General features: G+C 50.7%; 38 protein-coding genes and 1 tRNA gene. 28 read left to right on the top strand and 11 right to left on the bottom strand.

From position 1 onward, the window contains the following. Nucleotides 1-952: 952 nt before the first annotated feature. Nucleotides 953-1,026: transfer RNA gene (locus tag H6A34_RS05340), tRNA-Met, on the bottom strand. 127 nt (nucleotides 1,027-1,153) lie between these two features. On the opposite strand from H6A34_RS05340, the gene H6A34_RS05335 reads away from it, so the two are divergent. The 10 genes from H6A34_RS05335 to H6A34_RS05290 all read left to right on the top strand — a co-directional run bounded on the left by H6A34_RS05335 (nucleotide 1,154) and on the right by H6A34_RS05290 (nucleotide 11,845). Beyond that, nucleotides 1,154-1,552, top strand: coding sequence for an START-like domain-containing protein (locus tag H6A34_RS05335; protein ID WP_021947709.1), 399 nt, complete (start codon nucleotides 1,154-1,156; stop codon nucleotides 1,550-1,552). Between the two features lie 146 nt (nucleotides 1,553-1,698). Beyond that, a complete protein-coding gene (locus H6A34_RS05330; RefSeq protein ID WP_205103956.1) occupies nucleotides 1,699-3,624 on the top strand; it encodes an LptF/LptG family permease in 1,926 nt (641 codons plus the stop codon). A 23-nt stretch (nucleotides 3,625-3,647) separates the two neighbouring features. Then, nucleotides 3,648-4,856 carry a bifunctional 3,4-dihydroxy-2-butanone-4-phosphate synthase/GTP cyclohydrolase II gene (locus tag H6A34_RS05325; RefSeq protein ID WP_021947711.1) on the top strand — a complete coding sequence of 403 codons (1,209 nt, stop codon included), beginning with the start codon at nucleotides 3,648-3,650 and terminating at the stop codon, nucleotides 4,854-4,856. Nucleotides 4,857-4,978: 122 nt separating this feature from the next. After that, nucleotides 4,979-6,172, top strand: coding sequence for a pyridoxal phosphate-dependent aminotransferase (locus H6A34_RS05320; protein ID WP_205103954.1), 1,194 nt, complete (start codon nucleotides 4,979-4,981; stop codon nucleotides 6,170-6,172). 226 nt (nucleotides 6,173-6,398) lie between these two features. Continuing rightward, nucleotides 6,399-7,232 carry a MotA/TolQ/ExbB proton channel family protein gene (locus tag H6A34_RS05315; RefSeq protein WP_205103952.1) on the top strand — a complete coding sequence of 278 codons (834 nt, stop codon included), beginning with the start codon at nucleotides 6,399-6,401 and terminating at the stop codon, nucleotides 7,230-7,232. 29 nt (nucleotides 7,233-7,261) lie between these two features. Continuing rightward, on the top strand, nucleotides 7,262-7,873 hold the full coding sequence (locus H6A34_RS05310; protein ID WP_021948749.1) for an ExbD/TolR family protein: 612 nt from the start codon (nucleotides 7,262-7,264) through the stop codon (nucleotides 7,871-7,873). A gap of 3 nt (nucleotides 7,874-7,876) precedes the next feature. Next, nucleotides 7,877-8,530, top strand: coding sequence for an ExbD/TolR family protein (locus H6A34_RS05305; RefSeq protein ID WP_021948748.1), 654 nt, complete (start codon nucleotides 7,877-7,879; stop codon nucleotides 8,528-8,530). 41 nt (nucleotides 8,531-8,571) lie between these two features. Then, entirely contained in the window at nucleotides 8,572-9,399 is an 828-nt protein-coding gene (locus tag H6A34_RS05300) for an energy transducer TonB (protein ID WP_021948747.1), read from the top strand. A 10-nt stretch (nucleotides 9,400-9,409) separates the two neighbouring features. After that, nucleotides 9,410-10,369, top strand: coding sequence for a PstS family phosphate ABC transporter substrate-binding protein (locus H6A34_RS05295; RefSeq protein ID WP_021948746.1), 960 nt, complete (start codon nucleotides 9,410-9,412; stop codon nucleotides 10,367-10,369). Between the two features lie 54 nt (nucleotides 10,370-10,423). Then, nucleotides 10,424-11,845 (top strand): tetratricopeptide repeat protein, encoded by a 1,422-nt coding sequence (locus H6A34_RS05290; protein WP_205103950.1) that lies wholly within the window; start codon nucleotides 10,424-10,426, stop codon nucleotides 11,843-11,845. 470 nt (nucleotides 11,846-12,315) lie between these two features. Here H6A34_RS05290 and H6A34_RS05285 read toward each other — a convergent pair whose 3' ends face one another. After that, entirely contained in the window at nucleotides 12,316-14,460 is a 2,145-nt protein-coding gene (locus H6A34_RS05285) for an HD family phosphohydrolase (protein WP_205103948.1), read from the bottom strand. 106 nt (nucleotides 14,461-14,566) lie between these two features. Between H6A34_RS05285 and gltX the strand changes: the two genes are divergently transcribed. The 4 genes from gltX to H6A34_RS05265 all read left to right on the top strand — a co-directional run bounded on the left by gltX (nucleotide 14,567) and on the right by H6A34_RS05265 (nucleotide 20,903). Continuing rightward, entirely contained in the window at nucleotides 14,567-16,087 is a 1,521-nt protein-coding gene (gene gltX, locus H6A34_RS05280; RefSeq protein ID WP_205103946.1) for a glutamate--tRNA ligase, read from the top strand. Nucleotides 16,088-16,197: 110 nt separating this feature from the next. Beyond that, nucleotides 16,198-17,433: a 3-deoxy-D-manno-octulosonic acid transferase gene (locus H6A34_RS05275; protein ID WP_205103944.1), complete on the top strand. Its 1,236-nt coding sequence runs from the start codon at nucleotides 16,198-16,200 to the stop codon at nucleotides 17,431-17,433. A gap of 286 nt (nucleotides 17,434-17,719) precedes the next feature. Continuing rightward, nucleotides 17,720-18,808, top strand: a complete 1,089-nt coding sequence (locus tag H6A34_RS05270) for a metallophosphoesterase (RefSeq protein WP_205103942.1) — start codon at nucleotides 17,720-17,722, stop codon at nucleotides 18,806-18,808. Nucleotides 18,809-19,142: 334 nt separating this feature from the next. Next, nucleotides 19,143-20,903, top strand: coding sequence for a tetratricopeptide repeat protein (locus tag H6A34_RS05265; RefSeq protein WP_205103940.1), 1,761 nt, complete (start codon nucleotides 19,143-19,145; stop codon nucleotides 20,901-20,903). A 129-nt stretch (nucleotides 20,904-21,032) separates the two neighbouring features. On the opposite strand, the gene H6A34_RS05260 is transcribed toward H6A34_RS05265, so the two are convergent. From H6A34_RS05260 to H6A34_RS05245, 4 genes are all read right to left on the bottom strand, one after another. After that, the gene (locus H6A34_RS05260) at nucleotides 21,033-21,200 is read right to left on the bottom strand and encodes a 4Fe-4S binding protein (RefSeq protein WP_021852804.1); all 168 of its coding nucleotides are present in this window, start codon (nucleotides 21,198-21,200) and stop codon (nucleotides 21,033-21,035) included. A gap of 238 nt (nucleotides 21,201-21,438) precedes the next feature. Then, nucleotides 21,439-22,182 carry a type IX secretion/gliding motility protein PorT/SprT gene (gene porT, locus H6A34_RS05255; RefSeq protein WP_205103938.1) on the bottom strand — a complete coding sequence of 248 codons (744 nt, stop codon included), beginning with the start codon at nucleotides 22,180-22,182 and terminating at the stop codon, nucleotides 21,439-21,441. 210 nt (nucleotides 22,183-22,392) lie between these two features. Continuing rightward, nucleotides 22,393-23,235 carry a bifunctional metallophosphatase/5'-nucleotidase gene (locus H6A34_RS05250; protein WP_205103936.1) on the bottom strand — a complete coding sequence of 281 codons (843 nt, stop codon included), beginning with the start codon at nucleotides 23,233-23,235 and terminating at the stop codon, nucleotides 22,393-22,395. Next, complete coding sequence (locus H6A34_RS05245) at nucleotides 23,232-24,002, bottom strand: 5'-nucleotidase C-terminal domain-containing protein (RefSeq protein ID WP_205103934.1); 771 nt, start codon at nucleotides 24,000-24,002, stop codon at nucleotides 23,232-23,234. Before H6A34_RS05245 ends, H6A34_RS05250 begins: the two co-directional genes overlap by 4 nt. 200 nt (nucleotides 24,003-24,202) lie before the next feature. On the opposite strand from H6A34_RS05245, the gene rplS reads away from it, so the two are divergent. Continuing rightward, entirely contained in the window at nucleotides 24,203-24,565 is a 363-nt protein-coding gene (gene rplS / locus H6A34_RS05240; protein WP_021948735.1) for a 50S ribosomal protein L19, read from the top strand. A gap of 189 nt (nucleotides 24,566-24,754) precedes the next feature. Here the strand turns inward: rplS and trxA are convergent, their stop codons facing one another. Both trxA and dnaE read right to left on the bottom strand, forming a co-directional pair. Beyond that, nucleotides 24,755-25,069 carry a thioredoxin gene (gene trxA, locus H6A34_RS05235; protein ID WP_205103932.1) on the bottom strand — a complete coding sequence of 105 codons (315 nt, stop codon included), beginning with the start codon at nucleotides 25,067-25,069 and terminating at the stop codon, nucleotides 24,755-24,757. Nucleotides 25,070-25,144: 75 nt separating this feature from the next. Then, nucleotides 25,145-28,849, bottom strand: coding sequence for a DNA polymerase III subunit alpha (gene dnaE / locus H6A34_RS05230; protein WP_205103930.1), 3,705 nt, complete (start codon nucleotides 28,847-28,849; stop codon nucleotides 25,145-25,147). 773 nt (nucleotides 28,850-29,622) lie between these two features. Between dnaE and H6A34_RS05225 the strand changes: the two genes are divergently transcribed. From H6A34_RS05225 to H6A34_RS05180, 10 genes are all read left to right on the top strand, one after another. After that, entirely contained in the window at nucleotides 29,623-30,180 is a 558-nt protein-coding gene (locus H6A34_RS05225) for a DUF4251 domain-containing protein (protein WP_205103928.1), read from the top strand. 123 nt (nucleotides 30,181-30,303) lie between these two features. Next, entirely contained in the window at nucleotides 30,304-31,035 is a 732-nt protein-coding gene (locus H6A34_RS05220; RefSeq protein ID WP_205103926.1) for a glycosyltransferase, read from the top strand. Nucleotides 31,036-31,042: 7 nt separating this feature from the next. Then, complete coding sequence (locus H6A34_RS05215; RefSeq protein WP_239480773.1) at nucleotides 31,043-31,666, top strand: lipid-A-disaccharide synthase N-terminal domain-containing protein; 624 nt, start codon at nucleotides 31,043-31,045, stop codon at nucleotides 31,664-31,666. 4 nt (nucleotides 31,667-31,670) lie between these two features. Then, nucleotides 31,671-33,209, top strand: a complete 1,539-nt coding sequence (locus H6A34_RS05210; protein ID WP_205103922.1) for an ArnT family glycosyltransferase — start codon at nucleotides 31,671-31,673, stop codon at nucleotides 33,207-33,209. Between the two features lie 38 nt (nucleotides 33,210-33,247). Next, a complete protein-coding gene (locus H6A34_RS05205) occupies nucleotides 33,248-34,261 on the top strand; it encodes an NAD-dependent epimerase/dehydratase family protein (protein ID WP_205103920.1) in 1,014 nt (337 codons plus the stop codon). Between the two features lie 596 nt (nucleotides 34,262-34,857). After that, entirely contained in the window at nucleotides 34,858-36,192 is a 1,335-nt protein-coding gene (locus H6A34_RS05200; protein WP_205103918.1) for an MATE family efflux transporter, read from the top strand. A 68-nt stretch (nucleotides 36,193-36,260) separates the two neighbouring features. Then, on the top strand, nucleotides 36,261-37,829 hold the full coding sequence (xylE, locus tag H6A34_RS05195) for a D-xylose transporter XylE (RefSeq protein ID WP_338088629.1): 1,569 nt from the start codon (nucleotides 36,261-36,263) through the stop codon (nucleotides 37,827-37,829). Between the two features lie 189 nt (nucleotides 37,830-38,018). After that, on the top strand, nucleotides 38,019-39,158 hold the full coding sequence (locus tag H6A34_RS05190; RefSeq protein WP_205103916.1) for a DNA polymerase III subunit: 1,140 nt from the start codon (nucleotides 38,019-38,021) through the stop codon (nucleotides 39,156-39,158). A gap of 134 nt (nucleotides 39,159-39,292) precedes the next feature. After that, a complete protein-coding gene (locus tag H6A34_RS05185; protein WP_205103915.1) occupies nucleotides 39,293-40,492 on the top strand; it encodes a PSP1 domain-containing protein in 1,200 nt (399 codons plus the stop codon). Continuing rightward, complete coding sequence (locus H6A34_RS05180; RefSeq protein WP_239480771.1) at nucleotides 40,489-40,965, top strand: gliding motility lipoprotein GldH; 477 nt, start codon at nucleotides 40,489-40,491, stop codon at nucleotides 40,963-40,965. Before H6A34_RS05185 ends, H6A34_RS05180 begins: the two co-directional genes overlap by 4 nt. A 200-nt stretch (nucleotides 40,966-41,165) precedes the next feature. Here H6A34_RS05180 and H6A34_RS05175 read toward each other — a convergent pair whose 3' ends face one another. The 3 genes from H6A34_RS05175 to H6A34_RS05165 form a co-directional block, all read right to left on the bottom strand. Then, on the bottom strand, nucleotides 41,166-41,360 hold the full coding sequence (locus H6A34_RS05175; RefSeq protein ID WP_021947662.1) for a hypothetical protein: 195 nt from the start codon (nucleotides 41,358-41,360) through the stop codon (nucleotides 41,166-41,168). 103 nt (nucleotides 41,361-41,463) lie between these two features. Beyond that, nucleotides 41,464-42,645, bottom strand: a complete 1,182-nt coding sequence (locus H6A34_RS05170; protein ID WP_021947661.1) for a phosphoribosylaminoimidazolecarboxamide formyltransferase — start codon at nucleotides 42,643-42,645, stop codon at nucleotides 41,464-41,466. A gap of 114 nt (nucleotides 42,646-42,759) precedes the next feature. Then, the gene (locus H6A34_RS05165) at nucleotides 42,760-42,951 is read right to left on the bottom strand and encodes a glycine zipper domain-containing protein (RefSeq protein ID WP_021947660.1); all 192 of its coding nucleotides are present in this window, start codon (nucleotides 42,949-42,951) and stop codon (nucleotides 42,760-42,762) included. Between the two features lie 416 nt (nucleotides 42,952-43,367). On the opposite strand from H6A34_RS05165, the gene ruvB reads away from it, so the two are divergent. The 3 genes from ruvB to ybeY all read left to right on the top strand — a co-directional run bounded on the left by ruvB (nucleotide 43,368) and on the right by ybeY (nucleotide 45,598). After that, nucleotides 43,368-44,420, top strand: a complete 1,053-nt coding sequence (ruvB, locus tag H6A34_RS05160) for a Holliday junction branch migration DNA helicase RuvB (RefSeq protein ID WP_420870814.1) — start codon at nucleotides 43,368-43,370, stop codon at nucleotides 44,418-44,420. 173 nt (nucleotides 44,421-44,593) lie between these two features. Then, a complete protein-coding gene (gene coaD / locus H6A34_RS05155) occupies nucleotides 44,594-45,049 on the top strand; it encodes a pantetheine-phosphate adenylyltransferase (RefSeq protein ID WP_021947658.1) in 456 nt (151 codons plus the stop codon). A gap of 132 nt (nucleotides 45,050-45,181) precedes the next feature. Next, nucleotides 45,182-45,598 carry an rRNA maturation RNase YbeY gene (gene ybeY, locus H6A34_RS05150; RefSeq protein ID WP_021947657.1) on the top strand — a complete coding sequence of 139 codons (417 nt, stop codon included), beginning with the start codon at nucleotides 45,182-45,184 and terminating at the stop codon, nucleotides 45,596-45,598. Nucleotides 45,599-45,662 lie beyond the last annotated feature (64 nt).

Below are 45,662 nucleotides of genomic sequence, written 5' to 3'. Positions count from 1 at the left end.
TGGGGTTATGGGGTTTTACGGTTATGCGGTTATAGGGTTATGCGGTTATAGGGTTATGGGGTTATGAGGTTATGGGGTTATGAGGTTATGGGGTTTTACGGTTATGAGGTTTTGCGGTTATAGGGTTTATATACTTCATAATCTTATTACCTTGCAAAAGAGTACGAATCGCAAGGTAAAAGACCGTGTTTCATGACATTAAAGGCCGTGTTTTATAAGTAAACAAATGATGATGATTTTCGCTAAACATCTGTCAATCTGTCAGCGCTGGGGATAACGCACTGGCTATCAGGATGTTTGGAGCTGAAAGATTGAGGACGAATCTTTCAGGTTCTTTCACGCCGGCAACTGACGGGAAAGGGCTGACAGATGCCCGATAGGCATCTGTCAGCTCGTAAATAATTGACAGTCAGGTTGTTAAGCGTAAAGCTGAAAGATGAAAGATGTTTACGGAAAAATGTTTTATGAATGTCAGTAAAGCTTATATTTATTGGTAGTTAAAAGGGTTAAAGTAGTTAACGTTCGCTTCGCTCATTAAGTAGTTAAAGACAAATGCCTTGTAGCGTGAGTTCGGTATAATGATGATGTGATAATAATCCTACTTCAAGCGGTCGGTGGGTATCTGTCATTCCGCTTGAACTGCAAAACAATGTAAGTTCTTTATTCAAAAGAAGTATTATTCTTATACTGAACTCACGTTAAGTTATGTCCCTACAAAGTGTGTATATGTATGGTTATGCAAGGTTAACTGTAATAGGCGTGTGTGCGGATATTCATAAATGTTTTTACACGCAAATTTGCGCCGTCAGTTCAATCTCTAACTGCCGTAGGCAAGCGCCGGGCCTGCAGCATTGTGGGTTATCCGCAATCGTTGCGCATGCTGCCGTGCCTGCGCAACGCCGTTGTTAAACGAACGAAGCCCTGCAAGCGTGTGCCTGCAGGGCTTCGTTCGTAGCGGGGGTGGGACCCGAACCCACGACCTCCGGATTATGAATCCGACGCTCTAACCAGCTGAGCTATCCCGCCTTGATGTTGTTTTGCGGGTGCAAAGGTAATGACATTTTCTTTAAATACCAAAAAAATCTCGAGTTTTTTGTCGTTTTCTTGCATGAAATTATTATTTTTGTGGCAAAATACTCACAAGCCATGATTTATGGAAGATAATAGAATCAGCCTTGAACGAGAGTTGCGCTCAAAGTCGGCCAGTATAATATGGTCTCTGATAAGCACGCCCGCGGGTCTGGGTAAATGGATGGCAGACGAGGTGAAGTTTGAGGGTAACACGTTTACTTTTACATGGGGGAATGTATGGAGCAGGCATGAGACGAGGACTGCCACGCTGCTCGAGATGAAGAACTTTGACTATATACGTCTGCGCTGGAGTGAAGACGAGTACCGCGACACTTACTTTGAGTTGCGGATGTGTAAGAGCGACATCACCGGTGACTATATTCTTGAAATAACGGATTATGCCACTGACGGCGACACTGACACTCTTGTGGATATCTGGGACGCCAACATGGAGAAGCTGCACAGGTCGACAGGACTTTGAAAGGTGAAAAATTAAAAAGGTAAAAAGGTGAAAATTTTTCACCTTCTCACTTTTTCACCTTTTCACCTTTTAAATGTTGTTTTCTGATATTTTTGTGCTAATTTTGCAAGCTGGTATATTTTACGCCGGAACCTACTGACTGAATAATGCTTCGAATAAAGAAATTAGATAAGTTCATAGCCAAGCAGTTCGGCCTGCTTTTCATAGGAACGTTCTTCATCTGCTTGTTTATCCTGATGATGCAGTTCCTGTGGAAATACGTTGACGAGCTTATAGGCAAGGGATTGACTATGGACGTGCTTGCGCAATTTTTCTGGTACATGAGCCTCATGCTCGTGCCGCAAGCCTTGCCGTTGGCCATATTGCTGTCGTCGCTCATAACGTTCGGAAACCTTGGCGAGAGCAGCGAGCTTACTGCCATCAAGGCTTCCGGTATTTCGCTGTTGCAGGCATTCAGGTCGCTAATCGTCATTGTAATCTTCATATCCTTCGGCTCGTTTTATTTCCAGAATGTTATCGGGCCCAACGCCAATATGTCGTTCTCGCGCCTTCTCCTGTCAATGAAGCAGAAGAGTCCTGAACTGGAGATTCCTGAAGGTGTGTTTTACGACGGCATTCCCGGATGCAACCTTTATGTGCAGAAAAAGGATATGCAGACGGGCAAGTTGTATGGCGTGATGATTTACAAAATGACCGACAGCTATGAAGATGCCGCCATAATACTTGCCGACTCGGGCATGCTCCAGTCTACGGCAGAGAAGAAGCACTTGCTCCTGACGTTGTACAGCGGCGAGTGGTTCGAGAACATGAAGTCGCAACAGATGGTCAGGGGTACGGGGGTGCCTTACCGCAGGGAGACTTTTGTGCTGAAGAAAATCCTGCTTGACTTCGACTCAGACTTTAACGTAGCCGATGCTGGGGCGCTGTCGAACAGTTCGAAGAGCAAGAGCGTGGCGCAGATCGTCCATGACATTGACTCGCTCAACCATGTGTACGACAGTGTGGGGCGTGCCTTTTACCGTGATGCCCAGCGCGAGTATTATTCCGTGCCGTCGATAGGCAAGACGGACTCGCTAAGGGCAGTGAAGATGGCAGGAACCAAGACGTTCAGCTTCGACTCGGTGTACAGCCGCCTGAACGCGGACAAGAAACTGACGGCCGTCAACGGAGCGCTGAATAAGGTGAGGAGGGAGATGAACGACCTTGACTTCAAGGGTATGCTCACGTCTGACGGCGACAGGCTGATAAGGTCGCACAAGATTGAGGCCATCAACAAGTACTCTGTCGCCTTGCAGTGCATACTCTTCTTCTTTATCGGGGCGCCGCTGGGCGCAATCATAAGAAAGGGCGGTCTTGGTGTGCCTGTGATAATATCCGTGCTGGTGTTCATCGTGTTCTTCATCTTCGACAATTCGGGCTACCGAATGGCCAGGGCGGGAGAGTGGACTATCTGGTTCGGCAAGACGATATCCCTCGCGGTGCTTACCCCGCTTGCGGTGTTCTTCACGTACAAGGCCAATAATGACTCCGTGGTGTTCAACATAGACTTTTACCGCAATCTGTTCATGAACCTGCTGGGATTGCGCATGAAACGTTCGGTGTACAGGAAGGAGGTAATCATAAACGACCCGGACTATGCCGGCGATGCGGAGAAGCTGGCCCACATAAACGAGGAAATAAGCGCCTATGCGCATGAGCACAACCTGCTGATGGCCCCAAGCGTGGTAAAGGTGTTCTTCAAGTACAGTCCGGACCATGTTATCGAGGACATAAACGCTCGTATGGAGGCAGTGATTGAAGACCTGTCAAATACGAAAGACAAGCAGGTGCTGGCGCTCCTCAACGAGTATCCTTACATGGCGGTAAAGTCGCATACGCGTCCGTTCGAGCATAAATGGCTAAATATCGCGGCCGCGGTAGTGGTACCTGTTGGCTTGTTCCTTTATTTCAGGATGTGGCGGTTCAGGCTGCGCCTGTTCAGGGACCTGCGCGTCGTTAAACAGACCAACGACGGACTGATAGACAGAATAAACGAAATGAATACTGGCGGTAAGCGGAATGTTGCCGTATAATATAAAATAAGGTGAACTTGAATATGGAAAAACTGAAAATCAATACAGTCGAAGAAGCTCTTAAGGACTTCAAGGAAGGCAAATTTGTAATCGTTGTGGACGACGAAGACCGCGAGAACGAGGGCGACCTTATCATCGCGGCAGAAAAGATAACCGCGGAAAAGGTGAACTTCATGCTGAAGTATGCTCGTGGCGTGCTGTGCGCCCCGATAACGTTAAGCCGGTGTGACGAACTTGACCTGCCCCGCCAAGTCGATGAAAATACGTCCATGCTCGGAACACCGTTTACGGTGACCATCGACAAGCTTGAGGGTTGCTCTACGGGCGTATCTGCACATGACAGGGCCGAGACTATCAGGGCTCTTGCCGACCCGGCCTCGACGCCGCAGACATTCGGCCGCCCCGGACATGTCAATCCGCTTTACGCGCAAGACAACGGCGTGCTGCGTCGCAGCGGCCATACCGAGGCTGCCATAGACTTGTGCAAGCTGACGGGATTGTACCCGGCCGGCGCGCTGATGGAGATAATGAACGATGACGGCACCATGGCGCGTCTTCCGCAGCTGCTTGAGTTCGCAAAGGAACATGACCTCAAGGTGATATCCATCAAGGACATGATAGCCTACCGCCTGCAGCGGGAGTCGCTGATAAGCGTGGGGCAGACCGTGGACATGCCTACGGAGTACGGGCATTTCAAGCTTGTGCCGTTCAGGCAGACAAGCAGCGGGCTTGAACACATGGCCCTGATAAAGGGCGAATGGCAGCCCGAGGAGCCTATCCTGGTGCGTGTGCATTCGTCGTGCGCCACTGGCGACATCTTCGGCAGCAAGCGTTGCGACTGCGGCCAGCAGCTGCACAAGGCTATGCAGATGATAGAGAAGGAAGGCAAGGGCGTGCTGATATATATGCAGCAGGAAGGACGCGGAATAGGCCTTATGAATAAAATAGAAGCGTATAAGTTGCAGGAGGAGGGCTATGATACTGTGGACGCGAATGTTCATCTTGGCTTCAAGCCAGACGAGCGCGACTATGGTTGCGGAGCCCAGATGTTACGCCACCTCGGGGTGCATAAGATGAGGCTGATGACCAACAACCCGACCAAGAGGGTGGGGCTTGAGGCTTACGGCCTTGAAATAGTGGAGAATGTGCCGATAGAGATAACCCCTAACGAGTACGACTATAAATATCTGAAAACAAAGAAAGACCGCATGGGGCATGACTTGCATTTGTAAAAATGCGTGTAAACGGCTCATTTTGGAAACATTTTTTAGAAAATGACATAAAAATATCAATTCTTTTATTTCCACGTAACGAATAAATTATTTAATTTTGCAGAAATAAATCACGTATAATTATGGCACAGTTATCAGACCGTCTTAATCGTTTGGCGCCCTCTGCCACATTGGCTATGTCGCAAAAAAGCGCTGAGATGAAAGCGCAGGGAATCGATGTAATCAACATGAGCGTAGGAGAGCCGGACTTCAATACACCGGACCATATCAAGGCCGCAGCAAAGAAAGCCATTGACGATAATTATTCGAGATATTCTCCTGTTCCGGGATACATGGACCTTCGCGAGGCTATCGTGGCAAAACTGAAAAGGGAGAACGACCTGGACTACAGCGTTAGTGAGGTGCTTGTGTCTAACGGTGCCAAGCAAAGCGTGTGCAACGCGGTTATGGCGCTGGTGAATGACGGTGAGGAAGTAATCATTCCCGCTCCTTATTGGGTAAGTTATCCGCAAATGGTGAAGCTGGCGGGAGGTAATCCCGTAATAATCGAGGCCGGTTTTGACCAGAATTTCAAGATTACGCCGGAACAGCTTGAGGCAGCCATTACGCCAAAAACCAGGATGTTGATACTTTGCTCGCCGAGCAACCCTACAGGCAGCGTATATTCAAGGGAAGAGCTTGAAGGACTTGCCGAAGTGATAAAGCGCCATGACGACGTGTTCGTCCTTGCCGACGAGATTTATGAACATATTAATTATATCGGCAGGCACAACAGCATTGCGCATGTGCCGGGAATGAAAGAACGTACAATCCTCGTAAACGGAGTGTCAAAGGCTTATGCTATGACCGGATGGCGTATCGGGTATATCGCCGCTCCCGAATGGATTGTCAAAGGTTGCAACAAGCTGCAGGGACAATATACAAGTGGCCCGTGCTCGGTCAGCCAGAAGGCTGCTGTCGAGGCTTATGTTGGCGCGCAGGATTGCGTAGAGGAAATGCGTAAGGCGTTTGAACGCCGTCGCGACCTTATTGTTAGCCTCGCAAAGGAAATACCGGGGTTGGAGGTGAATGTTCCGGAAGGCGCATTCTACCTGTTCCCGAAGTGCAGCAGTTTCTTTGGCAAGAGCGACGGAACACATACAATCAATAGCTCAACGGATTTTGCACTGTATTTGCTTGAAGTCGGTCATGTTGCCACTGTAGCAGGAGATGCTTTCGGCGATCCTGATTGCTTTAGAATGAGCTATGCCACGAGCGACGATAATATCCGAGAGGCAATGGCGAGGATAAAGTCGGCAGTGGGCAAGTTGAAATAGAACATTGCCGTGATGTGTTAAAGATGACAGCGAAAATATATGGATAAAAGTCAAAAACATTGTTAAAAACTCTGCTTTTAGTGCTTTTATTACCTATAAATTGTTATCTTTGTGTGCTTGTTTTATGATACGCGCTCTATTGAGGGAAAAACGACACACTCTATTAACATTAAATCGAAACTTTATAACTTAATAATTAACTAACAAACAAAATTAAATTAAAATTATGGCAACTACACAAAAAGCAGCAAGCCCCCAGAAAAAGAATCAGGGCTTCCAAGGTATCAGAGCAGCATTTTGGGTTATCGTTGTATGTCTTGTCATCGCGATTTGCATATACAACCTCCTGCTCGGCAATCCTTCTAACTTCGCAGGTAACGACCCGGCAGGTCACCCGACTAACTTGCTCGGAACAATTTACAAAGGTGGTATCGTCGTTCCTGTCATCCACACACTTTTGCTTACTGTCATCGCATTGAGCATTGAGCGCTGGCTCGCACTTAACACCGCATTCGGAAAAGGCTCTTTGGCTAAGTTCGTTGCCAACATCAAGGCAGCCGTTGCTAAAGGCGACTTCAATGCAGCACAGCAGATCTGTGACAAGCAGAGAGGTTCTGTTGCAAACGTTGTTTCTGCTTCAATCCGCGCATACAAGGAGATGGAGACCGCTCCCGGCTTGAAGAAGGCTCAGAAGGTTGCTAAGATCCAGCAGGCTCACGAGGAGGCAACACAGCTTGAAATGCCTACCCTGCAGATGAACCTCCCGATTCTCGCAACAATCGTTACACTTGGTACACTTACCGGACTTCTCGGAACCGTTATCGGTATGATCCGTTCATTCCAGGCTCTGGCTGCCGGCGGTGGTGGTGACTCTCTCGCACTTTCTACTGGTATTTCTGAGGCGTTGATTAACACCGCGTTCGGTATTTTGACTTCTTGGTGCTCGGTTATTGCATATAACACATTCACAAACAAGATTGACAAGCTGACATACGCGCTTGATGAGGTTGGTTATACTATTGCTCAGACATACGAAGCCAACCACACTGAAGAAGCTTAATTTTACTAACCCTTTAAAATCTTATTACTATGGGTAAAGTAAAAATTAAGAGGCAATCCATCTGGATCGACATGACCCCGATGAGCGACGTGATGGTCTTGCTGTTGACTTTCTTCATGTTGACGTCAACGTTCGTGAAGAATGAGGCAGTGAAGGTCGTTACTCCAGGCTCAGTGTCGGAGGTGAAGGTTACAGACAAGAATGTCCTGACTATCCTTGTTGACAATAAGGGTAAGGTGTTCTTGGGCTGGGACAAGCCGGGCGACATGGAGACAGCTCTGAGCAGCATGGCAGACCAGTTCGGAGTATCACTGACCGGGGCGCAGATGAAGAATGTGCGCAGTGCTACGAATATTGGCGTGTCAATGAACGACATTGGTAATTTCCTTAACCAGGAATCTAACCAAATGAACGCATATCAGCAGGATAAGGGTATTCCTACTGACAGCATTGACGGCGGTATGAGCGAGTTCCAACTCTGGGTTAAGACTGTTACTGACGCAAATTCAGACATGAAACTTGCCATCAAGGCAGACGAGAAGACCCCTTACAAGGTCATCAAGAAAGTTATGTCTGAACTTCAGGACATGAACCAGAACCGTTACGAACTTATCACTTCTTATAAAAAAGTGGAGGACTAAGGCATGGCAAAAAAGAAACTGAGTAGACAGAAGAAAGTCGACCTTCGCGTGGACTTCACCCCGATGGTGGACATGATGATGCTTCTTATCACGTTCTTCATGCTGTGTACGTCTTTGAGCAAGCCCCAGGCAATGCTCTTGACGATGCCGAGTAACGATAAAAATGTTCAGGAACAAGATAAGACTGCGACTAAGGCTTCACAGACAATCACTGTCTTTGTAGCAGGTAACGACAAGATTTATTATGTGGCCGGAATTCCTAACTATGAAGATCCTTCATGCTTGAAGGAGACTACATGGGGCAAGGACGGAATCCGTAGCGTGCTTATCAATCACGTTACAGAAGATGGAACCGTTCCGGTTGCGGCAATAATGAAAGCAAAGCTGGAACTCGACGCTAAAAAGCTGAAAGACCCGGCTAAGTATCCGGATTCTATTTACAATAAGGAGCTTGACAAGCTGAAGAATGGTGAGGTTAATGGACAGAAGATTCCTACGCTGACTATTATCATCAAGGCAACGGACGACGCTTCTTATAAGAATTTGGTTGACGCTCTGGATGAGATGCAGATTTGCAGTATTGGTAAGTATGTCATCGACAACATTACCCCTGAAGACAGACAGCTCCTTAGCAAAAAAGGTGTTCGTTTGAATTAAGGCGTAACAAGTCGTTGGTTAACATTTAAAACGAAAAGACAATGTCAAAAATAGATTTAATATCTAATGAATGGGCTGACCTTGTTTTCGAAGGGAGAAACCAAGCCTACGGAGCCTACAGGCTTCGTAAGAGCACTTCCAAGAGAAATCTTTGGTCATTGCTCATCGTGCTTATTGCTGCTGTTGTCATATTCTCTGCCATAGCGATCAAGAACGTAATTCAGGCTAATCAGAAGGTTGCCATTACGACTGAGGTTGAGCTTTCTAAGATTGAGACAAAGAAGCAGGCCAAGGTTGAGAAGAAGGCTCCTGTTAAGATTGAGCCCCCGAAGCCGGTAGAGAAGGTGAAGAGTTCTATTAAGTTTACCGCCCCCGTCATCAAGAAGGACGAAGACGTGAAGCCTGAGGAAGAAATGAAGAATCAGGATGAACTTCAGAAGACTAAGACTACAATCGGTGCTTTCAACGTTGTAGGTAATGATGAAGTAGGTGGTGAAGTCCTTAAGGCGAAAGAGGAAATTGCCCAGCCAGAACCTCCGAAGGAGGAAGAGAACAAGGTGTTCGACGTGGTTGAGGAGAATCCTTCATTCCCAGGTGGTCAAGCTGCTTTGATGCAGTGGCTGAACGCGAATATCAAGTATCCGGTCATCGCGGCCGAGAACGGTATTGAAGGGCGAGTTATCGTTCAGTTCGTTGTAAGCAAGACCGGTTCCATTTCTGATGTAAGGGTTGTACGTGGCGTTGACCCGTCACTGGATAAGGAGGCTGTTCGCGTTGTAAGCAACATGCCTAATTGGACTCCTGGCCGTCAGAACGGTACGACTGTAAACGTAAGGTTCACTTTGCCTGTAACATTCAGATTACAGTAAAACGAGCAAGATGAGAAAAGAACTATTCTACGGTTTAGTAGGATTCACACTGTTCTTGGGATTTGTTTCGGCATGTACCGACAAACCCAAGAACGGTAGGACTGATACTTATTCGTCAGGAGCGATAACTTTCGCTTCTGACGAAAGTTTTAGCCCTATCATTGATGAACAAATCCAAGTATTTGAAAGTATATATCGTGACGCAAAGTTGACTCCGATATATACGAATGAGCTTGATGCGGTCAATCTCCTTATGAAGGATAGTATCCAGTTGGCGATTACCGCAAGGAATTTTACGAAAAAGGAACTCGAGAATCTCAAGGCCCGTAATTACCTGCCTGTGGCCATTCCTTTGGCTTATGACGGGCTATCGCTTATTATCAACAGGGAAAATACCGATTCGTGTATTTCAATTAAGAACATCAAGCGAGTATTGAGCGGACAGGCGAAGACTTGGGGCGATATCGTTCCAGGTTCGAAGAGAGGTGAAATTCAGGTGGTTTTCGACAATAGTAAATCGAGTACGGTTCATTTTTGTGTTGATTCAATCCTTGACGGGAAGCCTATAAACAGCCCGAATATCGTGGCCGTAAAGACCAGTAAAGAGGTTGTCGACTATGTCGAGAAGGCTCCTAACGCCATTGGCATTATCGGTTCAAACTGGTTGAATGACAAACGTGACACCACCAACACCACATTTAAGAAGAATATAACTGTTATGTCGGTAAGCAGAATGGACACAGCTACTTATTATAACAGCTGGAAGCCTTACCAGGCATACTTGCTTGACGGACATTATCCGTTGGTAAGAACAATATATGCATTGTTAAACGATCCGATAAACGGTCTTCCATGGGGCTTCGCCCATTTTATAGAGTCGCCCAAGGGACAGCTTATCATATTTAAGTCAGGTTTGTTGCCAAGGCGTGGCGATATAACCATAAGGTCGGTTAGCGTAAGTGACGAGTGATAAACTTGTCAAGATTGATTGTTTGAGAAGATGATAAATGAAAATTTATAGAGTATGAAAGCAATTAAATATGTATTAGCAGGAGTATTGATGACAAGTGTCTTCGCTCCGTCAATGGCCCAGGACGTTAAGTCGCAGGTTGAGGCCATCAAGAAAGTTGTAACTGACAACAAGTCAAATCCGGCAGCCGCAGAAGAGCAGGTTAAGGATTTTGTTAAGGAAAACAAGAAGAATGCTGAGGCATTAGCAGGACTTGGCCGTGCTTATTTCGAGATTAAGGATACGGCGTCAGCCCGTGAGTATGCCATGATGGCTATCGACAGGGGCAAGGACAACAAGGGCAAGGCACTTGCTTATATCCTGCTTGGTGACATCGCTGCATTGAGCGATGAAGGTGGAGGCGCCGCAAGCCAGTATAACCAGGCTATGTTGCTTGACCCCCAGAACCCGACAGGTTATATCAAGTATGCTGCCGTTTACCGTAAGGTTGATCCGGAAGGTTCAGTTGCCGTACTTGAAAAGCTACGCCAGGTGCAGCCTGATTATCCTGTTGACGCAGAGGCAGGCCACTTCTTTTATGGCGCAAACAAATTTGACAAGGCTGTAGAATATTACGGAAAGGTAGACCTTAACCAGTTGAAGGAGAACTATCTCACTGAATATGCTACAGCTGCGCTTCTTATGGCAGACTCAAAGAAAAGTCTGGAAGTGTCTTTGTTCGGTGTAAACAAGAATCCGCGTGATGCTGCCATGAACCGTATCACTTTCTATAATTACACGGATTTGAAGGATTACAAGAACGCAATCAAGTATGCTGACGCGCTTTTCAACAAGTCTGACAGTGCGAAGATTTCGGCTCGTGACCATCAGTATTATGGCTACGCACTTATGGGCGACAGCGCTTTTGACCAGGCTATAGAGCAGTTTAAGAAGGCTCTTGAAATGAATGCTGAACTTAATGACGTCCGTAAGCAGCTCTCTGACGCTTATCTTGCAAAGAATGACTTTACCAACGGACTCGCATATTATGACGAGTATCTCAGCAAAATAGAGAAACCGTCAGTACCCGATCTCGACGGTCTTGCCAAGCTTTACATGCAGCAGGCTGCAAGTATGGATTCTCTTACTACTGACAAGGTTAACGCTTTCAAGAAGGCTGACGAGATTTACGGCAAAATCGCTGCCGACTCTCCCGGCAATAAGCTGTATGCTACCATGATGCGTGCCCGTATCAACTCACAGCTTGACCCCGAGTCAACTCAAGGTCTTGCAAAGCCTTATTATGAGGAGTATGCGCAGTTGGCACAGACCGAGCAGGCTAACAACCCCAAACTGCTCATTGAGCCTTATCTGTACCTTGGTTATTATTATATCCTCAAGGAGGACAATGCTACCGCCAAGACATACTACGAGAAGGTTAAGGCTATCGACCCGCAGAACTCTATTGCCAATCAGGCACTGGAGGTGTTGAAATAATCATTATCAATGATAAAGTCTTAAACGGCGCGCCATCATGGGATGGCGCGCCGTTTGCGTATTTGCACAAATCATTTTTGCCGTATTTTTTCGTAATACATCTTCCATCTTTCACTATTCGATATAATCGGTAATGTACAAAGATTTATGGTGGTGGAATATGTGTCGTCCGTATCTTTCACCAACTCGAGTCTCTGTCGGTCCGTTAATGTACGCCATGTTGCGTGATGAAGTATCGGTGAAATACGATTATCCGCATCTTTCACAGTGTAAAGGCTTGTGTGCCAGAATATTATGCCTTGCTGTGAAGGATGGAAGATTGTTTGGGATAATCTGTTGGGCATGCGTAATGGATATAAACGGAAACTTCCGTAGCGAGTGCTTGCTGTGCGTAATGATGCCGTTGACGGTCTTTTGATACGTAAAAGGCCGTGAATCAGTATGCGATTCACGGCCTTTTATGTTATTGTTTACGGCTTTTCATGACGTTTGTCGGCGCAGTCCTGCTTTTTGCTGCTCGCATATTGCGATGCCGGCTGTGTCTGCTGTTCCTCTTTCCCCTTCTTGTTCAGTTCCGGATAGCTGGTGCGCGTATGGTATATAGCTTTCAGGCGCTCAATAAGCACCTGTTTGGCTACGGCTATATCGTGGAACGTTATCGGGCATGTACGGAAGAATCCGTCCTCTACCTGTTGGTCGATAAGTTTGTTGACGAGGTTGGATATGCTCTCTTCTGTATATTCCTTCAGCGAGCGTGCGGCGGCCTCTACCGTGTCGGCCATCATCAGGACGGCTTGCTCGCGGGTAAACGGGTCGGGGCCAGGGTATGTAAACAACGTGTCGTCGACCGGTTCGTCAGGATGTTCGTTCTTGTATGAAATGTAGAAATATTTTGTCTTGCCTGTGCCGTGGTGTGTCTTTATGAAATCCTTTATTACGCCCGGCAGGTTGTATCTTTCGGCCATTTTCAGTCCATCGGTGACGTGGCTTATCACCACTTGGGCTGCATCTATGCGCGGCAGGGCGTCAAGTGGATTTATTCCTCCCATTTGGTTCTCGGTAAAATAGACGGAGTTTTTCATCTTGCCTATGTCGTGATACAGCGCGCCGGTACGCACGAGCTGGCTCTTTGCGCCAATCTTGTTGGCTATCTCGGCCGCCAGGTTGCCCACCATTACCGAGTGTTGGAACGTGCCTGGGGCGACCTCGCTGAGGCTGCGCAACAGCTTTTTATTTGTGTTTGACAGCTCGATTAAAGTCACGTTGGATATGAATCCGAAGGTCTTTTCAATGACGAGCATTAGCGGGTAGGCGAACAGCAGGAGCACGCCGTTGACCGCAAAGTAGGCGTACATGCTGTGGTCCATCGTGAGAATGCTGTTGTCCTGCATCAACTGTAGGGCGAAGTATATGCCGCTACTGCCCAGAGTGACGAGCAGTGCGGTCTTGAATATCTCGGCACGCTGCGACAGTTCGCGTAGCGAGTAGATGGCTATGAACCCTGCCACGAGCTGCACGATGATGAATTCGTACTGGTATTTTACTGCGGCGGCACAGATGAGCACCATTGTGACGTGAGCCGTGAAGGCCGTTCGCGAGTCGACAAACACGCGTATGAAAATAGGCGCTATGGCAAACGGCAATATGTATACGCTGAGCACGTTGTGCGTTATCATCAGCGATACTAGGATGGGGAATACGGTAATCATCACGTACAGCATGGCTATGCTGCGAGGCTTATCTAAATAATCCTTGCGGAACAAGCGCAGGTAAGTGGTGAACAGAAGTATAAGCGTGCCTACGAACAGCACCTGTCCGGCTATCGTAGACGGCACGGCACTTGCGCTGGCGCTTCGCCGTTTGGTCTCGCGCTCGAAAGAATTGAGCACCCTGTACGTGTAATCGTCTACTATTTCGCCCCTGTCAATGATTTTCTGTCCGCTCAGCACCATGCCGCTTGCCAGCGGTATTCCGCTCAGCATGTCGCCCAGCTCGCCCTCGCTGCGCTCCTCGTCGTAGATTATGTTCGGCTGGATATACTCGTTAAGGTTGCACCGTTGCAGAATCTGCCTTTGGGCGGCGAGCTTAGGGTCGGAGAAAAGTTGCTCGTATGCGGTCATCGTTGAGTACGTACACATGATTTCAACGCTCGTGGCCTTTTTTCCGCTAACTATGCGTATCATGCTCGTTGTGTCGCGGCTTATCTTTGAATACTCGAGCGCGTCCATCACTCCCGCGAGGTACAGCCTGTGCAGCCTGTCGGCTATCGTGCTTACGTATTCGGCAGGAAGCCCCGGTATGCCGTCCTTGTAGTTGTCGATAAAGCGCTTTACCTGCTCCTGTTCCACTTTTGCGTCGTAGTTGTAGTATGGCTCGAAGGCATCGGTAATGCTGTCCTGCTCTTCCTTTATGGTCTCCTCGGTTTTGTATATCGGGAAATCGAACTTTGCTATGAGCGAACTGTACATCCACGGCTTGCCCACGTCGTAACGGAATTGCGGGCCGCTGTTGCGTGGCAGGAACGACACTATTAATGCCACGGTAACCACTACCAGCGCCGTATAAACCAGCCAGCGGCCATGGTGGTGGGTGTTTGCGTTGTCAAATCTAATCATTTTCCGGGTAATGTAACTTTGCCCTGCGAAAATAATAAAAATCTGTGCCATTTTGCAAAAAATATTGTATTTTTGCACAAAAATAACTTTATCTTCATTAAAATACATGTCAGAAAGAAAAGTAAGGGTGCGTTTCGCGCCCAGTCCGACCGGTGCCTTACATATCGGCGGAGTACGCACAGCATTGTATAACTACCTGTTCGCCAAGCAGAATGGCGGCGAACTGATTTTCAGAATAGAAGATACGGACTCGTCGCGCTTCGTTCCAGGAGCCGAGGAATATATAATAGAGTCGTTCCGCTGGCTCGGAATAAAGTTTGACGAAGGCGTCAGTTTCGGCGGTTCGCATGGCCCTTACAGGCAGAGCGAGCGCCGGGCCATTTACAAGAAATACGTAGACCAGCTGCTCGACGAGGGCCGGGCGTACATCGCCTTCGACACTCCAGAGGAGCTTGAGGCCAAGCGCACGGAAATAAAGAACTTTCAGTATGACGCGCATACACGTTCGTTAATGCGTAACTCGCTTACTATGCCCAAGGAAGAGGTTGACCGCCTGGTTGCCGACGGGGCGCAGTATGTGGTAAGGTTCAAGGTTGAACCCGGCGAGGATGTGCATGTACACGACATGATACGTGGCGACGTGGTTATCAAGAGCGACATCCTTGACGACAAGGTTTTGTACAAGAGTGCCGACGAACTTCCCACTTACCATCTTGCCAATATCGTTGACGACCACTTGATGGAGGTAACCCATGTCATTCGTGGCGAGGAGTGGCTGCCCAGCGCGCCGCTGCACGTGCTTCTTTACCGTGCTTTCGGATGGGAAGACACCATGCCGCGTTTTGCCCATTTGCCGCTGCTGCTTAAACCGGACGGTAAGGGTAAGTTGAGCAAGCGTGACGGCGACCGACTCGGATTCCCCGTATTCCCGCTTGAATGGCATGACCCCAAGACCGGCGAAGTAAGCCGCGGATATCGTGAAGAGGGCTATTTCCCCGAGGCGGTAATCAATTTCCTTGCGCTGCTTGGCTGGAATCCCGGCACAGAGCAGGAGCTTTTCACGCTTGACGAACTTGTCAAACTGTTTGACATAACCAAGTGCAGCAAGGCCGGTGCCCGTTTCGACTACAAGAAATGTATCTGGTTCAACCACGAATATATCCTCCGCAAGAGCAACGAGGAGATTGCGGGCCTGTTCGCGCCTGTAGTTGCCGGCAACGGTGTAGACGAACCTCTGGAGCGTGTTACCCAAGTTGTGGCAATGATGAAAGACCGTGTAGACTTTGTCAAGGAGTTGTGGCCGTTGTGCTCGTTCTTCTTCATTCCTCCTACTGAGTATGACGAAAAGACGGTGCGCAAGCGTTGGAAGGCTGATTCGCCGCAGGTTATGGCCGAACTGGCAGATGTCCTTGAAAGTCTTGACGACTTCTCATTGGACAATCAGGAGCGTGTCGTCATGGCTTGGGTTGAGGATAAAGGATATAAGCTGGGCGACGTCATGAACGCCTTTCGCCTGGCCCTTGTCGGCATAGGAAAGGGTCCCGGCATGTTCGATATATCAGCCTTTCTCGGCAAGGAGGAAACCCTGCGCCGGCTTAGGAGGGCCATAGCGGTGTTGGGAAATTAAGAAATGAGAGTTAAGAATCGGAGAAACAATCAGTCGGTGATAGCTTTTAATGCCGTTTTTGTTGATTCTTGACTCTTATTTCTTTACTCGTTAACTCTTGATTCAACATTATGTACGAACTTATCATACGCTTATACTCGCTTGGAGTGGCAATAGCTTCGCTGTTCAACCCTAAGGCCAGGAAGATGCTTAAAGGAGGGCGTGAGGCCTTTGGCGTGCTTGCCGACAAGATTGACGGCGGCAGCCGCTATGCGTGGTTCCATGCGGCCTCGTTGGGAGAGTTCGAGCAAGGCCGTCCGATTATGGAGCGTCTTCGTGTAGAGCATCCTGAGATGAAAATCCTCTTGACGTTCTTTTCGCCGTCAGGATACGAGGTCAGGAAAGACTACAAGGGAGCCGACATCGTATGTTACTTGCCGTTGGATACATACAGCAACGCCCGTAGGTTTGTTGAGGCGGCAAGGCCGGCGGTCGCGTTCTTCATCAAGTATGAGTTCTGGTGGAACTATTTGCGGTTGCTTAAACGCTCTGGCGTACCCGTTTACAGCGTCAGCAGTATTTTCCGTCCCGGCCAGGTGTTCTTCAGGTGGTATGCGCGTCCTTACGCACGGGTGTTGCGTTGTTTTACGCGCTTCTTTGTCCAAAATGAAGAAAGCCGCAGGCTGCTTGGTTCTATGGGCATTACCGATGTGGACGTAACGGGTGACACACGCTTTGACCGTGTAATGCAGATTAAGCAGGCGGCAATGAAGCTGCCGCTTATTGACGCTTTCACTCACGGGGCTAAGGTGTTCGTGGCAGGCAGCAGCTGGCCACCTGACGAGGAGATTTTCATCCGCTACTTCAATGCTCATCCCGAGTGGCGGCTCATCATCGCGCCACACGTGGTGTCGGAAGACCATTTACGCCAGATAGAGAGGCGCCTTGAGCGTCCCGTAGTGCGTTATTCGCATGCCACGCCTGAAACGGTTGCTGGTGCAGGCTGCCTGGTTGTAGACTGCTTCGGACTGCTGTCGTCAATTTACGGATATGCAACGGTGGCATACGTTGGCGGCGGTTTCGGAGTAGGCATACACAATCTGCTTGAGGCCGCGGTGTGGGGCGTTCCGGTAATATTCGGCCCTAACAATGCACGTTTCCAAGAGGCGCAAGAGCTGAAGGCATGTGGCGGGGGGCTTGAAATATGTTCTTACGATGATTTTAAACATGTGTTTGATAATTTCAATGCCTCGCCGCAAGCCGTGATGGCTGCCGGTACTGAGGCTGCAAACTACGTCAGGGAAAAGGCGGGGGCAACGGATGTTATATTGAATGCTGTCGAGCCGAGGCTTCGCGCGTCCCTTTAATGGCTATAATCTGCCTTAAGAAAACTATCTAACCGATGATAAGACAGCGGCCGCGGCCATATCCTTGAAGGGTGTGGCCGCGTTTTATGTATGCAGTGTCATCATTTGCCGTGCGTCACGGGCCCATGCCGGTGATGTTGACGGATTACATTTTTGCTTACCATTATTACTGATTTACGCCTGAGTGCCTTTGTCTTGTCATGGTAAATGGTTACCTTTGCTCCTGCGTTAGGCCGTTGCTGTTTGCGCGCCTGATCGTCGTATAAAGTTCAATTGAGTAGTAATCATGTGGTTTGCAGTATTTTTCATCCTTCCGTTGGCCGGTCTCGTCTACGTGGCGTGGCATGTGTGGGCGTTGTTGCCCGTGGCTACGGTGTACCGATGGTGCGCGGTGGGCGTATGTATATTGGCGTTGGCCATGATGGTGATGAGCTTCGCGCGCGTTACCGAACATGTGCCGTTGTGGATGGCCAAGGTTGTGTACAATGTCGGGTATCCGTCGCTTTTCATAATGCTTTACGCTGTAATGGCGTTCCTTTTGCTTGATGTGCTCAGGCTGGTGCATGTCGTGCCGCGCCAGTGGCTTTATTCTAACGGTACTACAGCGACGGTTCTCGTGTTGTTGATTGCCGCCGTGTTCGTTTACGGAAACGTGCGTTTCCATGACAGAAAGTGCCGTACTATCGGCGTGGAAACGGCCAAGCACTTGGATGGGGATGTTACGGTCATGCTGATGAGCGACCTGCACCTGGGCTATCATATCGGTCCAAATGAGCTTGGGCGGATTGTGGACATGATAAATGCCGCACGTCCCGACATGGTGTTGATTGCTGGTGACTTGATTGACGGCAGCCTGCGCCCGCTCGACGAGCAGCGTATGGCCGGAATCCTGCGCTCGATAAAGGCACCGGTGTATGCTTGTCCGGGCAACCATGAGTACTACGCAGGCATTGACAAGTCGGCCGACTTCATGCGCCGTGCCGGTATTACGTTGTTGCGTGACAGTGTGGCGACAGAGGGCGACCTGGTGATTATCGGGCGTGACGACCGCACCAACCGCCACCGCAAGAGCCTTGGCATGCTGATGAAGGACGTTGACAGGGGACAGTATACCATACTTATGGACCACCAGCCGTATCATCTTGAACAGGCCGAGCGCGCGGGCGTTGACTTTCAGTTGAGCGGGCACACGCACCACGGCCAGGTATGGCCTATATCGTGGATAACTGATGCTGTGTATGAAGTGTCGCATGGCACTTACCGCCGCGGCGACACTCATTATTATGTATGTCCAGGCGTGGGGCTGTGGGGTGCTAAATTCCGTATCGGCACAGATTCGGAGTACGGCCTGCTGCGCCTCTCGAACCGTGATTGACGGTCCCAGTGCTGTAGGCGGAGCGTAAACGGCGGTGTCGTTTTGCGTCATTTTATAAGGAAGGAAAGTTTACCCGAAATCCGTTAAGCATGATTTCGGGTTCTTTTTTTCCTCATTCTGTATTAAATAAAAGGCTTTATTCCATCACGTAAAACCGCGTTTCGCGTTGAGAATAAGCACTTCTTTGAACGGTTTGCGTAGTCTCAGGATATGGCAGGCTGTGTACTCGAAAAAAACAAAAGCTCGTTTCCCATGCTTTTATTTTGCTTTTCCCTCGTCTTGCATTATCTTTGCATATACTCTAACCTGTTAAAAACATAACCTTACGATAATTATGACAAGAGAAGAAGAACTACTCGCTAAAATCCAGAAGATGTGCGACCAAGATCTTGAGGCCGACGTCATTAAGATGATTGACGCTCTTCCCGACGGAGAACGTACGTACAAGGTGGTGGGGCTGCTTGCCCGTACGCTGTCTAACCTTGCAGGAATGATACGTTCCGGATATGTTGAGGACGTACAAGATCCCGACGCCCTTGACCGCAGGGCTCTTGAAATTCTTGCCGAGACGGCAGAGGAGGGCAAGGATGACCCCAACTGGTGGTGTCGCAACGGATATACACGTATGGGGCTTGGCATGGAAGCCGAGGCTATTCCGTACTTCGAGCACGTAATGACACTTATCCCTGACGATCCCGAGACGCAGGAGTTCTGGAGCGACGTGCCCGAAGCGATAGGGCAGTGCAAGGCCATACTTGACTTCCTGGACCATCCCAAGGCGAAGGAAAGGCCTTATTTTATGAGGCGTTCGATGGTTATCTGCATACAGCGTGATGCCGCCTACCGTCTCGACATAGACCCTTTCGTGCCGCGCATCGCTGCCGTCGACGGTATAGAAGGACTTGTCTGCGAGCGGGCAGGGGATGAAAGTGTATCGACGGTGGCGCGCATCAAGGGGCGTTTCTACGGCGAGGAGTTCGACATGGAGATTGACCGCGTTGAAGATTTCGACCCTTCCGGTCTGCGTGTCTCCACTTACTTCAACGATTCGGATATTGAACTCGTGCAGGAACTGCACAGCGGTTATGCCGTGGACATGCGCTTCGGCACTGACGACCCCTCACGCTGGTTCCACCTGCAGATGTGCATTGCCGATATGGCTGTGCCCGATATGCTTGTGGCTTACGACCTGTCGGCATGCCAGGCGCTCTCCGGCCACCTCGTGCGGAGGATTGCCTCTTCGGCAGTACCGCCTCATCCCGACTTTGCGTACACCATCTGGGACGAGGCCGACAGCCGTGGAACTGACGTCTGGCTGTACACACGCGGACTTCAGAGGATGGGACTGCCTGACATTGAGATTATGCACAGCTCGCCCAGACATGCCGTATGCCACCGCAAGCTGATTAGAGCCGTCGTTAAGTACATGTTCTGGAATCGCCACGACAACGCCTCGTCCGTGCCGAAAATAGACTTGCCCGTAGCTTACATGGCAGGAGGTGTGCCTCTGTACGTGCGCCTGTTGCCCTGGCCCGAGGCCATTAAGGACGGCAGCCGCAGCGCCGGCACGCCGGGCTCATTGCGCACCCGCCTTAAGAGGATGAACTCCGACAGCTGCGTGATGTTCGCATATCCTGACGAACAGGCCGTTGCCGAAGACGTTTACCAGCCATTGTGGATGATGGACGACTTTCTTGACGACGGCCATGAAGACGACACGAAGTTCATCATCTGTGAGGAAGAGAACACTCGCATGCACCGCCTCGCCATGGAGACGTTTGACATAGTGGAGCGTGTGGCGCGCCTTACTCCGGAAAAGGTAATGCTGCGCCTGTGGCTTGAAGACGACGACGGTGAGTTGGACACGCTGTGGGCGCGCCTCACGAAATATGTTGACCGCAATAATTTTGAGATTAGGATAGAGGACGACGAGCATGCCGGCGAGGACAACGGCAGCCAGCTTGCCTTTATCGACGAGACCGACGAGCGTATATCGACATGGCTTATCGAGGCCGGCGAGCATTGTGTCACTCCGGAAAGCATTTATCTGCTTGACGCCGAGCCTGGCCTGAAAAAGGAGCTGGGACTGGAGTGACACGCGTCGGACGGCGATGTGTCGGCATGGCGCGGGGCTTATTGCATGCCGCTTCATGCCGTGGAACAGGCAAAAAATAAAGGCGGCTCGAATGTTCGAGCCGCCCCGTTGTAATTCTAAATAAATAAATTAGCCTAAGCTAATAGCCTCTGACGGACATACATCCGCGCAAGTGCCGCACTCTGTGCACATGTCAGGGTTGATTGAATACTTCTCGCCCTCAGAGATTGCTCCTGCCGGACATTCGTCGATACATGTACCGCATGCGATACAGTCGTCACCAATTACGTAAGCCATAATGTTCTTGTTTTATTTTAGTTAATAATGTTTTGTACCTACTTTTGTACACTGCAAAGGTAATATAATTATCTTTAATACCTATTTTTAGGTATTTGTTTTTAGATTGTTTAACGCTTATTTTATTAAACCTGCGCGTAAAAAGAACAAAGCGTGGAGGTGTTCGTTTTTGCGTATGCCGTGCGTCTTTGGCGTGCCTGTCGGTAAATGTTGCCGTGGTATGGCTTTGCGCCCTGCGTCATTCAAAGTAGAACGACAGCACTATCATCTTGCTGTGGGCCTCGTTTATGGATCTTGCGTATATGCGCATATTCTCGTCGCGCAGCCGGTCGGCGTGTTTCGTGTCGAGGCTGTTGATGAGGCTGTAGCAGAACTTCAGCTCGGGGCGCAGCTTGAAGAATGGCAGGTAGATGTCGCAGCCGAGTCCTACTTCAAGCATTATGTCGTAGCGTTTCAGCCGTACATAGTCGTTGTCGCCGCCCGAGAGGTTCACCATGGGGTCTATTCCCGCCATTATGTAGGGCCGCGCGTTGTCAAGCCGCGGTGCGGCGAACTGCAGGTTGAGCGGCACGCCTATGTATACGGTCTTCATGTCCTGCGTCTGTACGATGGGTTCTCCGTTCTCCAGACGGTCGGTATGGTTGTACAGTGTCAGGTGGCGGTTGCCGAAATATAGCGTCGGAGCCATGCGGAAGGCGAAGTGCTGGCTAAGCCTCAGCTCGCCGAGCACGCCGACATTGAAGCCCATGTCCCATCTGTCCTGGTCGCATGTTATGAGCGTTTCGCCCTGCGTGCCGTCCTCGTTCATTACCGTCTGCGGCCCAATGTTGCCGAACTCGATGTCCTGGAAGTGCGTGCCTACCACTACGCCGAAGTGGAACGGGCGCAGGTCGGTATATGGCCGGTTCTGTACGGCGTTGCCTTGGGCGGCGGCATGCATGGCCACGGCCGATAGTATGATTATGGAAAACAGTTTTCTCATTATTCAATATAACGGTGATATTGGTTGAATATTTTGTCGTCAGGTTATGAAAAATGGATTTTTAGGCTTTGTGGCGTGGCCGTATATAGTGCCGGCGGCGCCCGGTGGTTATGCCAAAGGCCGTCTTTCGCAACGTGAAAGACGGCCTTTGGCCTTGTGTTTTGCGGCCTTTTACATTGCGAAAGGCCGCCTTTTATGAAGCGGTATGTTTTATTTGCTTTCGATGTTTACGATAATCCTGCCTATGAAAATGCCGTGCTTGCCGTTCTGGTCGTTGGGAATGTCCCTGCCGTCAAGGTCCTTGATATATTTCATTTGTTCGAAGTAAGTGTGCGAATGGCCTCCGAGCACGATGTCAACGTTCCTCACTTGCGGCATAAGCTCGGTGTCGTCAAGGCCGAGTATGTCCCATCCGAGATGTGAAAGGCATATCACCACGTCACACTTCTCTTTCTCCTTAAGCGTGCGTGCCACGTCGTTGGCCGCCTTTACGGGGTCGTTGTATTTCACTCCTGCGCACGATGTGGCGAGCACGAGGCCGTCGAGTTGCGGCGAAAGGCCGAACACTCCTATCTTCAGTCCGTCGCGCCTGATGACGGTGTATGGCTTGACTATTCCCTCGAGAGGAGTTCCCGTAAAGTCGTAGTTGGCGCACACGATAGGGAACTTGGCTTTCCTGAACAGGCGCGCCATGTTCTCCACGCCGAAGTCAAACTCGTGGTTGCCTATCGTGGCGGCGTCGTAGCCCATGAGGTTCATCAGTTCAACCTCAACGTCTCCTTTGTATAAGGTATAGTAAGACGAGCCTTGCGAGAAGTCGCCGCTGTCGAGCAACAGCAGTTGCGGATAGCGTTGGCGTTCTTGCCTGAGCATTTCCGTACGGCGGATGAAGCCACCGCGTCCTGCGAGCATGGTGTCTGCAAGGTGCGCGTTGAGCGGATATATGCAGCTGTGGGTGTCGTTGGTGTGCAGTATTACAAGCTTTTTGCCCCTTGCCTGCAAGGTTGTCATGGCCACAACGGCCATGAACGCAATGATTATAAAGCGTTTCATTTTTCTTCAGTCTTTATTCGTCCTTCTATGCGTGAGCTTACGCTGATGCCCTGCGACATCTTTTCCTTCATGTATTTCATTATGATGAAGCGCACGTTGTTGTCCTTGCTTTGTGGCGACTTGACGTCGATGGCCGCCTTGAATGCCGCCATGTTGTCGTTGCCCTGCGCCACGTAGTCCAGTGTTGCCACGCGGTATTTGGCATTTGGGTCAATATCCTTGCCGTCCAGTCTGGCCGACTTCAGTCCGCCGTCCTTGGTTATCACGAGCTCTACTCCATGGCTTACGCCCTCTCCTCCTGCCGCCGCTATCTGTCCGAACAGTTCGAGTACCCTGTCGCCTGTAAGCGTGACGAAGCATATCTTGTTCTCGAAAGGCGCCACGTCGAGCACGTCGCCGTATGTCACGTCGCCCTTGGCGAATGCCGAGCGAATGCCGCCGATGTTGTACACGGCGAAGTCCGGTTTTTCGGAATAATCCTTTCCGCACCACACGAGGATGTCCGCAAGCAAGTTTGACAGCGGGCTTTCCGGCCTTTCGGCATACATGTATTCCGACGTGCGACCTACTACGGGGCTCATTATGCTGTCTACATGCCGCTTGTATGGCGCGATGAAGTCGGCCACCTCCTTTGCCGGCGTACCGTCATACGTGCTGTCTATTAGTATGCGCGAGCGCTCATAACCTGTTATCATGTATCCTGTCGAGCAGGATACGGCCATCAATGAAGCGGACATAAGTCCGCAGAAAATCAGTTTGTTACGCATGTTTTTATATGAAAAATCGATGCAAAGTTAGGCAAAAAGGCAAACAGGGCAAAGAAAAATGTAAAAAAATCAGGTTACGTTTGGCCATGATGTGGAAAATGACTACCTTTGCACCGCTTTCCGCGTAATCGCTGACAGGAAGAAGAGTTGCCTCGTTATGTTGCGCCGGAACGATGAACAAATTTAATTATAAAACAACAATGGATTTAATTAAAGTTGCTGAAGAAGCATTTGCAACCGGCAAGAAGTTTCCTGAGTTCAAGTCAGGTGACACTGTAACTGTCGCTTACAAAATCATCGAGGGTTCAAAGGAGCGTATCCAGCTCTACCGTGGCGTCGTAATCAAGATCTGCGGCCAGGGTGACAAAAAGCGCTTCACCGTCCGTAAAATGTCAGGAACTGTCGGTGTAGAGCGTATTTTCCCGATCGAGTCTCCTAACATTGACAGTATCGAAGTGAACAAGGTTGGTAAGGTTCGCCGCGCCAAGTTGTATTACCTTCGTAAACTTACTGGTAAGAAAGCCCGTATTGCAGAGAAGAGGGTTCTTACGAAGAAAGACTAATCAAGGCAACATGCATGAGTCAAGGGGTGATGATAGCTTACGGCTTTCTTCACCCTTATTTTTTTATCCACATGTGTGATTAATTGCGTTGGCAAGCCTCATTGATGGCGCTATACGGCAAAATGTCATACGTAAAGCGGCCACCCGGAACATGGGTGGCCGCTTTACGTATGACATTTTGGCTTTGTTTTACAGTATAGCCTCGAATTTTTCCTGCAGTTTTGACTTCGTAGTGGCTCCTACAAACTTGTCAACGATTTCGCCGTTCTTGAAGAACAGGATTGTAGGGATATTCCTTATGCCGAACTCGAGGGCAAGTTCGTCATTCTCCTCGACGTCGCATTTTCCCACTACAAGGCGTCCGTCATACTCCTCTGCCAGCTCGGCTATAATGGGAGCGATAGCCTTGCAGGGACCGCACCACGTAGCCCAGAAGTCAACTACCAACGGCAGGTCGCCGTTCTTATAGCTCTCGAAGTTCTCTGTTGTGATTTTTACTTCCATTGTAAAATAGTTTTTTGTTTATGATAATTATTGAGTTTATGTCTTTTTAATAGCAAACACTATGCCAATTATGCGTCAGTTTATCGTGTATCCAAGCGCCTCGTTGCTTTTTATGAACGATATCAGTTCCTTGCATACGTCCACTTTTCCAGTCTTGCTGTATAGTGTGAATGGCCTTGCCCCGTTGCTGTCGTGCACACTGAAGTACAGTTGTGTATTGCCGGGGCTGTCTTTTATCATTGTCACAAGGTCTGTAACGGTGGTGTCGTCGAGTTTTGCGGCGTCGAGGGTTATGGTCAGCTTCTCTATCTGCAGGTCTTTTACGGTTTGCAGGTATTGTATGTCCGTAACGCGCATTTCCATCATGTTGCTGCCGCGGAAGCGTTGTACGAACTGTGCCTTGACCATCACGGTACATCCCTCGATAAGCATGCCTTTCCATTTACCCCATTCCTCGCCGAAGAACGCAAGTTCGCCTGAGCCCTCAAAGTCTTCTATCGTGACAAAGCCGCATGGTTTTCCTGTTTTCGTAAACTTGCTCCTTGACATTGTGACGATACCCCCCAGTACTATTTCCTGTTTTTTTGAAAGTTCCTGTTTGTCTGCAAGTTCGGAGCAATGGGTGTTGCACAGGTTGTTGAGAATTACCTCGAAGTCGTCAAGTGGGTGTGCGGAAAGGTAGATTCCGACGAGGTCCCGCTCACGGTTTAGTTTCTCAATGCTGCTCCAGCTGTCGCCTTCTGGTATTTGGGGGGTGGCGATATCCACGCTGTCGATGCCTCCGAAGAGAGAGTTTTGGGCTTCGCTTTTCTCCTGTTGGTACAACTGTCCGTAGCGTACGAGGGCGTCAAGGAACACGTCGCCCTTTGAATTGCGTGCGAAATAGCTTTCGCGCTTAATGTTGAAGCTGTCAAAACCTCCGCTCAGCACAAGGCTTTCAAAGCACTTGCGGTTGCATGCGGCAAGATTTACGCGTTGTGCCAGGTCAAAGATGTCTTTATACGGACCGTTTTGTTCGCGCTCGTTGATGATGGCCTCGGCTGCGGCCGAGCCCATGCCTTTTATCGCAGCGAGTCCGAAACGTATCGCTCCCTGCTTGTTTACGCTGAACTTCTGTCGGCTCTCGTTTACGTCGGGGCCCAATGTTCTTATGCCCATGACCTTGCATTCGTCCATGAGCTTGGTTATTTCAGTTATGTTGGTATAGTTGCGGCTCATTGTGGCGGCCATGTATTCGGCTGGGTAGTGTGCCTTGAGGTAAGCCGTCTGGTATGCCACCCACGAGTAGCACGTAGCGTGACTCTTGTTGAATGCGTAGCTGGCAAACTTTTTCCAGTCTTCCCAGATCTTGTGAAGTGTCTCGTGTTTGTAGCCGTTCTTCTCGCCACCTTCGTAGAAGAGTCCCTCCAAATGGTTCATCTTCTCGATTTGTTTCTTTCCCATCGCCTTGCGAAGTGTGTCGCTTTGGCCTCGGGTAAAGCCTGCCAACTGGCGGCTGAGGAGCATGACTTGCTCTTGGTAGACCGTGATACCGTATGTATCCTTGAGGTATTTTTCCATGCAAGGTATGTCATACGTTATTTTCGACGGGTCGCGTTTACGTTCGATAAACTCGGGAATGTAGTCCATAGGGCCTGGCCTGTAGAGGGCGTTCATGGCTATGAGGTCTTCGAACACGGTAGGGTGAAGTTCGCGTAAGTACTTCTGCATTCCTGCGGACTCAAACTGGAATGTACCGATGGTGCGGCCGTCGCTGTATAATTTATATGTATCGGGGTCGTCGATAGGTATGGTGTCGAGGTCTATGATTTTGCCTGTTGACAGGCGTATGTTCTCAACAGCTTCTTTAAGTATAGACAAAGTCTTAAGCCCGAGGAAGTCCATCTTTATCAGTCCGGTCTCCTCGATTACGCTGCCTTCGTATTGCGTGCAAAGCAGTTTGTGGCCGGTTTCCTTGTCGTCGGCTGTGGATACGGGCACCCAGTCGCTTATCGGGTCCCTGCATATGATTGTTCCGCAGGCGTGGATACCGGTATTCCTGACGTTTCCCTCGAGCATTTTGGCATACTCAATGGTTTCGTGCAGGCGTGGATCGGTTGATGCCTCGGCCTCGCGCAGCTCCCTTACGCACTTGATGGCGTTCGTAAGGTTCATCTTCAGGCCGTCAGGCAGTCTGTCAGGTATGGCCTTGCACAGTCTGTTCGACTCTTCCAGAGGCAGTTTTTCCACGCGTGCCACGTCCTTGATGGCAAGTTTGGTTGCCATGGTACCGTACGTTATGATGTGCGCCACTTTGTCAGCGCCGTATTTCTGGGTTACCCAATCAAGCACCTTTCCGCGTCCGTCATCGTCGAAGTCGGTATCAATATCGGGCAGCGAGATACGGTCAGGGTTGAGGAATCGCTCGAACAGCAGGTCGTACTTTATGGGGTCTATCTTTGTTATGCCAAGACAGTAAGCCACTACGGAGCCTGCAGCACTGCCACGTCCTGGCCCTACCATCACTCCGAGCTCGTCACGCGCGGAGTTGATAAAGTCCTGTACGATAAGGAAGTAGCCAGGGAAGCCCATCGTCTTCATTATGTACAGCTCGAACTTTACGCGCTCCTCTACCTCTTCGGGCAGTGGGTCGCCGTATAGTTTGCGTGCTCCTTCGTATGCAAGTTTGGCCAGATAGTCAGCCTCAAACTTTATTCTGTATATCTTGTCGTAGCCTCCGAGCTTCTGGATTTTCTTCTCTCCTTCTTCGCGCGACAGCACAACGTTGCCGTTTTCGTCCTGCGTGAACTCGTCGTAGAGCTGTTCCTCGGTGAATTGCCTGCGGTATTCCTCTTCCGTGCCGAACTCTTCCGGAATAGGGAAGAACGGCATTATAGGGGCGTGGTCAATGCTGTACGTCTCTACCTTGTCAAGCACTTCGCATGTATTAGCCAAAGCTTCGGGTACGTCGGCGAACACCTCGTTCATCTCCTCCCTCGTCTTGAACCATTCCTGCTTGGAGTAAAGCATACGGTTGGGGTCGTCAAGATCCTTGTTGGTCGCGAGGCAGAGAAGGCGGTCGTGAGCCTCGGCGTTCTCCTCGTCAACGAAGTGGCAGTCGTTTGTACATACCAGCTTGATGCCGTATTTGCTGGCCAGTTTAATCAGTTCACGGTTGGCTTTCTGTTGCAGCGGATATGTTTCGCGGTTGGCGCGGATGTGCGGGTCCTTGACTTGGTGGCGCTGCAGTTCGAGGTAATAGTCGTCGCCAAACACGCGTTTGTACCACTGTATGGCCTCCTCGGCGCCCTCGATGTCGCCCTTGAGGATTTTCGCGGGCACCTCACCCGCGATGCATGCCGAGCATACTATCAGTCCTTCGTGGTATGTCTCGAGGTCGGCGCGGTCAGTACGTGGGCGCATGTAGAATCCGTCAACCCACGCGCGGCTTACCAGCTTGATAAGGTTTTTGTAGCCTTTATAGTTCTTTGCCAGCACAATAAGGTGGTAGCCGCTCTGGTCGCCCATGTCTTTCACCTTGTCTTCCTTCGTTCGCCTTGCCACGTACATTTCGCATCCGAGTATCGGCTTGAACTCAGGTTTGCCCTGTTCCTTCAGCTCGCCGTTCTTCTTCTTGCAGTAGTTAAAGAACTCCTTTATGCCGAACATGTTGCCGTGGTCGGTCACGGCCATGCCCCTCATGCCGTTGGCAATGGCCTTGTCTACCAGCTTCTTGATACTTGCCTGTCCGTCAAGAATGCTGTAATAAGTATGTACGTGAAGATGGACGAAATCTTGCATATCCTGTATTGGGGTGTTTCAGTTGGAGCGTCAAAGTTAAGACGAAAAAACGAGATGGCCAAAATATAAGTGTGAAAAAATCATGTCGTATGCCCGCCGTTAGCCTTTCCCGTTGTGTCTGTCTGTATTCCGTGCGGTGTTAAGTTTCCTTAAGATTGGTATTGTTGACGCTTCTGTAATGCTGTCTGCGCTCGGCATTCAGGCTTTCGCGCGAAAAATAGGCTAAAATTCTAGCTTTTTGTAAATGCTTGAATACCAGTGTGATACATTAAAACGACGTTGTTTGATTGTGCGAATGACATATATTGAGTATTGTAAAATATCTATTCGCATGGTAAAAGACGGTCTTTTAAGTTATTAAACACGGTCTTTCGCACAGCCAAAGACCGTGCTTTGCATGGCGAAAGGCTGTCTTTAACACGCTGTTTAGCCTCCGATTTCATGCGAATGGCATATGTTTTATTGGTAGAAACACCCGTTCTCGTTATTTTGTACGTTACCTCCTGTACTATCGCAATCTGGTTCGCGTTTTTATTTTGTCATGATTTCGGATAAGAAAAACTCCGCCTTTTCGCTTCTGGTTTTCTCTGTCCGTGGGGCTATACGCCGCCAAGTCCAGCCTAATATGCCCGCGTTCCTACGTGTTCCGGCGGTATGCCTTTCGTGTACTAACGTTATTTAATAATTGGTTATGCTTTTTTTTCGTAACCTCAAGGCAATTATTTGTCTCGCCTATGGTTTTATAATAAAGGAAAGGACAAAATATCATGACTATGAAGAAGTTGTTTTTAATGTTGATAGCCGTTATTTTCGGCGTTGTTGCCGCTACGGCCCAGGATGAAAAGCCACGTAAGCTTACCAAGCAGGAGCGCAAGGCTTTGCGCGAGCGTATAGACAGTCTGAAGTATGCCCAGGCTGAAGGCTCGATAATGGACAGCATGTTCGTGCTTGAGGCGGACGAGGTTGTGTTTAAGCGTGGATACACGGCCCACGTCACGTCAAATACCAATTTTGTTGCCGTCGAGGGCGACCAGGCCGTCGTACAGGTAGCCTTCAACGTGCCGTGGAGCGGTTTCAACGGCTTGGGAGGCATTACCGTAGAGGGGCTTGTGTCAAAGTATGAGACGCGCAAGGACAAGCGTGGCAACCTGTATCTGGACATGAGCGTCAACGGCAGGGGCATATCCGCCCAGGTATCTATAACCCTTCTTGCCGGCAGCAACCGTGCCACGATAACCATCTTGCCGAACTTCCATTCCGGACGGCTCACGCTTAACGGCGTCATCGTGCCTGAAGAGGAAAGCACCGTGTTCAAGGGCACTACGTTATAGGTGCCCCTTTCAGCCGCCTTTGGCACGATGCATAGCCCTCGGCGGCTGAATTTTGTTTGCCATCTTCAAATTTTCCACAAAGTCGCATGATACCTTTGCGCAGGATTTTAAGCAACAGGTATCATGAACAAGACAACCGATTATCAGTTTACGGTAATCGTTCCGGTTTATAATGAGGCGGATAATATCAGCCGGCTTGAACGGCGCTTGGCTGCATTCCTGCCTGTGGCAAGGCTAAAGTCGTGCGTTCTGTTTGTCGACGACGGCTCTACTGACGGCAGCCGCGGGCTTATCGTCGACGCATGCCGCCGTAACAACGATTTTTATTACATATTCTTCGAGCGTAATTGCGGGCTCAGCGCGGCTGTAAAGGCCGGTATTGACTGCGCCCGCTCGCCTTATGTCGGCTATATCGATGCAGATCTCCAGACCGTGCCCGAGGATTTCAACCTACTGCTTGAGTACGCAGGCAGCTACGAACTTGTCATGGGTATCCGTGCCGAGCGTAAGGACTCGCCGTTCAAGCGGTTACAGTCGCGTGTGGCCAATGCGTTCCGTCGCATGATGACGCACGACGGCGTGGAGGATACGGGGTGTCCGCTAAAAGTAATGCGCACGGCCAATGCCCGCCTTATGCCATTCTTTACGGGCATGCACAGGTTTATCCCCGCGCTAATGCAGTTGCAGGGATGCAGGGTCAAGCAGGTGCCCGTGAGGCACTTCCCGCGTACTGCCGGCAAGTCGAAGTACCATCTGCGCAATCGCCTTATAGGGCCTTTTGTCGACTGTTTCGCTTACAGATGGATGAGGAAACGCTACATTAATTACAGGATAACGGGCGGCAATCTGTCGTGAAATGTCTATGAACGCGTTGGCAGTGCTGGCCATCGGAGCCATGGCCCAAGTGTTTTTCTCGGCTCGCGTGCTTGTACAGTGGATATTGTCAGAGCGTGCCCACAAGGTGCTTTCGCCCTCGTTGTTCTGGGTTCTGAGCCTTGCCGGGGCCTACCTGCTGTGCATTTACGGTTGGTTGCGCCATGATTTTGCGATTGTCATGGGGCAGTTTGTCTCTTATTATGTTTATTTATGGAACCTTAAACAGAAGGGCGTGTGGGGCCGTCTGCCTCTTGCGCTGCGACTTGTGCTGCTGTTCACTCCGCCTGTAGTGTTGCTGCTTGTCGTCAATAACGCGTCGGCATTCGTGCATGAGTTCTTCTTCAATACCGACGTTCCGTTGTGGCTGTTGCTCTTTGGGGCGTTCGGCCAGTTGCTGTTTACGTTCCGTTTCGTTTACCAATACGCCTATTCCCGGCGCAGGCAAGTGTCGGCGCTGCCTGCGGGCTTCTGGATTATCAGTCTTGCGGGCTCCGTCTCCATCTGTGTTTACGGTCTTTTGAGGCACGATTTGGTACTCATCGTGGGCCAGTCGTTCGGTATCGTCGCGTACGCCCGTAACCTATGGATAGGCCGTGGGGCTAAAATATAATGTCATGAAATACCGTGTGTATATCCTTGTGCTGCTTGCGTTCGTGCCGTTAATGCTTCTTCGTGACGTCACCCCGAACAATGAACTAAGGTATCTAAGCATTGCCGACGAGGCGATACGTAACGGTATGTTGTTCGCCTTTACCAATCATGGCTTGCCTTATGCCGACAAACCCCCTCTGTATTTTTGGCTCTTGATGGCCGGCAAGGCGTTGTTCGGCAGACATTGCGTGTGGTTTCTGTCGCTGTTCTCGCTCGTTCCGGCATTTGTAACGGCGTTTACGATGGGACGGTGGACGGCAGGTGAATCGGGCGAGAGGCTTGCCCGCACAGGCGAACTGCTGCTGCTTACGTGCGGACTGTTTGCCGGCATGGCCGTATTCTTGCGCATGGACATGCTCATGTGCATGTTCATAACGCTGTCGGTGCGAACGTTTTACGACTTGGTTGACGGCCGCGGCAACGTCAGGCTTAAGCGTGTGCTGTTTTCGTTGTACCTGTTTCTTGCGTTGTTCAGCAAGGGACCGTTGGGCCTGTTGCTGCCGTTGGCGGGCACGGTGACTTTTCTCTGTGTGACGAGGCGCGGAAGGACGCTGTGGCGTTATTGGGGATTTACGACGTGGGCGGTGCTCGCCGTGCTCTTGGCAGCGTGGTTCCTGGCCGCTTATCTTGAGGGAGGCAGCTCATACTTGCATAACCTTCTGTTCCACCAGACTGTCGACCGGGCCGTCGACTCGTTCCATCACAAGGAGCCGTTCTACTATTATTTATTGGCGTATTGGTATTCATTCGCGCCTTGGTCGCTGCTGTTGGCGTATGTTATTGTTGACGGTCTGCGCCGTAAGGCTGCCCTGTCGGACATGCAGAAGTTGCTGCTTTCCATGGTATGCGCGTCATTGGTGGTGCTGTCGGCTGTCAGTTCAAAGATACAAGTCTACCTTTTGCCGGTCTTTCCTTTCGCCGTTTTTCTTGCGTCGTCCATGCTTGGTGGCGTCCGCAGGGGGCGTTTGCTTACGCTGTCGCTCGCCATTCCGGCCGTGGCCTTTGCCTTGGGGCTGCCTTTTGCGGCATGGGGCGCGGTTCACGGAATGCCGTATATGGATAATGTATGGGCCGTGCTGGCGGGCGCGGCGCTTTCGGTGGGCGGTGTATTTGCAGTTTTCAGGCTCCGCGCCGGCCGCACAGTGACGGATGTTGTGCGTCCGTTGGGGGTTGGCATGCTGGCAGGCGTGTTTTTCATGGGCTTTTCGTTCCCCTCAATCAACAGGCTGTTGGGCTTCGGTGAGCTGTGCGGCGAGGCCCGGCGCGCGGCTGTCAGGCAGCATACCGAGCGCTATTTTACGTTCGGTATAGGGCGTTCGGAGAATATGGACGTATATCTTGGCATGTCAGTAACGCCTGTCGACGAAGCCGGTCTTGACACCTTAACGGGTACGCTCGGCGTGCTTATGGTCGACACAACGGCTGCGGGAAAACTGCCGCCCGCTATCCGCCGCCTCGGCATGCGCACCGTGGGACGTTATGGCGTGGTGGTGATAAAGTGACGTACGGCAGTTCGTAATGATTAAAACAACTATCGTTTATGAAGATTTTGATAACAGGCGCGGCCGGGTTTATCGGTTCGGCCGTAGTTGATGAAATGCTTTCCGAGGGTCATGAAGTGGTAGGGATAGACAATATCAACTCATACTATGACACGGCCTTGAAGTATGCCAGACTGGCAAAGGCCGGCATACGCCAGGACGAAATACGCGAGGACAGAATCGTGCAGAGCGTCACGGGGACGGCATACAGGTTTGCCAAGGTGGACATTACCGACCGCGTAGGACTGGCACGGCTGTTCGCCAGCGAGCGGTTTGACGCCGTGGCCAACTTTGCCGCGCAGGCCGGAGTGCGCTATTCGCTCGAGAATCCTTACGCTTATGTGTCGTCAAACGTGGTAGGCTTCCTCAACCTGCTTGAGGACTGCCGGCAATACGGCGTGGACAAGCTGGTGTTCGCCAGCTCGAGCAGCGTGTACGGAGCCGGCCTGCAGACGCCTTACAGGGAGAGTCTCGTTACCGATACGCCCGTAAGCCTGTATGCCGCGACAAAGAAAAGCGACGAACTTATGGCCTACGCCTACAGCCGCCTGTTCGGCATAAAGGCTACAGGGCTGCGCTTCTTCACCGTCTACGGCCCGTGGGGACGTCCGGACATGGCGCCCTATATCTTCATGAAGGCAATAACGGAGGGGCGCCCAATACATGTGTTCAACCACGGAAGGATGAGCCGCGACTTTACTTTCATAAGCGATACCGTGGCCGGCGTTAAGGCGGCCATGGGCCATACGCCCGTGAGCGAGGTGCCGTTCGCGGTGTACAACGTCGGCAATTCGAGCCCTGTTAGCCTGCTCGACTTCATCCGTTCGCTCGAGAACGTCACCGGGCGTAAGGCCGACATGCGCATGGAGGGCATGCAGGCAGGCGACATGCAGTGTACATACGCCGACATATCGCTCATCAGCGAAGAGTGCGGTTACAGCCCGAAGGTAGGCCTTGACGAAGGCATTGCGCGCTTTTACGAATGGTTCAAGGCGTACAACGGTAACGGATGATTTTGCGAAAGACGGTCTTTGGGCTTCCAAAAGGCCGTCTTTCGCGAGCTAAAAGGCCACCTCTTGCAGGCTAAAAGACGGCCTTTTGCAAAGCCGTTTTTTGCTCGTGTGTATATGTCTGATAACCAATGAATTAAATATTTGTTGGACTTTGTGTTTATGAATGTCCGCAAAGCTCCCATTCATTAGTAGTTAAAGGAGTTGAAGTAGTTACCGTTCGCTTCGCTCACTAAGGAGTTAAAGACAAATGCCTTGTTTGTTTATGCCTTATTAATGGCGGTCAGGTTAATTGCGGACGTTCATATTGTGTTTTTATAATTGCTTGCATTAAGTTTTTTTCAGGTGGTAGATTCTTTTAATCTAGGCGGCCGCATGCTGGATTATGGACAGATGTCGTATAGCCTGAAGCAATCGTCAGGTAGGCAAATAAGATGTTGCGGCATTGGCCGTCGGGCATGTCCGGCTGCGGCAGAAGGCAGCGTCGCGCTTACGCCCGATAACTCCATAAAAACTTTACGCCGGCCAATTTTCGCATTTCTTAACCCCTGTTTCCTGATAATTTTGCGTACCTTTGCATCGCTGGAACAATCATTAAAATGCACAAGAGGGACAACTACACTTTTCTTACGTCCGCGCCGGTACATAACGTCATACTGACCATGGCCGCTCCCACGATAATAAGCATGCTCGTGACGAGTGTGTACAACATCGTCACGACATTCTACGTGGGCCGTATCAGCACCCAGGCCACGGCAGCCGTAGGCATAGCCTTCTCCGTTATGTCGATAATCCAGGCGGTAGGCTTTACCTTCGGACAGGGGTCGGGCAACTATATCTCGCGCGAGTTGGGCGCGCGCCGCCACGACAACGCCTCGCGCATGGCGTCCACGGGCTTTTTCTGTGCCGTCGCCACGGGGCTTGCCATCTGTATCGCGGGCCAGCTCTTGCTCGAGCCGTTGGCTGTGTTGCTCGGCTCAACGCCAACCATCCTGCCGTCGGCAAAGAGCTATCTGTCGTTCATCTTCCTTGCCGCCCCGTTCATGTGTGGCGCGCTATGCCTCAACAACCAGATGCGTTTCCAGGGCAACGCGGCCTACGCCATGTTCGGGATACTTACCGGAGCGGTAATAAACGTGCTTCTCGCGCCCGTACTCATATTCGTGTTCGGCATGGGGATAACCGGCGCCGGACTGTCAACATTCGTGGGTGAGACATGCAGCATGTTCGTGCTCTTGTGGATGACGCACAAGGGCGGCACGATACGCATTCACCTCCGCAATTTCGCCTTGCGCGCATCGCTGTTCAAGGAGATTCTTGCCGGCGGCACTCCATCGTTCACCCGTCAGGGCATGGCAAGTATAGGCGTGGCAATGCTGAACGTTGCCGCAGGCCGATTCGGCGACGCCGCCATTGCCGGAATGTCGATAGTAGGGCGTATATGCTTCGTGATTTTCGCCGCCGTAATAGGGCTAGGGCAGGGATTCCAGCCGTTGTGCGGCTTCTGTTACGGCGCCCGACTCTATTCAAGAGTGCGCGAGGGGTACTGGTTCATAGTGCGCCTGGGCACAGTGTTTCTCGTGTTCTGTGCCGTGCTCGGCTTCTCTTTCTCGTCAGAGTGCATAGCCCTGTTCCGCCATGATCCGGCCGTCATAGACGTAGGCCGCGTGGCCTTGCGGTGGCAGCTCGTAACGTTGCCGCTCGGGGCGATAGTGATGTACACCAACATGATGATGCAGACGATACGCAAACCGTGGCAGGCCAACATCCTGGCGGCTTCGCGCAACGGCCTGTTCTTCATCCCCTTGATTATAATCCTGCCGCATTTTCTTGGCCTCCAGGGTGTGGAGATGTGCCAGGCTTGCTCTGACGTGTGCTCTTTTATACTGGCCGTGCCGATAGCGGTCAACGGCTTCGGGGCGCTGAAAGACTGACATGGCGGCGCGGTTATCCCGCCGGCCATGCGCCGTAACACTCCACGCTGGCCGCATTCTTACCCGCAATGGCGCAAAAAATGCTTCTACGCGGCAATAAAACGGGCCGTCGGCCGTTATACCATAATAATATAACTAAAATAAATCAATGTTTAATTAACCTAATCATGAAACAAAACAATTCCGGCAGCAAGGCTTACCTATTCTCCATCGTGCTCGTTGCTGTCCTTGGCGGATTGCTCTTCGGCTATGACACCGCCGTCATATCAGGAGCCGAAAAGGGCCTGCAGGCGTTCTTCCTTGGCGCCGAAGACTTCACTTATACCGACTCGTGGCATGGCTTCACGTGTGCCAGCGCACTCATAGGGTGCATAATCGGAAGCGCCGTCTCGGGATATCTTGCGTCAAACTGGGGCCGTAAGAAGTCGCTGATATTCGCTGGTATCATGTTCTTCATCTCCGCTCTCGGCTCAATGGAGCCCGAGTTCTTGTTTTTCGAGCATGGACACGCCGACTTCCCGCTTCTCATAGCGTTTAACATCTACCGTGTGATAGGCGGCGTAGGCGTCGGTCTGGCCTCTGCCATCTGTCCTATGTACATTGCGGAGGTGGCTCCGTCAAACATACGCGGCACGCTCGTGTCGTGGAACCAGTTTGCGATTATCTTCGGTCAGCTCGTGGTGTATATGGTAAACTTTTTCATCCTTGGCGACCATACCAATCCTGTAATAGAGTCAATAGGTCAGGGCATGAGCGCCGTAATGCCCGGCAGCGACCCCTGGACGATAGCTACGGGCTGGAGATACATGTTCGGTAGCGAGGCAGTTCCTGCCGGCCTGTTTGCCATACTGATATGTTTTGTGCCAGAAACTCCGCGATATCTCGTTATGGCAGGCCAGGACACGAAGGCACTTGCGGTGCTTACAAAAATCAACGGTGACGCCGCCGGCCACGAGATTCTCGACGAGATAAAGAACACCGTGACAGAAAAGACCGAGCGTGTGTTTACCTATGGCGTGCTGGTAATCTTCGTCGGCATAATGCTTAGCGTCTTCCAGCAGGCTGTCGGCATAAATGCCGTTCTGTATTACGCGCCGCGCATTTTCGGCGACATGGGCATGGAGAATCCCATGATGCAGACAATCATCATGGGCGTTGTAAATATCCTGTTTACGCTCGTTGCCATATTCACCGTGGAGAAGTGGGGACGTAAGCTGTTGCTCATCACCGGTTCGGTTGGCATGGCGGTCGGAGCGTTCGGCGTTGCGCTGACGTTTGGCCACGCAGGGCTTGAACTTGTCACAATGTTAAGCATTATGGTATACAGCGCTTCGTTCATGATGTCATGGGGACCGATATGCTGGGTGCTTATCTCCGAGATATTCCCGAACACTATCCGAGGCGCGGCAGTGGCCATTGCCGTCGCTTTCCAGTGGATATTCAACTGGCTTGTCAGCGCCTCTTTCGTGCCGATGTTCAACATGCAGACTGCCGGCGACCCGAATTTCGGCCATTGGTTTACGTATGCATTGTACGGTCTCATCTGCGTACTTGCCGCCGTCTTTGTATGGAGACTTGTTCCCGAGACTAAGGGAAAGACGCTTGAGGACATGACAAAACTCTGGAAGAAGGGATAAAAGCGCCGCGTACAGTGTGCCGCATGAGTATATACGCGCCTGCCATGGCTTACTGTTTAAGTGTAGCCGGCAGGCGCGTTATGTGTTGGCCGACTGCTGATTTTGGGGAGAAGTGCTAACATTTGTCACCCTTTTGCATGTTATAAGGCGGAATTTTAGTAAATTTGCACCGATTGACGGATATAGGTAATGAAGTTCAGCGACGTTATAGGACAGGACAAAACCAAGCAGCGGCTGTTGCAAATGGTCGCTGAAGACCGCGTGCCCCATGCAATGATGCTGTGCGGCCCGTCAGGTTGCGGCAAGATGGCACTGGCTTTGGCGTTCGCTTCTTACCTGCTGTGTTCCGACCGTCGGGACGGAGATTCCTGCGGAACGTGCCGCCAATGCATTATGACAGGCAAGTATTCACATCCCGACCTGCATTTCTCTTATCCCGTGATACGCCCTACAGGGACAGGCTCGGAGCATAAGATGTCGAGCGAGGACTTCAGTTCTGAATGGCGGAACTTGCTTTCGGCAGGGCCGTATTTCGACATCGACCGATGGCTTGACGAGATGGGAGCCGCCAATCAACAGGCACAGATAGGAGTAGGAGAGAGCGATTTGCTCATAAGACAGCTCAGCCTGAAGTCAAGTCAGGGCGGATATAAGGTTGTGATAATATGGTTGCCGGAGCGAATGAACGCAGAGTGCGCCAACAAGTTGCTGAAACTGCTTGAGGAACCGCCGCAGGATACGGTGTTCATCATGGTTTGCGAGGAACCGGAGAAACTTATTGACACCATAAGGAGCCGTGCACAGCGTATCGACGTGAAACGCATTGACATTGACGCAATGGCGAATGCGCTTGTAAGCAGCCGTGGAATAGACGAAGATACGGCGTATCGCATCGCACGGGCGGCCAACGGAAGCTGGCTGAATGCTCTTGAAGAGCTTGACGCCGACAATGAGAAGAGACAGTTTCTGGAGATGTTCATATCGCTGATGCGCCTTGCGTATATGCGTAAAATAAAAGACTTGAAGAAATGGAGTGATACCGTTGCGGGCTATGGACGTGAACGCCAGAAACGCATGTTGGCGTATTTCCTTCGTTTGGTGCGCGAGAATTTCATGTACAACTTCCGTATACCGCAACTTAATTACATGACCCGTGAGGAGGAAAACTTCTCTCGTAATTTCTCTCCTTACATCAATGAGGCCAACGTTATAGAGATTTCAGCACTGATGAACAGGGCTATTCGTGACATCGGACAGAACGCCAATGCCAAGATTGTGTTTTTCGACATGGCGACAAACATCATCGTCGCGTTGTTAAGAAAGCCTTGAGCAAATACTTGATTCATAATGTACGATTAGTGATTGATGGTTGATTATCTATTATAAATATCAAGGCTGGCGTGTATCAAGGCCACAATGCCTTTTACCGTTATGCCGTTTTATTGTTTAAGCAGCATTACACGATGGATTACAATAACAAGAAATTCATGATATACAACGGTTGCGACCGTGGTTTGTGCATACGTGGTTGCGGGCGGCAGGACCGTCAGCTCAACACGTATGACTGGCTTGCTGACGTGCCGGGTAACGCAACGAGTACCAATCTGGTGGAAGTTCAGTTCAAGAACACTCGTAAAGGATATTATCACAACGTAAATAATCTCGACCTGAAGAAGGGCGACATTGTTGCCGTTGAGGCCAATCCGGGACACGATATAGGTGTTGTGACGCTTACGGGAAAGCTCGTTGAGTTGCAGATTCGTAAGGCAAACCTCAAGTCGGCGGATGATATTAAGCGCATATACCGTATCGCCAAGCCCGTGGACATGGATAAATACCGTGAAGCGAAGAGCCGTGAGCACGATACGATGATACAAAGCCGCCAGATCGCGAAGAACCTGAATCTTCAGATGAAGATAGGAGACGTAGAGTATCAGGGTGACGGCAACAAGGCGATATTTTATTATATTGCGGACGAAAGGGTTGACTTCAGGCAGCTGATAAAGGTTCTTGCCGAGACGTTCCACGTGCGAATAGAGATGAAACAGATAGGAGCGCGCCAGGAAGCGGGACGTATCGGCGGCACTGGACCCTGCGGACGTGAGCTGTGTTGCGCTACGTGGATGAAGAACTTTGTGTCGGTCAGCACCGGCGCGGCTCGTTATCAGGACATATCACTCAACCCCCAGAAGCTTGCGGGAATGTGCGCCAAGCTGAAATGCTGCCTTAATTACGAGGTGGACAACTACATTGAGGCGAGCCGCAAGTTGCCAAGTAAGGAAGTAGTGTTGCAAACCAAGGACAACGATTACTATCTTGTGAAGAGCGATATACTTGCCGGTTTGGTGACATATTCTACCGACAAAAAGGTAATGGCTAACGTTGAGGTCATCACGGCACGGCGCGCTTTGGAGATAATTGAGATGAACAAGCGCGGCGAGAAGCCCGAAACATTGCTTGAAGACGGTGCTACCAAGAAGCAGGAGCGCACCGTAGACCTCCTGGAAAACGAGAGCTTGACACGCTTTGACAAGAACAAGAAGAAGCGTAAGCCAAAGAACCGCAACGGAAAGCAGGCTCCCAAGGGTCGCAACAAGCCAGCCGAGGCGCAGGCTAAGAAGAACACTGACACTGACAAAGGGGGCAATACTGAAAAAGAATGACGGCGGTGAGGCGCACCATTTACATATTGTTGGCAGTCATGTCGTTGACGATGGCCTTGACGGCATGCGACAAAGCCGTTGTCTATGATGAGTTCAAGCCAACTCCAATAGAAGGTTGGGAGAAGAATGACACCATGGTTTACGCCGTGAAACGTCTTGCCCGCAGTGGCGTTTACAGGCAGGAAGTCGGTTTGCGAATAACCCGAGAGTTCCCGTTTACGGGCGTAAGCCTGCTCGTCGAGCGGATTGTTGAACCCGGGCACAAGGTTTTTGCCGATACTCTTAACTGCCGTCTGTACGACGATGAGGGCAACGTTAAAGGCCGGGGAGTAAGCCTTTTTCAGTATAACTTCATTCTTTCGGATGTCGAGATGCAGAAAGGCGACTCTTTGAACGTGCGTATCCGCCACCTGATGAAGCGCGAGATTCTGCCCGGAATATCGGATATCGGTTTCCGTTTGGAAGCCAGATAATCAGGATTTGATGGTTTTCTTTATATACGAATGCGGCACCGAGTGCCGCATTCTTTGTTCCTATAGCCATAGATTTGGCGTGAATTAACGGATTATCCACCATCCTTATGGTGAAGAAATGCCGTCTACAGCCATGGCGGAGCATCTATATTGCGGGAAAAAAGAAAGCGGAACGCCATTCTGTTATTGGCCTTCCGCTTTTATTTTCTGTGTCTGTTGGCACGCTGTTCACGGTATTTAGCTTTCTGGCGGGCCGACCCGCTGCCGTGCGCTCCCGTGATGTATTTCTTTTTCTTGGCCTTGGTCTTCACCTTGCCAGAGCCTTTGTCGTTGTCGCTTTTCGCCTTGCGGAACACTATTCCGCCACCGGCTATTATGTCGTCGATGTCTGCCATATTAATAAAAGGTGAGAAGGTGAGAAAGTGAGAAGGTGAGGAATTGAAGTGAGTGATGATTGAATGTCTCACCTTTTCACTTTCTCACCTTCTCACTTTTTTATCAGTGGTGGAACAAGCGCACTCCGGTGAACGCCATGGCGATACCGTACTTGTCGCAAGTTTCTATCACATTGTCGTCGCGAACCGAGCCGCCGGCCTGCGCGATGTATTCAACGCCGCTCTTGTGGGCGCGCTCGATGTTGTCGCCGAAGGGGAAGAAAGCGTCGCTGCCGAGGCTTACGCCCGTATTCTTCGCTATCCATTCCTTCTTCTCCTCAGCCGTCAGCACCTCTGGCTTCTCCTTGAACAGGCGCTGCCATGTGCCCTCTGCCAGCACGTCGTCATGCTCGTCGCTGATGTACACGTCGATGGTGTTGTCGCGGTCGGCACGGCGTATGTTGTCGACAAACGGCAGGTTCATCACTTTCGGGTGCTGGCGCAGCCACCAGATGTCGGCCTTGTTGCCGGCCAGGCGGGTGCAGTGAATGCGGCTCTGCTGTCCGGCGCCGATGCCGATAGCCTGTCCGTCCTTTACGTAACATACAGAGTTGCTCTGCGTGTACTTCAGGGTGATGAGGCTTATGATGAGGTCACGCTTTGCCTCTGGCGTGAAAGTCTTGTTCTGGGTGGGAATGTTCTCGAACAGCGCAGGGTCGTCCAGGCGCACCTCGTTGCGTCCCTGCTCGAATGTTATGCCGAATACCTGCTTGTGCTCGATGGGCGCGGGCACGTATGCAGGGTCAATCTTGATTACGTTGTAGGTGCCCTTGCGTTTCTCTTTCAGTATGGCGAGCGCCTCGGGAGTATAGTCGGGAGCTATCACTCCGTCGCTGACCTCGCGCTTGAGGAGCGTAGCTGTTGCCTCGTCGCACGTGTCGCTCAGTGCCACAAAGTCGCCGTAGCTGCTCATTCGGTCAGCTCCGCGGGCGCGTGCGTAGGCGCATGCCAGTGGCGAAAGCTCTATCTTTACGTCGTCAACGAAGTAGATTTTCTTCAATGTGTCGCTCAGCGGCAGGCCAACGGCCGCTCCCGCGGGCGATACATGCTTGAAGCTGGCAGCCGCGGGCAGGCCCGTTGCGGCCTTGAGCTCCTTTACGAGTTGCCAACTGTTGAGCGCGTCGAGGAAGTTGATGTACCCCGGGCGGCCGTTAAGCACCTCGATGGGCAGTTCGCCTTCCTCCATGTAAATGCGTGAAGGTTTCTGGTTCGGATTGCATCCGTACTTCAATGCTAATTCTTTCATATCCTGTGGTTTAACTATTCCAGGTGCAAAAATACTGCAAAATCGGCGTAATTCAAAATAAATATGCCTAAACCGTGCGTTTTGCGGCGTCTGCCGGCATTGCGCGGGGCATGGTCATGCCTTGTCGCCGTCGTTGTTCCGGTTCTTTAGAAAGCTCGGCGCAAGCAGTCCGATACCCACGCCGAGGCACATCCACACCGCCAGATTGTCGAATATAATGCCGAATGCGACGCCGAAACAGATACCGATGGCAAGATAACTGCCTGCGGCCTGCTGATTTTTATCCTGCTTGTTGTCCTCTTCCATAATGCTGTTTGTATTGATATTGTGGAAACAAAGATAGCGAAAGGTGAGCGCAATGGCAAGAAAAAGACGAAGTTTTTTGACGTGACATTGCCGAACCGCATCCTATCTTCGTGAAACAAAGATAGCGAAAAAATTGTTTCCGGCAAAGCGTTGCATGGCGTTTTTCAGCACGTTCCGTGGCTGGCCTGTAACCCGCTGATAATCAAGGACGTTGCAAAAGGCCGTCTTTTGCCTCCCGAAAGGCCGCCTTTTAGCGTGCGATTGATGGCCTTTGGGAAGGTGATTTGCCGTCAATCGCAAATCGTCAGAGATTCTGGTGTATGGCGGTATGCGCCGCATGGCCACGCCGTAAGCCTTGTTATTTTAATGTATTGATTGCTTATTACGGGAAATTTTCTTAACTTTGCACGAGGTAAATGCCAACTAAGATAATGACAGACGACGATTTCGATATAAGGAATAATTCTCTAACGTCGGCCGAGAAGGAGTTTGAGAACGCCCTGAGGCCGTTGCGCTTCGACGACTTCAGCGGCCAGCAGAAGGTTGTCGACAACCTGCGCGTGTTCGTCGAGGCGGCCAAGTACCGCGGCGAACCGCTCGACCACACCCTGCTGCACGGCCCTCCCGGTCTGGGAAAGACTACGTTGAGCAACATCATAGCCAACGAGCTGGGCGTAGGTTTCAAGCTGACGAGCGGCCCAGTGCTCGACAAGCCGGGCGACCTTGCCGGCATATTGACCTCGCTCGAGCCTAACGACGTGCTCTTCATAGACGAGATTCACCGCCTGTCTCCCGTCGTTGAGGAATACCTTTACTCGGCGATGGAGGACTACCGTATCGACATAATGATAGACAAAGGGCCGTCGGCACGCTCCATACAGATAGACCTTAACCCCTTCACTCTTGTCGGGGCTACTACCCGCAGCGGCCTGCTTACCGCTCCGCTGCGTGCCCGATTCGGCATAAATCTGCACCTCGAGTACTACGAACCCGAGACGCTTACGAGGATTCTGAAGCGTTCGGCCGGCATACTGAAGGTGCCGATAGACGACGATGCGGCCGTTGAGATAGCCCGCCGCAGCCGCGGCACGCCCCGTATTGCCAACGCCCTGCTGCGCCGTGTGAGGGATTTCGCCCAGGTGAAGGGCACCGGGCGCATTGACACAGCTATCTCGAAAATAGCCCTGACGGCGCTGAACATCGACCAGTACGGTCTTGACGAGATTGACAACAAGATACTGCTGACCATCATCGACAAGTTTCGCGGCGGTCCTGTGGGTATCACCACCATCGCGACGGCTATCGGTGAGGACGCCGGTACCGTGGAGGAAGTGTACGAACCGTACCTTATCATGGAGGGATTCATCAAGCGCACGCCCCGCGGACGCATGGTCACGGAGCTGGCCTACCGCCACTTCGGCCGCAACATGCTCGGCTCTAACACGGCGGAACCGGACCTATTCGGATGACACAGACATTTATGAATGGAGAGTTTAGAATTGAGACTGTAGAATTATGATTACCTTTGTTGCATAGACAAGGATAATCATAATTCTACATTCACGGCTTCCAATTCAACTAAATTGGCAAGGGTTGTAATAATTTCCCATTCTCCATTCTAAAAATTCAATTAAAATAATCTATGAACAGTGAATTAAAGACGGCAATTTTCCCTGGCAGCTTTGACCCGTTTACCGTCGGGCACGACGCCATCGTGCGCCGTGCGCTGCCCTTGTTTGACCGTATTGTCATCGGGGTTGGCGTGAATATCAGCAAGAAATATCTGTATAGCGCGGAAGTCAGGGTGAGTGAAATTGCCCGTCTGTATGCCGACGAGCCGAAGATAGAGGTCAAGGCGTACAACGATTTGGCCGTTGACTTCGCGCATCGCGAGGGCGCACGCTTTATCGTAAAGGGGGTGCGCAGCGTCAAGGACTTTGAGTATGAGCGTGAACAGGCTGACATCAACCTGAGAATAGGCGGCGTGGAAACCGTCTTCTTGTTCTCCGAGCCGCAATACGGAAGCGTGTCGTCAAGCATGGTCCGCGAACTGCTGCACTTCGGAAAGGACGTGAGTGAGTTTCTTCCGGGAAATTAAGAATTAAGAGTTAAGTATTAAGAAAATATGCTTTGCTGCTAAGCAGAAACTTTCTTAGTTCTTAACTTCTTCATTTTTAACTCCCAAAGTCATATTTTCTTAATTCTTCATTCTTAACTCTTAATTAAAAAAATGATTTCCTACAGCACCGACGGCGTAAAGATGCCGCCAATAAAGAGACGCGAGACAACGGCCTGGATTAAGGCCGTGGCAGCCAAGTATGGCCGCAAGACGGGTGAGATAGGCTACATGTTCGTAAACGACGAACGGATACTTGAGGTCAACCGGGAGTATCTCGGGCATGATTATTATACCGACATCATAACCTTTGACTATGACGAGGGTGACGTGATAAACGGCGATATAGTGATTTCGCTCGACACGGTGCGTACTAACGCCGAGCAGTTTGGCAAGGAGTATATCGACGAACTGCACCGTGTAATCATCCACGGCATACTTCATCTGTGCGGAATAAACGACAAAGGCCCCGGCGAACGCGAGATAATGGAACAGGCGGAGAACGAGGCGCTTAGTTTAATTAAGAATTAAGAGCATAGAAATTAAGAATTAAGAGTTAAGAATTAAGAAAGTATGCTTCGTAAATATCAGGCCA

Source organism: Marseilla massiliensis (assembly GCF_016899855.1).
GTDB lineage: Bacteria > Bacteroidota > Bacteroidia > Bacteroidales > Bacteroidaceae > Prevotella.
This window is presented reverse-complemented; position numbering and strand designations above follow the sequence as displayed.

Bases quoted from the DNA above. Each gene is read 5' to 3' on its own strand.
- H6A34_RS05210 (WP_205103922.1), top strand. From the start codon at position 31,671: ATGAAATACCGTGTGTATATCCTTGTGCTGCTTGCGTTCGTGCCGTTA.
- H6A34_RS05245 (WP_205103934.1), bottom strand. From the start codon at position 24,002: ATGCGTAACAAACTGATTTTCTGCGGACTTATGTCCGCTTCATTGATG.
- trxA (WP_205103932.1), bottom strand. From the start codon at position 25,069: ATGGAAGTAAAAATCACAACAGAGAACTTCGAGAGCTATAAGAACGGC.
- H6A34_RS05180 (WP_239480771.1), top strand. From the start codon at position 40,489: ATGACGGCGGTGAGGCGCACCATTTACATATTGTTGGCAGTCATGTCG.
- H6A34_RS05305 (WP_021948748.1), top strand. From the start codon at position 7,877: ATGGCAAAAAAGAAACTGAGTAGACAGAAGAAAGTCGACCTTCGCGTG.
- H6A34_RS05335 (WP_021947709.1), top strand. From the start codon at position 1,154: ATGGAAGATAATAGAATCAGCCTTGAACGAGAGTTGCGCTCAAAGTCG.
- H6A34_RS05250 (WP_205103936.1), bottom strand. From the start codon at position 23,235: ATGAAACGCTTTATAATCATTGCGTTCATGGCCGTTGTGGCCATGACA.
- H6A34_RS05225 (WP_205103928.1), top strand. From the start codon at position 29,623: ATGAAGAAGTTGTTTTTAATGTTGATAGCCGTTATTTTCGGCGTTGTT.
- H6A34_RS05270 (WP_205103942.1), top strand. From the start codon at position 17,720: ATGTGGTTTGCAGTATTTTTCATCCTTCCGTTGGCCGGTCTCGTCTAC.
- H6A34_RS05300 (WP_021948747.1), top strand. From the start codon at position 8,572: ATGTCAAAAATAGATTTAATATCTAATGAATGGGCTGACCTTGTTTTC.
- gltX (WP_205103946.1), top strand. From the start codon at position 14,567: ATGTCAGAAAGAAAAGTAAGGGTGCGTTTCGCGCCCAGTCCGACCGGT.
- H6A34_RS05220 (WP_205103926.1), top strand. From the start codon at position 30,304: ATGAACAAGACAACCGATTATCAGTTTACGGTAATCGTTCCGGTTTAT.
- H6A34_RS05330 (WP_205103956.1), top strand. From the start codon at position 1,699: ATGCTTCGAATAAAGAAATTAGATAAGTTCATAGCCAAGCAGTTCGGC.
- H6A34_RS05215 (WP_239480773.1), top strand. From the start codon at position 31,043: ATGAACGCGTTGGCAGTGCTGGCCATCGGAGCCATGGCCCAAGTGTTT.
- H6A34_RS05170 (WP_021947661.1), bottom strand. From the start codon at position 42,645: ATGAAAGAATTAGCATTGAAGTACGGATGCAATCCGAACCAGAAACCT.
- H6A34_RS05310 (WP_021948749.1), top strand. From the start codon at position 7,262: ATGGGTAAAGTAAAAATTAAGAGGCAATCCATCTGGATCGACATGACC.
- H6A34_RS05285 (WP_205103948.1), bottom strand. From the start codon at position 14,460: ATGATTAGATTTGACAACGCAAACACCCACCACCATGGCCGCTGGCTG.
- dnaE (WP_205103930.1), bottom strand. From the start codon at position 28,849: ATGCAAGATTTCGTCCATCTTCACGTACATACTTATTACAGCATTCTT.
- porT (WP_205103938.1), bottom strand. From the start codon at position 22,182: ATGAGAAAACTGTTTTCCATAATCATACTATCGGCCGTGGCCATGCAT.
- H6A34_RS05190 (WP_205103916.1), top strand. From the start codon at position 38,019: ATGAAGTTCAGCGACGTTATAGGACAGGACAAAACCAAGCAGCGGCTG.
- H6A34_RS05275 (WP_205103944.1), top strand. From the start codon at position 16,198: ATGTACGAACTTATCATACGCTTATACTCGCTTGGAGTGGCAATAGCT.
- H6A34_RS05290 (WP_205103950.1), top strand. From the start codon at position 10,424: ATGAAAGCAATTAAATATGTATTAGCAGGAGTATTGATGACAAGTGTC.
- H6A34_RS05185 (WP_205103915.1), top strand. From the start codon at position 39,293: ATGGATTACAATAACAAGAAATTCATGATATACAACGGTTGCGACCGT.
- H6A34_RS05205 (WP_205103920.1), top strand. From the start codon at position 33,248: ATGAAGATTTTGATAACAGGCGCGGCCGGGTTTATCGGTTCGGCCGTA.
- H6A34_RS05260 (WP_021852804.1), bottom strand. From the start codon at position 21,200: ATGGCTTACGTAATTGGTGACGACTGTATCGCATGCGGTACATGTATC.
- H6A34_RS05325 (WP_021947711.1), top strand. From the start codon at position 3,648: ATGGAAAAACTGAAAATCAATACAGTCGAAGAAGCTCTTAAGGACTTC.
- H6A34_RS05320 (WP_205103954.1), top strand. From the start codon at position 4,979: ATGGCACAGTTATCAGACCGTCTTAATCGTTTGGCGCCCTCTGCCACA.
- H6A34_RS05175 (WP_021947662.1), bottom strand. From the start codon at position 41,360: ATGGCAGACATCGACGACATAATAGCCGGTGGCGGAATAGTGTTCCGC.
- H6A34_RS05315 (WP_205103952.1), top strand. From the start codon at position 6,399: ATGGCAACTACACAAAAAGCAGCAAGCCCCCAGAAAAAGAATCAGGGC.
- rplS (WP_021948735.1), top strand. From the start codon at position 24,203: ATGGATTTAATTAAAGTTGCTGAAGAAGCATTTGCAACCGGCAAGAAG.
- H6A34_RS05265 (WP_205103940.1), top strand. From the start codon at position 19,143: ATGACAAGAGAAGAAGAACTACTCGCTAAAATCCAGAAGATGTGCGAC.
- H6A34_RS05165 (WP_021947660.1), bottom strand. From the start codon at position 42,951: ATGGAAGAGGACAACAAGCAGGATAAAAATCAGCAGGCCGCAGGCAGT.
- coaD (WP_021947658.1), top strand. From the start codon at position 44,594: ATGAACAGTGAATTAAAGACGGCAATTTTCCCTGGCAGCTTTGACCCG.
- H6A34_RS05200 (WP_205103918.1), top strand. From the start codon at position 34,858: ATGCACAAGAGGGACAACTACACTTTTCTTACGTCCGCGCCGGTACAT.
- xylE (WP_338088629.1), top strand. From the start codon at position 36,261: ATGGCGCAAAAAATGCTTCTACGCGGCAATAAAACGGGCCGTCGGCCG.
- H6A34_RS05295 (WP_021948746.1), top strand. From the start codon at position 9,410: ATGAGAAAAGAACTATTCTACGGTTTAGTAGGATTCACACTGTTCTTG.
- ruvB (WP_420870814.1), top strand. From the start codon at position 43,368: ATGCCAACTAAGATAATGACAGACGACGATTTCGATATAAGGAATAAT.
- ybeY (WP_021947657.1), top strand. From the start codon at position 45,182: ATGATTTCCTACAGCACCGACGGCGTAAAGATGCCGCCAATAAAGAGA.